This window comes from Moraxella caprae DSM 19149 (genome assembly GCF_000426885.1).
Classification (GTDB): Bacteria; Pseudomonadota; Gammaproteobacteria; order Pseudomonadales; family Moraxellaceae; genus Moraxella; species Moraxella caprae.
Window position 1 is genome coordinate 1 of sequence record NZ_KE384584.1, and the last position, 47,720, is coordinate 47,720.

The following is a 47,720-nucleotide window of genomic DNA, read 5'->3' on the forward strand; positions in this document are numbered from 1 at the left end:
ATGAATAGATTGATTAGTATCAACGAAGCTTCCAAACAACTTGGCGTGTCCATCTCAACATTACGCAGATGGGACGAAAGTGGTGTGCTTGTTGCCGAAAGAACACCTAAAGGACACAGACGTTACGATATTAGTAAAATCAACCCAAACCTACTGCATGGCATAGGCAACAAAGACCGAAAAACCATTGCCTATGCACGAGTATCAAGCCACGACCAAAAGGACGATTTAGAGCGTCAAATCCAAGTTTTAGAACGCTACTGTGCCAAACAAGGCTGGACTTATGAGGTCATCAATGATTTAGGTTCTGGCATGAGCTACCATAAAAAAGGACTTAAACAACTGCTTGACGGCATATTAAACAATGAAATCGGCAGATTGGTTTTAACCCATAAAGACCGCCTATTACGCTTTGGTGCAGAACTTGTCTTTGCTATCTGTGAAGCAAGAAACGTTGAAGTTATCATCATCAATCAAGGTGAAAACCCATCCTTTGAAGAAGAGCTTGCTCAAGATGTGCTAGAAATCATTACGGTATTTTCCGCTCGTCTGTATGGTTCACGCAGTAAGAAAAATAAAAAAGTGTTAGAAGCTGTTAAGGCGGTGTTAGAATGACCGCCATTCGTGGGCACATCATTGAACTAAAACCCAATCACAAACAAGCCACTTATTTTAAAAAGGCTTGCGGGGTTGCAAGATTTGCTTATAATTGGGCATTGGCGGAGTGGAAAAGGCAATACGAACAAGATAAACAATATCGTGATGACTGTTTAGCAAAGAACCTACCCATTAACGAAAGCAAACTCAACAAACCCACACAAGGCAAATTAAGAAAACAGCTTAATGCCATCAAACGCACCCAGTTTCCCTTTATGCTGGAAATTACCAAATGCTCTCCCCAGCTTGCCATTATGCAACTAGGCGATGCCTTTAAACGCTTTTTTAAAGGCGAAAGCAAATACCCCCAATTTCGCAAAAAAGGTGTAAATGACCGTTTTAGCCTATCCAACGACCAATTTAAACTCAAAACCATCAATAACAAACCATACATTCAAATCCCAAATTTAGGTTTGGTAAGAATGCGTGAAAACTTACGCTTTGATGGCAAAATCCTATCCGCCAAAGTCTTTACAAAAGGTGGTAAATGGTTTGTGTCCATTGCGGTTGAACTGAACAATAACACACAAGCCAAACAACTTAAAACCAATCAAACTCTTAAAACAGGTAATGCTGTTGGCATTGATTTAGGCATTACCGACCTTGCCACACTTTCAACAGGAGAAAAGATACAAGCACCAAAACCTTTAAAGAATAAACTTAAAAAACTTCAAAGATTATCAAAACAACTTAGCCATAAACAAAAAGGCTCTAAAAATCGTGAAAAAGCGAAAACCAAGCTATCACGATTGCATTACAAAATCAGTTGTATCAGAAAAGACTTTTTGCACAAACTCACCACTGATTTGGTAAAACGATTTGATGTGATTTGTATTGAAAACCTAAATATCAAAGGTATGGTAAAAAAATCGCAAACTAAGCCGTGCTATCAATGATTTAGGGTTTTATGAACTTAAAAGGCAACTCATCTACAAAGCAAATCAATGGGGCAAGACAGTCAAAGAACTGGATAAGTTTTATCCCTCAAGCAAAACCTGCTCTTGTTGTGGTGTTAAGTTAGATGAATTACCTTTATCTGTTAGAAACTGGACTTGCCCCAACTGCAACACAAACCACGATAGGGACATCAACGCCAGTATCAACATTTTAAACAAAGCGGATAAGATTTTAACCTTATCTTAACAAAAATCTTGGCGGGTGAGTTCTATCCCCAATTTTAAAATGCCTATGGAGCTTATGTAAGACCTACGCCAAATGGCAAGGGCAACAAGCGATGAAGTAGGAAGAAAACGCTAAATTTGCCTTTGGGTAGATTTTGGTAGGTTTTTTGGAACGGTTTGACCCATGAAACATTGTTGATTCAAAAACAGTCATGAAAACACTCATAAACCAAATACAAAAGAACGTGATGATACTCGTTTAAATCCGTCTCACTTAAACTTCACAGGTCGCTCGGCATTGGGATAATGATGTTCATGCTCGACATCACAGTCCTCGCCCACCGTTGCCCCCTTATCATCCTTAGGCTTTTCAATATAGCCTGTGCGTTCTTCTACGGGCAGGTACTCATGCTCCCACACCATGACCGCTTGCATGCAGGTTTGGCGTTGTTCGTCCGTTAGGCGAACGCCATTATCCCATTTACCAATCTCAATGGCGGTGCGGAATTTGGCGACGATTTCGGGGGTTAGGCTGTTTAGGATGTCTTGTTTGTTCATGTTTGACCTTTTTGATTGGATTATTTAAGTAAGTTTTTTATCACACCCATCAGTCCACGGCTGATTGCTCGGGTCGCTTGCTTATTCAACTGACTGCCCAGTGCGTCCGCCACATCATACGCCATGCCTTGATTGCGACTTTTACGCCCGCCTGACAGACCACCAATAAAACCATCTAACGCCCCCAGCTCTTTTTTGTCTGATGATTGGACTGATTGGCTTTTTGCCTTGTCTTGTTCTGCTTCTTCTTTTTGGGCAAACTGTTGGGCTTCTAGCTATGCCAAAGCCTCAAATGCCGAATGATTGTCCACGCTATCTTTATAATAGCGATACAGCACATCCGACTCAAAGCTGGCTCGGCACTCTTCGGATGTCAAAGGCGACAAGGCAGACGCAGGCGGTAGGATATAGGCACGCTCGACCACGTTTGGCATGCCCTTTTCATCCAAAAATGAGACAAGAGCCTCGCCAACACCAAGCTCGGTAATGGCACTGGCGACATGCAAATTTGGGTTGGTGGGAAATACACCCCACCCCCTTAGAGCGAATCAGTCTGACCACCTGCTCTGTCAGAGCCGATGATGCATTGTCAAACATGAGATGAGCCTCATCAAAGAATAAGACAAATTTGGGCTTGTCAAGGTCGCCCACTTCGGGAAACCTCTCAAAAATCTCTGCCAAAAACCACAACAAAAACGCACTGTACAGACGGGGCGAGAGCATGAGCTTTTGGGCATTTAGGATATTAATCACGCCCCGACCGCCCTCGGTCTGCACCCAGTCTTCTAGGTTCAGCTCAGGCTCGCCAAAAAAGTCATTACCCCTTTCACTCTCTAACTGTAAAAGCTGACGCTGTATCGCCCCAACACTCGCTGGCGAGACGTTGCCATACTGCGTGCGATAGGTTTTGGCGTTATCAGCGACGTGAGTGAGCATGGCTTTATAGATCTTTTAAATCTATCAAATGCCGTACACGTCCCAAAACCGCACAGGAAACCCTGTTAGATGGTCATCGGTCATGCCAAATTCTTGCATACGCTCGCCAATCTTACCGCTTGCCACGCCTGCACGACCAAGCCCTGATAAGTCGCCTTTGACATCCACCAAAAAACTGGCACACCTGCACGGCTAAAACCCTCTGCCATGGTTCTAAGCGTGACGGTCTTACCCGTGCCTGTCGCCCCTGCGATGAGTCCATGGCGGTTTGCCATGCTGCCTAAGAGATTCATTTGGCTGGCGGTGTCAATCGTGCGAGCAATGGGAAATGTGGTCATAATGTGCCTTTTGGTAGGTGTAAAAGCATGAATGAATTTTAGTGAGTTATCCAAACAGCCATTATACTTATCTTTTAAAATAAAGTAAATTTTATCCTAAGTAAATGCCCATCTGACTGCATCACAAAAAATTAAATCGCCCATCATCGCCCATCGCCTGTGGTAAATCATCCGTCGCCACGCCCATGAGTGCCAAGGTCTCACGCTCTATCAGCCGTGTAATCGTATCTAAGGGCAAATCATTTTGTGCCACGCCAAACGGCTCTTCTAGCTGACTGCTTAGCTCATCAAGCCCCAAAAACATATAGGCAAGCAGTCCCACCAAAAACGGCGTCCAAATCCCCAGTACCGACTCAATACCAAACGGCAACATCCAACAAAAACAAAACACCGCCCGATGAAGTAGCACCGAATAAACGAGTGGCAAGGGCGTACTACTGATACGGTCGCACCCTGCTTGGATGTTACCCATTTCGATGATGTGGCGTTGGATACTGGTGTAGATAATGTCGCTGATTTGCCCTGATTTGACAGCATGGATAAGACGGTGTTGTATTCGCTCTAACACCACCTGTGGGGCGTTGATGTGCTGACGAATGAGCGTATTTAACTCATCTTTATCTTTATCATCAATATCCAGATAATCGGCAAATCTCTCCACGGGCAGTTTTTGATGACGTAGGCGGTCTCTAAATAAATTGACAAAAATCAGCATATCCACGAGTATCACTCGCCTGTCATCATCATGTAAAAAATGACTGTCCCGACTCAGATGACGGGTATTGGCAATCAAAGCACCCCACAGCTTACGCCCTTCCCACCATCTGTCATAGCAAGCATTGTTCCTAAATCCCAAAAAGATGGACAGCACCACGCCAAACACCGTAAAGCCGACCGCAGGGACGTTTTTGACGGTGTAGAGCTGATAATGCGACAAGCCCCACGCTATCATAGACACCGCCATAAGCAGGATGATCATCGGTAGCACTTTGGGCAGTATCGTGCCATGCCACATGAACAGTAGTTTTAGGCTATTGTGTTTATCACGGACTATCATAACTTAACAATCACAGTCGCCATACGTCCTGTGGCGGACTTTTTAGCGTGGGTTTGCTGGCGGTATGAATAGTATTTGGGGTTAGCATAACTGCACGGAACGGTATCGTTTATGACCGTAATATTTAAATGGGACAGTTGTAATTTGGTTAATTTTACAATATCAATCAAGCATTTATCATCGTCTTTGTCCGTGATGATATTTTGATACAATCCATCAACTGTCAATGCCACTAAGGTTTTATCACTCACTTGGCTGATGATGTCATGGGCTAGGGTTTTGTTAATTTCATAATTATCATGGCTGATACACGCTCCGATGACGGCTTTGATGTTGGTTTTATTGGTAAACTTTTGATAAGTATTTTTAATAATGCCTTTGGTTAGCCCCTGCCAACCTGCATGAATACAGGCAATTTGGCCATTCTCATTATCCGCACAATCATCATTAAAAAGAGCAATCGGCACGCAGTCGGCGGTCATGATAGACAGTCCCACGCCTGCCCTATCAGTGATGAGTGCGTCTGCGTCTTGGGGGGGTATGGCACAGCTAGCGTGTGCCACAATGTCGCTGTGGATTTGGTTTAGCCAGTGGATTTGGCTTATTTTATCATTTGTCAGTTTATTTAACTCATCCAATAACGCCATACGGTTTGCCAAAACTTGCTCGCTGTCATCGCCAACGTGCAACCCCACGTTAAATGAACCATATAAATCATCGCCCCATTTATCAAACTTACCTGCGTGGGTTTGAACGATGAGTACATGGTCATTTTGGTATAATATATCAAACATGATAATCCTGTTAATTTTTAAATTTGATTTTGGATAAATTGGTAGGGGTAAATTGCCATTTACCCTTGATAAATCAACCAATTATATAACGTTGAAAATGGCGTTTTGTTTTATAAAACTATTCTTGCAAAATCCCAATCATCTTAACCATATCAGACGGCATATCACGACCAAATACCAACGCCTTGCCTGTGGTCGGGTGGACAAAACCGAGCTTGTGGGCGTGCAGGGCTTGACGGGGGAAATCTATCACCGCTTGGCGAGTGGTGGGAGCAAGACCCGATTTTGGCAATCCGCCATAAACCTTATCGCCAAGCAAGGCATGACCAACATGGGACAGATGTACACGGATTTGGTGAGTACGCCCCGTCTCCAAACGAACATGGAGCAGACTATAATGCGTACCCAGTGGCGTGGCGGATAGGATGTGCGTGATGGCAGGTTTACCGCCGTCCGTTACCGTCATCTTGGTGCGATGAATGCGGTGTCGCCCTATCGGTACATCTATCGTGGCATGGCGCAAGATGTCGCTTGGCACACCTGTAGCGATACATTGATACTCCCGATAAACCGATTTGTCTTTTAGTTGCTCGGTCAAATCAAGCTGGGCGGTTTTGGTGCGTGCGACAATAAGTAACCCCGATGTGTCCTTATCAATACGGTGAACCAGTCCTGCCCGTGGCAGGTGGGCATTATCAGGATAATGATACAATAGAGCATTGACCAGCGTGCCTGTGCGATTGCCTGCCCCAGGGTGGACGACCAAACCGACAGGCTTATTTATCACAATCACATCATCATCAGCATAGACCACGTCAAGGGGGATATTTTCAGGCAAATCTTCGCTGTGATTGTCAAGTGTGGCGGATAGGGTCAAAATATCGCCCAATTTGACACGGTATTTGCTTTTTTGGGGCGTGTCATTGACAAGCAAACTCTCATCATCAATAAAGCCCTGTATCTGTACTCGGGAAAAGCCGTCAAACACATCGGTGGCGATTTTGTCTAGGCGTGTGCCGATGTCGGATTCGCTTACAGTGTAGCTTTGGGTAGGCGGATTTGGCGAGTCTGTCTCGGCAAATTCATCATCATTATCATTTAAACTGGATAAATTAGGCAAATCAGATAAATCGTCATTGGCGGTCTGATTAAAAGAATGCTCTCTCATGATTATGTTTAAATTGCTTGGAAAAAATAAGCCATTTTAGCATTTTTTGTAAAAAATAGCCGATTTTATTTTGGTGTTGTTCATTCTTAAAATTTTGTGGTAAACTATTTCAAATTGTTATTGTAATCTGGACAAAAAATGAACAAAACTGCCAAACTTACCCTAACCGCCATCATGACATCTGCCGTGCTACTTTCTGGTTGCTCCACCCTAAAAGGCATTGGCAAAAAAGACAGTGAAGTTGTACAAAGTGCCGAACAGTCCGAGCTAGGCTATTATCAAACCGCCCAAACCGCCCTTGAAAAAAACCGTTATAACGAAGCCATGAGTGCGTTAAATAGCTTACGCACGTTTTATCCGACAGGGCAGTATGCTGAGCAGGCATTGCTTGATTTGATTTATGCCCAATATCGTGCCAACGACTTTGAGTTGGTAACCAAAAGCACTGCCGAATTTATCCGCTCCTATCCAACCAGTCGCCATGTTGATTATGCTCTATACGTCCAAGGCGTAACCAACATGGGCGGGGCTCCCAAAGCCTCCCGCTTATTTAACCTTGACCAGTCCCAACGTGATGTATCTTACCTGCGTTTGGCATTCCAAGATTTTTCCAATCTCATCAAGCACTTCCCAAACAGTGCCTACGCCCCTGACGCTGCCCAGCGTATGAGAGCGATTTATAACGACTTTGCCGAGCATGAACTGGTCGCCGCTCGTTGGTATGTCAAGCGTGATGCTTATGTCGCCGCCGCCAACCGTGCCAAATGGGTGTTTCAGCACTTCCCCCAATCGGACGGTGTGCCAGAAGCCATCGCCATCTTAGCACACAGCAATGAGCAGTTGGGGCTGACCGACACCGCCAACCAATACAAAACCCTACTCCAAATCAACTACCCCCAATACCTTGGGGCAAATGGGCAGGTCAATATCGGCAACAGCCAATCTTTTGCCAAAAAAGCCTTATCATCGGTAAGTTTTGGTAAATTTGGACGTGCCAAAGACACCCCCACCTATCAAGGCGGTCAGTATGACGGTGCGACACGCACACAAATCATCACCTCCGCCCAAGCCCTTGCCCTGCCCCAAGCAAGCCCTGAAAGTGCCGACATCGCCACACCAAAACCTGCCGACACACGCAACACACGCCGTATCGGTCTAGGTCTGCCTGCCGATGAATCCGAGGCAGGTAACACCAACCAAACTCCCTAACATCATCACATTTGACCGCCAAAAATCTACCTTTTGGCGGTCAGTTTTGCCAAATCATGGTGTTGATGATAAAATTGGTTTTATTTTTTGATTTTTAGGAAAAGCTATGGCAATGCCTATTCGTGGCGGTATTCTAACCTGCAATATCGCTGACACCCAAACCCTATACAGCAGTTATCTCTCTTTTGTCACTCATGGTGGTATTTTTGTGCCGAGTGCCAGAAAGCACAGCCTTGGCGAAGACGTGTTCGTGGCATTTACCCTACCCGGCTCTACCGAACGCTATCCGCTTAACGGCAAAATCGTGTGGCTTAATGAAAAAGGCACGCCCAGTAAGCCCGCTGGTTTTGGCATGCAGTTTGGTACCGACCCTAACAGCCTAAAACTCAAAAACGAAATTGAGCGACTGCTTGCCGGTGAAGTAGAATCCACCAAACCCACTTATACCATGTAAGTGTTGCGGACAAAGTTGCCAATTACATGGTTATTTGTTATAATAATGGAAAGCACGGATTTTATTCGTGCTTTTTTATGGCAATTTTTTAAGATAAATTTTTAAAGACAACTTATGAAACACTCACATCCTTTTTGGCAAATCATTCGCACCGTTCCCAATTTTCCCAAAGCAGACATTGATTTTTATGACATCACGCCCCTATTATGGCATGTTGATGAACTCATTAACGAGCTTTTAAACGCCCTGCCCGATGGCATGATTGATGAAGTAGAATGCCTTGCTACCACCGAAGCACGGGGCTTTGTCATCGGTAGTCTGCTATCAGGACGTACTGGCAAACCACTCCTGCTCATTCGTAAAGCTGGCAAACTGCCACCCCCTGTCCATCGCCAAAGCTATGATCTAGAATACGGCACCGACACCCTAGAAATCAAAGCAGACGCCCCCAAATCCAAAGTGCTACTGGTTGATGACGTGCTTGCCACTGGCGGGACGTTAAAAGCAAGCAAACTTCTGTGCGAACAAGCAGGGCATGAGGTGCTTGGGGCATTGGTACTGCTTGATTTGCCAAAGTTGCACAGCGATATCGGCATGGATACTTATGCCGTGATGAATGATGTGGACTGACGGCAATCCAATACCAAAATACTCAAATCAGAGCACACACTAAATAATCCCACTAACTTCTTGATTGTGTTGGGTATTCTTTGGCTTTATTAGACCAAATACAGTAAAAAAATACCCGACCTTTTACAACCATCTAATCTGTAAAATACACCATCTGTTTTTGCTTGAAAAATCAAACCCAGCTCAACCTATCTTTAGGCCATTACTCACAGTCAAAACATAACAATCCATACTTTTATTGTGGTGAATTTTTTTGTATAATAGCAATAATATTCATTTAACATCATACATTATGACAAACAAAAAATTCAAAAAACCCTTGATTTTTATCATCATTTTGATGATTGGTGTGGCGTGTGCTACTTTCTTTTTTTATCAAAAACAACCACCAAAACAGCAATACCTCACGCACACCGCTGGGCTTGCCAACATCGAGAGTACTGTCATCGCGGGTGGTCAAGTCTATGCCGAGGAACTGATTGACGTGGGGGCTCAGGCGACTGGGCGTGTGGATAGACTGCACGTTAAGCTAGGACAACGGGTCAAAAAAGGCGAACCCATCGCCGATATCGATGCCACTCAGCAAAAAAATGCCCTAAAAGATGATGAGGCAAGTTACAAATCCTTGCTTGCTCAGCACGACATCAAAAAAATCCAGCTTGCTCAAATCGAGCATGAATTTAACCAACAAAAGCAAGGCTATCAAGCAGGCGTGGTAGCAAAAATAGACTACACCAAAGCAAAAACCGCCCTATCCACCGCCCAAAAAGAGCTAAGTGCAAGCATGGCTCAGCTTGAGCAAGCCAAACTCAAAATCGCCACCGCCAAAACCAATCTGGCATATACTCGCATTACCGCCCCCATGGATGGTGTGGTGGTGGCGGTCGTTACCAAAGAAGGTCAAAACATCAACGCCATGCAGTCATCGCCAACCATCATCAGGCTGGCTCAGATTGATACGGTGCAAATCAAAGCCAAATTCTCCGAAGCGGACATTCCCAAGCTAAAAACAGGCATGAATGCCCACTTTACTATTTTGGGCTTGCCAAATCGACAGTTTGAGGCCACGCTCCAAGATTTAGAATTAGTCCCCATTGATACCACTGCTCAATCAGGGGCGGTGTATTATTATGGGCTACTGAGCGTCCCAAACCCCGACCATGAACTCTTTATCGGCATGACCGCAAACGTTACTGTCATTATTGACAAAAAAGAGCAAGTACTCAGCCAGATTTGAGCATGAGCATGACTGCCCAAGTTGGCAATCACAGCAAAGGCGTGCAGGTGGACGGCGTGAGGCTAAACCATCATCGTTTGCAAAATGTGCAGTTTGTCGCAGGGGGTATGTTTCGCCAAAGTGATTTGGATAATTTTAGCCAAAACGTCATCATCAGCGAAAAAACCAAACAAGCTTTTTTCAAACAAAACAACGCCTTAGGTCAAATTCTCATCTTAAATGGTGTACCCACCAAAGTGGTGGGCGTATTTAAATACAATGGCATTGAGGGCAATTTTGACCGCAATCTCAAAGTATGGCTTCCCTATCGTACCTACCAAGCCCGCTTTGCAGGCGAGTCGCCACGCCTAAACAGCATTACCAAACAAGTCGTCCGCCCTTGCCAGCGAAAGCATCAGCCAGCTTTTGACCCAACGGCACGGCAAAAAAGACTTTACCCTATTTAACAGCGACAGCCTTGCCAAAACGGTCGAAAAAACCGCCCAATCCTTGACCCTGCTCATCGGGGCGATTGCAGTCACCTCGCTACTGGTTGGTGGGATTGGCGTGATGAACATCATGCTCGTCTCCGTTACCGAACGCACAGGCGAGATTGGCGTGCGTATGGCGGTAGGAGCAACTTATGGCGACATCGTTTGGCAGTTTCTCATCGAGGCGATGGTGGTGTGTGCGTTAGGCGGTGTGCTTGGGGTGCTTTTGGCGTTTGGGCTTGGCGGACTGTTACAACTCTTTGACATCAAAGTCATTTTCTCTGCTTGGCGAGCCTGCGTGGCGGATTGTGTTTTATTTTTCGTTATTATCCACGCTGACATCAGGCGTTTTGGCGTGGTATTTTGGCTTTACGCCTGTGAGCCTAGCAAGTCTGCCTTATATTGTTGGCATTGGCGTTACCGCCCTAGCAGGGCAACTTTTAATGACTTATGCTTATCAAGTCGGGCAAAAATTTGTCGTGGCGACACTGTCCTATCTTGGCGTGGTATTTGCCATTGTCTTTGGGGCATGGCTGTTTGGCGAGCGATTGGACGCATTAAGCCTTGTTGGTATTGGTGTGATTGTGACAAGTGGGGTGCTGAGTGGGAAGAGGTAGCCAATACCAATAAATTCAATGAGAATATTTTCTAAATCAATTTTTTATGTTATAATATATTAAAGTTATGCATCAGTTAATTCAATGCATGACTTTTGGTTAAAATTCATCTTAAATGGGTTTTTGACACCAAAAAACCATGCCATCATCATGGTTTTATCACAATAAAACAATAAGGTAACACATGAAAACAACTATGATACCAATGCTGATTATTGGTGGGCTGATGACCGCTCAAACAGCATTTGCTACTGCACCACTTGATGTAAGTTTGGGTCTTGAAACTTACGAAGAAACCTACCGAGAGTATGAAGATGGTCGGCGTTTTATGCAGCAAAAAGGTCGTCTATACGGCTTAAATGCTGCCGCCCAATACCACTTTAATGACGCTCACAGTGTCAAGCTAGAAGGTAGGTACGCCAAAGGCAAGATTGATTATACAGGCGGGGAAAACCCCAGCAAAGAAAACCCAGAGGGTACACCTTATGGCTCGGTACACCAAAAAGACGTTCCCCGCCGTGCTTATGATGTGCGTGCTGTCTATGGCTACCAAAAACCTGTTCGCTCCAATGTTACACTCATTGGCGAGGCAGGTATCGGACATCGAGTGCTTAGAGATTTAAACTCTCGCATTGACCCTGAGGACTATGACCGCAAGAACGAGACCACTTATGCTCAAATTGGTGTTGAAGCAAAAGTTGCCTTGGCAAATGGCTTGGAGATTTCCCCAAAAATCTCTTATAATCACGGCATTCGTGGTCGCCAATACTCCTATTTTGGTGATGATACCATCACCCTAAAACAGCACCATGCCAAAGGTGTGGAAGTTGAACTGCCCATCAGTCGCACCAGAGGTAATCAGCACAAAATCAGCTACACACCCTATTATCGTGGCTGGCGTGTGCCTGTCTCCGATACGGTATATCGCATCGAAAAGGACGAGGATGGCGATGATGTCACCGCAGCATACAGCGAGCCTAAAAATTACACCCATGAATTTGGTGTCAAACTTCAATACACTTTCTAAAACAAGCTCACTTTTATCATAAATACAGCCACAGGCAGTCGCCAGATTGCTTGTGGTTACAATTTATCATCATTCAAATAATAACAAACAACCATTTTTTAATTTCCATGAACAAATCCAACAAAACCACCCTAACCTACACCGACTTTATTATCCTATCTGTCATCTTTTTTGGTTATTTTAGCTATGTTGCCATCACAGGCTATCTGTATGCCACACCTGAACAAACAATCACCGCCACCACCTTTGATGACACCGCCAATTATCTGAGCATCGCCACCGAGCTTATCCTGCTGGCGATTGCAGGGGCATATCTAGCGTGGCGACGCTTTGATTTTTCATTATTGGCTTTTTCCTGGGATAGATACACCCTGCCTTTGACCCTACTGCTCATCATCATTGGGGCGATGACTACCGATGCCGTGCTGTACGGCTGGCATTATCTCTTGACAGGCTACCACCCCTTTGCCGACATCAGCACCGCTCATCTGTCCATCTCTGGTATTTTTGGTCAGCTTACGCTTAGTCTGGTGCTGTTTTCACTACTAAACGGTTTTTTTGAAGAGCTGCTTTTTATGGGACTTGCCTTCGCTGTCAAACCTGAGCATCGCACGCTTGCGATAGCCACCAGCCTATTTGTCCGCTTTATTTTTCATGTCTATCAAGGCATACCATCTGCCATCGCCATCACGATGACAGGACTAATGTTCATTCTTGTCCGCCGTAAGGTACAAAATCTGGTGCCGTTCATGCTGGCTCATGCGGTGTTTGATGTATTTGGAGCGGGGATTTTATCATTCTTTTTGCCAAGCGAAGTGTGATGGTAAAAAAGAGCAAGATAAACATAGGGCGTACCCAACTTTTGTATTTACAATTAAAATCAAGATTTAGCCCCAGCTTTTGACAAACAGTTCATGCAAAAACGATTCATTTATTTCTAAAATATTTCTATTTTATAAATAGTGTTATAAAGGTTGGGCATACCCCATATAAAATCACTTAAAATCCGTCATTTTCTGTTATAATCTGAACCCATTTATCACAACTTGACCGCCATGGACATTATTCTGCAACTTTTTGATTTTATTTTACATATTGATGAGCATTTAGCTGTATTTTTGGCGGATTATGGCTTGTGGATTTATGGCATTTTGTTCTTGATTATCTTTGTCGAGACAGGCTTGGTGGTTATGCCGTTTTTACCAGGGGATAGTTTGCTGTTTGCGGTGGGGGCATTGGCGGCATTTACAGGCGAGCTAAATCCTGCCTTGCTTATCGCTCTGCTGTTTGTGGCGGCGGTACTTGGCGATACGCTCAATTATCACATTGGCAAATACATCGGTCCAAAAGTTTTTGAAAAAAATTACCGCTTTATTAACAAAGACTACCTGTTCAAAACCCAAGCATTTTTTGAAAAACACGGTGGCAAAACTGTGATTTTCGCCCGCTTTTTGCCTTTTGCTCGCACCTTTGCCCCCTTTGTGGCAGGAGCAGGGAGCATGAATTATAAGCGGTTTATCAGTTATAACGTCATTGGCGGGTTTTTGTGGATTACATCCTTTGTGCTACTCGGCTATTTTTTTGGCAATCAGCCCGTCATCAAGGATAACTTTACTTATGTGATTTTTGGCATTATCGGATTTAGTGTGTTGCCGATTGTCATTAGTTTTATCAAGCAAAAAATCAAACCCATGGCTTAATCACTTATCTATTTTTAATCACTTACGCTCTACAAAATGAAAAAGTACCACGGTTTCTGTTCGTGGTGAGCTTATCGAACTATGACGGAAACCGACCCTCAGGCAGGCTCAGGGCGAACGGTTTCCGTAGTAAAATTCAATTTTGTTGACTGTATCTATTTTTAATCACTTATCTATGTAACGACAAGTATCATCATGACTACATTTAAAGACTTACTCTCCAAAGACGCCCAAACCCAGCTCAAAGAAATGGGCGGTAAATCATCCACCAAACCCGAGACCGACAGTAACGGCAAACCTACCAGTGCCAATGTCATGGGCAAAAAAGAAGTCGCCCAGCAAGTCAAACGCTTTGGCAGTGAACTCATCGATGACGACAAAGTCCTGTTCATGCAAGCGATGAGCGGTGTCCGCCCCCTAAAACATGAAAAGTCGGTCAATCACGCCCAAAAAACCGACCCTAAAGACCCCACCGCCCTATTTCGCCGTGCCAATGCCGAAGGGACTGATGAGCCAACCCAAGCCAGTTTATCCGACATGCAAGCCCTGCTAAACCCCGTGGCAGGTGAAGCATTTTTAAGCTACAAACACCCCACTTTGCAAAACAAAGTCTTTGAACAGCTAAGGCAAGGCAAACTGCGTTGGTATGATGCGGTAGATTTGCACGGCTCAAGCATTGATGAAGCCCGAGATGCCGTCCAAACCATCATCACCAATGCGGTCAAACATGGCGAAACCGTGGTCAAAATCGTCCACGGCAAAGGTACAGATGCCATCATCAAAACCTGTGTCAATGGTTGGTTACGCCAAATCAGCGATGTCATGGCGTTTGTCTCTGCCCCTGCGGGTGATGGCGGTAATGGAGCGGTGCTGGTGCTGATTAAGAAAAAGAAACTCGGTTAAATTTTAGGGCGTGCCTGCCTTTGGTATTTACAATGAAAATGCCTATTGGAAAAAGCAGGGAAATCGCACGTTTTTCAAGGGAAAAACAAAGGTTGTGAGTTTTCTATCAAGCAAGTGTTTATTATGAAAAACAATCCGACCACTTAATTGTATAAATTTTAAGAATTTTAACTTACACCCAAGAAACTTTAAAATTGCTACAAATACAATGATGTGTGGACGTAGGGGCGTGCTGATCACGCCTTGTATAGTAATATCATCAAAGGGTGTGCTCAGCACACCCCTACAAACCCGTGGTAAATATCAAGTTGGTTGGGTGTAACTTTTTAAATTAAGTGGTCGGATAGCCATTTTTCATGCAAAAATTGATTAAAATGTTATCAATGTTTAACACGTCCCAGTAATAATATGATATGATTTGGATAAATTTTGACAGCTTGGTGTTTTTATGTTACCCATCATCTCTCGCTCCGCTTTGTGCTTGCTGACCTGTCTTGCCCTGCCTGCCTTTGCTCATTCTAATGACACCATGACATCAGACACGGACAGCCCTAACCCAGAACCTGAGAACAACACATGGCTTGATGACACCCGAGACGACACCAAAGGCTGGCTCAATCGCACCGCACGACACATGGACAGCTGGTTTGGTGAGACCGACCCTAATGAACCTGCTCGTGCGTCCATCCGCCTAATGCTTGACACGCATCATAATGAATATGATGGCACGACCGTCAAGCCCCGTATCCGTGGGCGTATCAAATTGCCAACACTTGAAAATCGCTTAAGCGTGATGATTGGTGATGACGATTTGGACTTAGAACAAGGGGGCGGTATCTATAATGATGGACGTGTCGTAACTTATGGCGACAGCACCTTTGACCGCCGTCAAAGTCATAAAGACAACACATCGCTCGCTCTGCGCTGGTCAAAATTCCAAGACGACATCGGCATAGAGACGGATGCTGACATCGGTCTGCGGTCTAGTGATTTATATCTTAAACTGCGAGGTGAGAAAAAATGGGAGCTTGACCACCGCATTAACGCCCGCTTTGAACAGATGTATCGCTACGGCACCAAGAGCGAGCATTATGCCCTATCCACGCTTGAATTTAGCCAGCCCCAGTCCAAGCACCGCACGCTCGTCAATCGCACGCACCTATCCTATGCCCACAAAGACACCGAGGAGACCGCATGGAGTAACAGCTTGTACCAACAGCACTACCTAGACGGCAAGCACGGCACACGGGCGTTTAGCTATGGCATTTATACAGGGGGCGATGTCGCAGACAAGAAGTTTGAACTCGACATTTATGGTCCTTATGTCAGCTATCGCCAACCTGTATGGCGAAAATGGCTGTTTGTGCAGACGGACATCAGTTATTATAATGACAAGAACCAAGACCGAGACCATCATTTGGGGGTGTTTAATCGCTTAGAAATGGTGTTTTAGGCGGATTGGCGATACAAAATTTACAACAATCCTACTTGTACGCCCTTGTCATTTGTGCCATTTTCACGCATAATAAGCGGTGTTTTTTGTTTACAAAATGAGATTTGCCATGTTTTATTTTAAAAAGTCCTGTTCTAAAAAACTCACCACATTAACACTGTCCATGCTTGCCATCTGTGGCACGACTGCCTTTGCCCAACTTGATGTTAAAACCACCCAATCGGGAACAAAAAACACCTTTGACCCTACGTTGCTGACCACCGATGACAGCGACACCGCCAGTCAGATTGACACCAAAAAAACCAGTAGCGACACCGCCACCATCAAAAGCCTTGAAAAGTCAGGCAAACGCTACACCAAAGTGGATTTGTCCGAATACGCCAAGACCGTAAACGAGTCCATATGGTCGCCCAACATGAAAGTCAATAGTGCCATGACGGTCAAAATTCAGGCACTGCTAGACCAACACCATGCATCTGTCGGGGCGATTGACGGCGGTTGGGGCAATAATAGCAAAAACGCCCTTGCCAACTTCCAACGCATGAAAAACCTGCCCGCCACTGGCAAGATGAACCAAGAAACATGGGACGCTCTAAGCGTGGGGGCGGATGACGTACTGGTCAGCTACACCATCACCCAAGATGACATCACCAAGTTTGGCAAATTACCAAGCAGTGTCGAAGCCCGCTCAAAACTTAGCGACCTAGGCTATGAGAGCATTCAAGAAAAACTTGCCGAACGCTTTCACATGCGTATCGACTATCTCACCAAAATCAACCCCAACAAAAAATTCGTGGCAGGCGAGAGCATTACTGTGGTCAATACCAAAGATGCCTTTGAAGGCGGTTTTGACAAAATCATCGCCAACACCGCAACCAACACCGTCACCGCCTACCAAGGCGACACGCTCATGGCAAGCTACCCTGCCACCATCGGCAACAGCAAAAAACCTGCCGAAAAAGGCGTTTATAGCCTAAACAGCAAAGTTAAAATGCCCCACTATCGTGCCACCGTCACCAAAGGCGACAGCAAACAAACCTTTATCCTACCCCCCGGTGCTAACAGCCCCGTTGGCGTGGTATGGATGAGCCTAGACAAGGCAGGTTATGGCATTCATGGCGTGAGCAACCCTGAGATTATCGGGCAGCCTGCCCCGATTGGCTCTATCGGTCTGTCCAACTGGGACGTGTTAGAGCTGTATGCCAACGTCCAAGAAGGCGTGACTGTTGAGATTAAGTAATCCCGTATTAGCCCACAAGTGATTTGTGGGCTTTTGTTGTCAAATCCAAATCCCATTTAAACCCGTTTATCGTAAAGGAAAACCCCATGTCCGAGCTGTCTTTTTCTGCCTTGAGTGCCCTATCACCCCTTGACGGTCGCTATGCGTCCAAATGTGATGCCCTGCGTCCTTATTTGTCCGAGTTCGGACTCATTCACGCCCGTGTAACCGTTGAGATTCGTTGGTTACAAGCCTTGGCAAACCACCCAGAGATTGGCGAAATCACACCATTTAGCCAATCCACCAACGACAAGCTAAATGCCATTGTTACCAATTTTAGCGAACAAAACGCCTTACAAATCAAAGAGATAGAACGCACCACCAATCACGATGTCAAAGCGGTAGAGTATTTTTTAAAAGAGCAAATCGCCGATATTGACGAGCTAGCCCACGCTGGCGAGTTTATCCATTTTGCCTGCACGTCCGAGGATATTAACAACCTATCGCACGCTCTGATGTTAAAATCAGGTCGTGATGTGCTAGCCCAGTCTATGCAAGCGATTATTGATGAGATTGCCAAACTTGCTGACAATTATGCCGACACACCCATGCTCTCTCGCACGCACGGACAAACGGCAAGCCCCACCACGCTTGGCAAGGAAATGGCAAATGTCGCCTACCGTCTGTACCGCCAATTAAAGCAGTTCAAAAATGTAGAACTTCTTGGCAAAATCAACGGAGCGGTCGGTAACTACAACGCCCACCTGTCCGCTTATCCAAACATTGACTGGGCAAAGCATTCCCAAGGTTTTATTGAGAGTCTAGATTTGACCTTTAACCCTTATACCACGCAGATTGAACCACACGATTATATGGCGGAGCTGTTTGACGCATTACGCCGTTTTAATACGATTTTGATTGATTTTAACCGTGATGTATGGGGCTATATCTCGCTTGGCTACTTTAAGCAAAAACTAAAAGACGGCGAAGTGGGTAGCTCCACCATGCCCCACAAGGTAAACCCCATTGATTTTGAAAATTCCGAAGGCAACCTTGGCTTGGCAAATGCGGTATTGGCTCATCTTGGCGAAAAATTGCCGATTAGCCGTTGGCAACGTGATTTGACCGACTCAACGGTTTTAAGAAACATGGGTGTGGGTTTTGCCCAAAGTCTCATCGCCTTTGAAGCGTGCCTAAAAGGCATTGGTAAATTAGAAATCAACACTGACCGCCTAGCCGAAGATTTGGATAACGCCCAAGAAGTACTTGCCGAGCCTATCCAAACCGTGATGAGACGCTACAACGTAGAAAAACCTTACGAAAAATTAAAGGCTCTCACTCGTGGGCAAGCGATGACCCGTGAGATGATGGTAGGTTTTGTCAATGGCGATGAGCTGTCTGCCGTTCCTGCCGATGAGCGTACACGCCTAGCCGAGCTGACCCCTGCCACCTATATCGGTAATGCTGATAAACAGGCGAAGGCATTGAAGGATTATTTGAAATAACTAAAATAATTTGCATTAAAAAGGCGGTCAAAAACATGATCGCCTTTTAATTCATCAGTCCATTTTCATTGGTCTAATTTCCCCAGAACCGATATACATCGCCCACATTCTCCACATCTATCACGCCATGGGCGATAAAATCTATCGTGCGTGGTAGGAGCATATGTTCTAGGGCATGAACCCTGTTTTGTAGCGTGGCAGGCGTGTCATCGGGGCGGACATCTAGCACCGCTTGGCTAAGCAGTTGCCCTGCATCAAGCTCTGATGTGACCAAATGCACGCTGCAGCCGTGATACCGCTCGCCTGACTTTAATACTCGCTCGTGCGTGTCCAGCCCTTTATAGGCAGGGAGTAAGGACGGGTGCAGGTTTACCATGGGAGCGTTTAGCTCGTCTTTAACCCCATTGATAAATAGTGGCGTTAGGATTTTCATAAAGCCTGCCAGCACCACCAAATCCACTTCCAACGGCTTTAATACATGAAGGGCAAGCCGTTCAAATTCGGCTCGTTTATAGGTTTTGCCTTGTTCGTTTTTATCAATGACAAAGGTAGCGATATTGGCGTTTTTGGCACGGGTTAGGGCGTAGGCGGTTTCTTTATTGGAAATCACGCCTACGATTTCTATATTTAAGCTGTTGTTTAATTGTTTGTCAATTAATACTTGTAGGTTGCTACCGCTACCAGAAACAAGCACGGCGATTCTTAAAGGGCTTTTAGTCATTAAGTTATAACTTTTGGTAATTGTGAAAGATAATAGGCATTGCCATTTCGTATGTCAAATCGTGTGGCTAAAGACATTGCTTCTAAAGCATATGCTTTTTTGTTACCAATCGGTAATTTGACAGCTTCAATTAAAAATAACATTTTTTCGTAAGGTGATTCACAGTTTTCTAACAAATATTTATTTTCTTCAAAAATAGCAACCGCCTTATCTGTCATATTCATTTCACGATATAGGCGTATAAATTCACTGATTGGACGCAAAAATGCCAATTTATTTTGAATGAGCGGATATCCTGTTTCTAAAATTGTTACTGCTTTGTCAGTTTGATTGGTGTAAAAATAGGCTTCAGCAATTAGGCTGTTAGTGACATGTGGCACTTCACCGCAAGTAACTGAGCCGTCCAAAATCTCTTTTACCCACTCCAAGGCTTTATCATATTGTTTTAAAAAACAATAAGCTCGGATAATGTCGTCATACTGGCAAGCCAAACAGTCATCAAAATCATTGGTTGGTGCTTCAAGCCATTTTTGTAGATTTTCTTCTATGATTTCTTTATTTGCCATTTTAATGCCTTGCATCACTCTTATTTTATGGATAGAGCGTTCACCAAGACCATATAAATCATAATAATAATGCAACATTGAACTACAACTATAAATTTCTGAGAAGTCTTTATACGGATTTTCTACAATATGGTTTAAAACCCATTTTAAACGCCATAATATTGAGCTATTGATAAATGCCCCAAACTTTTTATCATGGTTTCTATCAAGATGCATAATAAAATCTAAATATACCGCAAGCCAAATCACACTATCTGACCATAAATCAGTATTTTTAATCGGCGTAGTTGCCACATTATCAAATTCAGCACTGTCAGCAACTTTAAAATGTAATTGACAAAGCTGATAAAAATTATCATAGGAATTGGCTTGTTCAATATCGGAAAATAATGAGTTGTCCCAAAAACCTTCCATTAATTCTTGATTAGATTTGGTGTCATCTAAATCCAATCTTAATTGATTTACTTTGTCGGCAATCGGCAAATTATTTTCAAATGCGTCATTTAAACGCTGTTCAAATTCAAGATTATTCATAATGTATTTCTTTAATTAGTTAAGATTGCATAGTTTGCTTTTTGATTAACAAAAATTTTAGGATTAAAATCACTAAAGTCACATTTAAAATCATTAATTGTCATTACACTTACTCTTAGAAATCTTTTATAAATTGGGCTTAACTTTTGTATCAAGCCCAATTTACCACTTAAATTATAAATACACCACCGCTGTATCGTCTCGTTTGCCAATTCGCCCCAATCGCCAAGCGATTTCGCCCTGCTCGCTTAAAATATCAATGGCTTCATCGCACTTTTCGGCAGGGACGACAATCACAAAGCCCACGCCACAGTTAAAGGTACGCACCATCTCACTTTGGGCGATGTTACCTACCTGTTGTAGCCAGTCAAAGACGGCAGGAAATTCCCAAGTGGCAAGGTCAATCTCGGCAGATAGACTCTCGGGCAACACTCGGGGCAAGTTTTCGGTCAGACCGCCACCTGTAATATGTGCCATGGCGTGAATGTTCTCATTACCAAGCTGTTTTTGTAGGGCGTTTACCGATTTGACATAAATGCGAGTGGGCTTCATGAGTGCGTCCGCTAAGCTCTCGCCATTGCCTAGCGTATGAGCATTGACGTCCACGCCCGACACGTCAATCACTTTTCGCACAAGCGAGTAGCCGTTGGAATGCACGCCAGAGCTTGCCAAGGCAATCAGCACATCACCTTTTTGGACGTTTGCCCCTGTGATGACCTCAGATTCTTCTACCACGCCCACACAAAAGCCTGCCAGGTCATAATCTTCGTCTTGATACATACCAGGCATTTCGGCAGTTTCGCCACCGATTAAGGCACAGTTTGACAGCTGACAGCCGTCCCCAATCCCCTTGATGACCGTCTCGGCAACGTCCACATCAAGTTTGCCTGTGGCGTAGTAATCTAGGAAAAAGAGTGGCTCAGCACCGCACACCAAAAGGTCATTTACGCACATTGCCACCAAGTCTTGACCGATGGTTTCGTGGCGGTTTAGGTCTAGGGCGAGCTTTAATTTGGTACCAACACCGTCCGTGCCAGAGACCAAAAGGGGTGATTTGTAACCTTGTGGGATGCGGCACAACGCCCCAAACCCACCAAGTCCGCCCACCACTTCGGGGCGGGTCGTGGCACGGGCGACAGATTTGATACGCTGAACAAGGGCTTCGCCTGCGTCAATATCAACGCCTGCATCTTTGTAGCTAAGAGAATGAGAAGTCATGAGAGTTCCTATTGGGTTAAATAAATTGTCCTATTATAACAAAAATCAGAGCGGCTGATAACTTTTCGGGCGATATTTGTGATTTTTATAAAAATGCAAAAAAGCACTTTACTAAACGCACTTTATCAAGTATAATTATCTCTGTTTTTTCGGGCCTATAGCTCAGTTGGTTAGAGCAGAGGACTCATAATCCTTTGGTCGCAGGTTCAAGTCCTGCTGGGCCTACCATATTAAAATAAGTAAAATCAAGGTTTTAAGAGATTAGAACCTTGATTTTTTGTGTTTAAAAATAACCAATTAATATTTAAAAACAAACACCCCAAAAGTTAGTATTTGACTTTTGGGGCATTGTTCATTAGATTGGTTTAACTACTTGATAAATTAACTAAATCTTAGTTTATCAAACGTCAATACCCCGTTTTCTACCCCTACCGAAATGGTATCGCCTGCGACAAACTCGCCTGCTAGGAGTTTTTGGGCAAGGGGATTTTCAATCTCTTGCTGTATGGCACGTTTGAGCGGTCTTGCCCCAAACACAGGGTCGTACCCCACCGACACCAGCTCATTCATCGCTTCGTCTGATAAGACAAGGCCAAGCTCACGCTCTTTTAGTCTGGCTCTTAGGCGGTCAAGCTGAATGCTGGCAATGCCTGCCATTTGCGATTGCCCAAGCGGATGAAAGACCACAATCTCATCAATACGGTTGATAAACTCGGGGCGAAAATGAGCGTTCACCGACTCCATGACCGCCGATTTTATCTCTTCGTACTCGTCCCCTGCCATGTCAAAGATTTTATGACTGCCAAGGTTTGATGTCATGATAATCACGGTGTTTTTAAAGTCCACCACACGCCCCTGAGAGTCGGTCAAACGCCCGTCATCTAAGACTTGTAGCAGGATATTAAAGACATCCGGGTGAGCCTTTTCCACTTCGTCAAACAGCACCACGCTATACGGCTTACGGCGAACCGCTTCGGTCAAAACACCCCCTTCTTCATAGCCAACATAGCCGGGAGGAGCTCCCACCAGACGGCTTACGCTGTGCTTTTCCATAAACTCGCTCATGTCAATTCGCACCATGGCCGTCTCGTCATCAAACAAGAAATTGGCAAGCGATTTGGTAAGCTCAGTTTTACCCACGCCTGTCGGCCCTAAGAATAGGAACGAACCACTAGGGCGGTTGGGGTCGGACAGCCCTGCACGGCTACGGCGGACGGCATTGGCAACCGATTTGACCGCTTCGTCTTGACCGACCACACGCTCATGCAAAATCGCCTCCATGCCAAGCATTTTATCACGCTCGCCTTGCATCATCTTGGCGACAGGAATGCCTGTGGCAGCCGACACCACTTCGGCAATCTCATTGTCCGTTACCTTATTTCTAAGGAGCTTTGGCGTGCCTGTGTCATCATGCTGTTCATCGGCAAGCTGTTTTTGCAAATTAGGAATAATCTCATATTGCAAACGACCTGCCTGCTCCCAGTTGCTCTCACGTTGGGCTTTTTCTAGGGCAATGCGTGCCTTATCAAGCTCAATTTGGGCGTGCTTGGTGCCTTCTACCAGGGCTTTTTCGGCTTTCCAAATCTCTTCTAAGTCATTGTATTCTTTGGTTAATTCGTCAATTTGGGTTTGCAACTGCTGAACCTGTGCAAGGCTTCCTGCATCATCTTCTTTTTTGACAGTTTCTAACTGCATTTTTAATTGAATGATACGTCTGTCAAGTTTGTCAAGGCTTTCAGGCTTGCTGTCAAGCTCCATTTTTATGCGAGACGCTGCTTCATCAATCAAATCAATCGCCTTATCAGGGAGCTTACGGTCAGTGATGTAGCGGTGCGACATTTTGGCGGCGGCGATAATGGCACTGTCAAGGATTTTGACCCCGTGATGTAGCTCATACCGCTCTTTTAGCCCACGCAAAATGGCAATGGTGTCCTCTACGCTCGGCTCATCCACCAGCACCTTTTGAAAACGTCTCTCCAAAGCAGGGTCTTTTTCAATGTATTGGCGGTATTCATCAAGGGTTGTCGCCCCCACACAGCGTAACTCGCCACGGGCTAGGGCAGGTTTTAGCATATTGCCTGCATCCATTGCCCCACTAGTCTTGCCTGCCCCCACCATGGTGTGTAGCTCGTCAATAAATAGGATAATGTTGCCATCTTGTTTGGCAAGGTCATTTAGCACGCCTTTTAGACGTTCTTCAAACTCGCCATGATATTTCGCCCCTGCGATGAGCGAACCCATGTCAAGCGATAGCACTTCTTTATTTTTTAGGCTTTCAGGTACTTCGCCATTGACGATACGGCTTGCCAAGCCCTCCACAATGGCGGTTTTACCCACCCCCGGTTCGCCTATTAGCACAGGGTTGTTTTTGGTGCGTCTTGACAAAACTTGCACGGTACGGCGAATCTCATCGTCTCGCCCGATGACAGGGTCAAGTTTGCCGTCACGGGCTCGGTCGGTGAGATTGACGGTGTATTTTTCCAAGGCGTGTCTGGTGTCTTCGGCATTTTGAGTGTTCACGGTATCTCCCCCACGGATATGGTTAATGATAGCTTGTAATTTTTGGGTATCCACGCTCGCATCTGTCAGCACCTTTTTGGTGTCGCCTGTCTGACTTAGGGCGAACAGCACCCATTCGCTTGGCACAAAGCTGTCGCCTGCCTTGGTGGCAAATTTATCAGCAAGGTTTAGCACCTGTGTCAAATCAGGGGCGAGACTGGCTTGACCTGTGGGCGTGGATAAGGTCGCCAAATCGTCTAGTTTTTTGGCGGTGTCATGGTTTAGCCTGTTGATGTCCGCCCCTGCTTGGCTTAGCATGGCGACATTACTCTCATCTTGGAGCATGACGGACAAGACGTGCATGGCAAAAATCGCTGTATTATCACGCCCCACCGCTAGGGATTGGGCGGATTGCAGAGTTTTTTGCACTTTTTGGGTGAGTTTATCAAAGTTCATGTTTTACCTTTTGTCGTTTATTTTTACATTTGGGAAAAGTTTTTCCCACTTGTCAAATATATGCTTGACAAATGCAAAATTTTCAATAACAAAAAATCGGCTAAACCATAAAATTTTTATAAACTATTGATTTTTATATAAATTTATAAATTTTTAAAAATCCCTTGTAATTTTTACACCCGTTCCCATATAGGTTTTATTATTTTAACTCAACTCAAAACATGAATTGCTTCTGCCAAAGTTAAGAAGCAATGAATTAGGAGAACTACATGCCTCGTCTAGCCCTACATACCGTTGATACCGCCCCCGAAAAAGCCAAAGAGCGTGTTGAAGCGGTACAAAAAGCTAACGGCTTTATTCCAAATCTTATTGGTGTGCTTGCCAACTCACCCCAAGCCCTTGAAATGTATCAAGAAGTGAGTAAACTAAACAGCAAAAACTCGCTGACTGCCGAAGAGATTGAAGTCATTCAAATCACCGCTGCTGCTCATAACGGCTGTGATTTTTGTGTGGCAGGACACACCAAGATTGCCGAAGTTCGCCTAAAAATGTCGCCCGCGGTCGTAGAAGCCCTGCGTACTCGCACGGGCATTGACGAAAACGCCAAATACCAAGCCCTAGCCCAGTTCACCATGGCACTCATCGACAAGCGTGGTCAAGTCTCTGACGAAGAGCTAGAAGCGTTTAAATCAGCCGGCTACAATGATCAAAACGTGCTAGACGTCATCATGGGCGTGGCACTGTCTACCCTGTGCAACTACGCCAACACCGTTGCCAAGACCGACATCAACCCAGAGCTGACTGCCTTTGGCCCAAACCGTTAATGCTTGACCATTTTAAACAATGATTAAAATCTTTGTTAAACATATATTTAAAATATAAATATTATCACAAAATAGATAAATAATCATTGTCAAACACCCATAAAACCCTTATAATAATAAGGGTTTTATTTTTGTCCGCCATTTATCGACAAGTTTTTTGTTAAAACAAATCTTTTAGTAACAACCGTTTTTATGCTTGTATTTATGAATGGCGAGTGTATAATAATATTGATTGATGTCAATCTTTTGGACAACGGCTAATACCTTGACATTAATTCATTCACAACCACTCATTTCAAGGAATACACCATGCGTACAGACATGTTCCAACAAATTCTAGACGACCTAAACAGCTCATCTGCGGATGTCGAAGCCTCTGCCCTTATCTCAACAGACGGCTTGATGATTGCCTCCGCCCTACCCTCTGGCATTGACGAAGACCGTGTGGGTGCGATGAGTGCCGCCCTACTGTCACTAGGCGACCGTGCAGGTACTGAGTTGGCTCGTGGTAAAATCGACCGCCTACTCGTACAAGGCGAGAAAGGCTATGTCATCATGACCTCAGCAGGCGGAGAAGCGGTATTGACCATTCTTGCCAAACCAAATGCCAAACTAGGCTTGATTTTCCTAGACATCAAACGTGCCTCAGAAGCCTTGGCAAAACTCATCTAAATCCTTTGCCTTATTTTATTAACAAGTTAAATTAAGGAGACTTGTTTTGAGTATTCAATTAGAAGACATGGCAAAACCTGCTGGCGATGCCACCGAACATACCCTAACTTTCTTTGATGGCACAACACGCACCGTTTATGACACTGGCGTAGAACGTCCCTTTCCTGACGGCAGACTCATCGTCTCTCGCACCGACTTAGACGGCATACTTACTCACGTAAACGATGCCTTTGTTGAGATTAGTGGCTATACCGAAGACGAGCTTATCGGCAAGCCCCAGCACATCCTACGCCACCCCGACATGCCAAAAGCCGCCTATGCCGACCTATGGGCGACCGTCAAAGCGGGCAACAAATGGCACGGCTATGTCAAAAACCTATGCAAAGACGGCTCGCACTACTGGGTGTATGCCACTGTTGTGCCAAACGTGCGTCGTGGCAAGACCGTTGGTTATACGTCTGTACGCCGTAAGCCTAGCCGTAGCAAGATTGAAGCGGCAACTGCCCAATACTTTACCATGAAAGGAGCAGAATAATGGCTCATAATTTTCTGATTGCCCCCGATTTCTCGCCAGAGCGTTTTGCTGGTTGGCACATGTTTAACACCTTGCTACAAAAACGTTCGGGTCAAGCGTTGCACCTTATCACGCCCGCTTCACACGCTGAGCAAGAAAATAGTGTAGCAAAAGACGATGTTAAAATCATCTACGCTAACCCTTTTGATGCTGCCAAACTCATTCGTGAAGATGGCTACCGTGCTGTTGCTCGCCCTGTTGGTAAGTCTGACGAAATGGCAATCATCTCATCAGCAGGTGGCAATATCAAGACCTTGGATGATTTAAAAGCAGGTGCCAAAATCGCCATGGCAGACAACCGTGATGTCAAACTTATCGGTCTGCGTCTGCTTGAAGCGGTGGATTTGACCGAAGATGATGTTGAATTTGTCATCACTGAGACTTATCAAGCCGCCGCCAAACAAGTGGTCAAAGGCGAGGTAGATGCAGCATTTTTTATCGCTGAGATTTATCACTCTCTATCCAAGCTGACCAAATCACAACTTAATGTACTCATCGAGAGCAACATCGCCACCATCTCGCATGTTATTTTGGTTAAAGATGGCTTTGCCGAGGCGGACGATGTCGCCAAAGTGATTTTGTCACTAAAAGACGATGCCGATGGTCAAGCGGTGCTAAGCGAGCTTGGCATGCCTGATGGTTTTGAACCCATGGATGAAGAAGATGCCGAGTTCATGATTGACCTTATGGAAACTTTGCTTGACTAAGTAAGGTTGCAGGTGGGTTTGGTTATGCCAAGCCCATTTGTTTTTATTTACCATCACAGATAAGCTTATGAACAGAACCAAACATGCCGATGCTTATCACCGCTTTCGTCATTATTCTCGGGCGGTACTAAGCAGTCCTTCGGTGGCAGAATATCACAAAGAGCGGATTAATATTGCCAAAAAATTAGACGAAAGCGAACCCTTGCAAGGGGCGTTATCAGACTATTTTTTTGGCTGTTGGTATGATATCCCTATGATTCGCCCCGAATTCATCCAAGAGTTTGAATCTCGCCTTAGCACCCAAGCATGGCAAATCATCAATGACTGCATGTCACGGCAATATTATCTACAAAAAAATAATCTCTTAGCGACACGTTGGAGTGTGATTACCACACCCACCCTTGATGTGCCTAGCCATAAACTGCGTGCCAGCAGTGATGATGCCACTCATCTTGCCCAAAGTCTGTTAGAGTCTATTTTAACCGCTCACAAAGCCCAAAATTTTGATGAAGTCACTCGCTTAGAAGATGAGTTTTTTGACCACTGTCTTGCCTGTCATGACCTAGTGGCGTTTATGAAAGCATGGTTCAAGCTTGGCAAACATGACTGGGATTTTGACATGCGGTGGGTCGCTTGCCGTACCGAGCTTGAACGACTAACGCAGTGATTTTTATTTTAAGATTTTTTAAATTTTCATTTTTAGACTATTGTTTTATTTTTGTTTTTACCTATGACCGCTAGGGTCTGGTTGTTGGAGACAATATGGCATTAAAAATATTATTGGCAGGTTTTTCAGGCCCGAGTGCTGGGGCATTGACCTTGTTATTACAACGCAACTATCCCGATGTGGAGTATTTGGTATTAGAACGCTGTTTTAGTGATGATTTACGCCTAACCCTGCCCACGCTTGGTAGAAGTGCTGATGATGCCTTTGCTGCCATCGTCAATCTTGATGGTGTGGGCATGTCACTTTTTAACGACCAACACATCAAAAACTTGGTGGATTTTTTGGATTTTCGGGCATCTTTATTATTGACACGCAGCAATATCAGACAGTGGCAAAATGCTGACTTTCTGCCCCATGCCACCAGTTTCTTTTTAAGCACGCCTTATACCAAACAAGACATGGAAGCGGCACTCTCCCAGCTTGTCAGTACCGCTACTCGCCTACAAGAAAACCCCGTCGATGCCGCCAAAAACCGTGCCTTAATCCGCACCAAAGCCGTGGGACATCTAGACGACAACGACAGCGCCACTCAAGGCGAGTTCGTCCAAAGCGTGATTAGCACCTATTTTAGTGGTGTTTGCCCCAATAATGTCATGTGTGAACTCATTGAAATTTTCTCCCAAGAGCATCCCTTTAAAGTGGCGGTCGGCAACCAAACGGTCTATGTCTATCCCAAAAAATCCATCGCCTTGGTACAAAGCCTTGAACGCCTGCTTGACTATTTTTCGGTAGCAGGCAACTGTCAAGTTTTAAAAACCAACATTACCAATACCGCCCTAAGCGACAGCGAGTTTGACAGAGTGCTACAAAATGTCAAAAGCCAAGGTTATCGCCGTTATTCATTAAACAGCTTTTTATGGCAAATCTATTCGGTCATCTTGCCTACTCGCATCAACGTGCCCAGAAATACCCTAAAACTAAAAATCCGCTACATGCCCAACTTCTCAGGCATGAAAGACATCCCTGAGTACGTGCATGCGGTCGTGTCATCATGTTTGGTCGTTCCCAAAAACCTTGACCAACTAGACATGGTGTTTGGTGAGTTAACCCAAAAAAACCCATCCATTCTGCATCGCATATTCTTGCTATCCATTCTGTCAGGGTCAGCAGACATTGATGTGCTAAAACGCTCGTTCTATACTGAAAACCCCTTAGATAAAATCCTAAGTGAAGAAGAGATAAAGCTCGTTAGCGAGCCTGAACCTGTGCCTGAGCTTACCCCCAACAAAGGTGTTACCCAAGCTGCTAAAACCGGATTTTTTAAACGACTGCTTAGCAAACTGTCATTTTAGTCACAACACCAATCATGAGACGGAGAGTATAATGAGCATTATTGACGAAGCCCGTGAACAAACTTACAAACTCATCATCGCAGGTCCTGTGGGGGCAGGCAAGACAGCTGCCATTCAAGTGCTGTCCGACAAAGGTGTGGTAACTACCGATGAAGTGGCGTCCGATGATGTCAAACTCATGAAAAAAACCACCACGGTTGCCATGGACTATGGGGTCATGATACTAGACAGTGGCGAGCAGGTGCGACTGTACGGCACCCCCGGTCAGAGACGCTTTGATTTTATGTGGGAGATTCTAAGCGAGAACGCCTTGGGGCTTATCCTATTGCTAAACGCCGAAGAGAAAGACCCTGTGAGCGATCTAGATTATTATCTGGATGCTTTCTCACCGCTTATCAAAGGCAGTGCCTTGGTGGTCGGTGTGACCCATGCTGAGAACATGCCTTGGGATTTGCATGACGCACTCTCAGAGCGACTGATCGAGCGTGGTGTCGCCGCTAACGTGATGGTGGTCGATGCTCGTGACCGTGAAGAGATGCGTCGCATGGTGCGTTCACTCATCTACATGATTTCATCTTAATTTTTATATTCGGTAACCCGTCATGCCAAACGAACGTCAAAATCCTTATCTCGCTCTTACGCCATCTGGTGTCATGCATGCCTTTGCTGATGCCAGTCCCAACGAAAAACAGCAAGCCCTGCAAGCACTCGTCTCACAAAGCCACTCCATCCCCACCGAAGAGTGGTTGGACAAATACTCGCACGAATGGCTTGACGAGTTTAATGAAAAAGGCTGGGTACAACGCCTATCGCAAGATTTGCCCGCCCCTAATATGCCACTGGATAAATTTTTGCCTTATGTCGTGGCAAGTCTATCAGGCACACGCAAAGCCGCCATCGGCTCTAACGAAGGCTTTTGCCTAGCTCGCATTGGCTATACCACTGATGAAGCCGACAGACTGGCAGTGGCAGGGGCGGACTTTTTTGACTTTTTTGTACGGCAACGTGAGCGTGGACTTGCCATCGCCGAACAAGCCGTGTCGCTCTTTGATGATGTCGCCCTGCTGATGCCAACCACCAGTTTTATGTTTTTATGGATTGATGGTACAGGCTATGTACTTATCCTAGATGGCGAGCCTTTGACCAACAACCGAGCTTTGGTTGAGCTGGTTTGGGCAATTAAGACATCAGGGTTACGGTTTAGTAAGGGTGATGATAAGGTTAATTAACACCGAAGTGGGTTTGTGATGATAAACCCACTTTTATTTTACCAACTATTTTTTAAAAATTTTTATATTTTCATTCCAAAAACTATTGTCATCGCTCTGTAACTACTCTATAATAAAAGTCATCATATTGTTACACAAGGAGTTCGTCATGGCGACCATCAGTGCCAAATTTCCCAAACTCATCGGCATGAGCATGCTTTGCTCGCTACTGTTTGCCTGTGACGGTGATAAACCTGCCAGTCAAAGCGAGACCGCCCAAGCCCCCACCACTGCCGAGAACAAATCGATTGCCATTACTGCCATCGTCGAACACCCTGCACTGGACGCCGTTCGTCAAGGCACGCTTGAAGCCCTAGCCAGCGAAGGCTTTAAAGAAGGCGAGAACCTAACGGTCAATTTCCAATCCGCCCAAGGCAACCCTGCCACCGCAGGACAAATCGCCAAACAGTTCGTGGCGGACAACCCTGACGCCATCATCGCCATCGCCACCCCATCCGCCCAAGCGGTCGTGAATGCCACGACAAGCATTCCCGTGATATTCTCTGCCGTGACCGAACCTGTGGAAGCCAAACTGGTACCCAAACTAGATGGCTCTGGCACCAACGCAACAGGGACATCGGACGTACTACCGCTTGGACCGCAGATTGACCTTATCAAAGAGCTGATTCCCAGCGTCAAAAACATCGGGTTCGTGTACAGCCCTGGCGAGGTGAACTCCACCGTGACTTTGCGCAGCCTAAAAGCCATCGCCGAACCCCAAGGCCTTACCATCGTTGAAGCCCCCGCCCAAAAATCCTCAGACATCGCCATGAGCGCCCAAAGTCTGGTTGGCAAAGTGGACGTGATTTATACATCAACCGACAACAACGTCATCAACGCCTATGAAGCCCTTGCCAAAGTCGCCAAAGAAGGCAAAATCCCCCTTGTCTCATCTGACCCTAGCGTGGTCGAGCGTGGAGCGAGCGTGGCTCTTGGCGTGAATTATCATGGGCTAGGGCTAGAAACAGGTAAAATCACCGCCCGCATCCTAAAAGGCGAAAAAGCAGGCGACATCGCTGTATACAGTGCCAGCGAGCTTGACTTGATGGTCAGCAAGAAAAATGCCAGCGAGCAGGGTTTGAGCGTGCCACAATCCATTTTGGATAAAGCCAAAACAGTGGTAGAATAATGCCTTTTAGATAATTATTTTATAAATACAAAATGCACGCCAAATCGTGGGCGTGTGTTTTGTTTTGATTGGAGCAGATATGTCATTGATTGCCTTTTTAGGGGCGTTAGAGAGCGGACTGATATATGCCATCATGGCACTTGGGGTGCTCATATCGTTTCGCATTTTGGATTTTCCTGATTTGACCGCCGATGGTAGCTTTCCCTTGGGCGGTGCGGTGGCGGCAGTATCCATCATCGCGGGATTTAACCCTTGGGTGGCTTGTCTTTTTGGCATGATGGCAGGCATGATGGCAGGGATTGTTACCGCATGGCTTAACGTCAAGATTGGCATATTACACCTACTGGCAGGTATTTTGGTCATGACCGCTCTGTATTCGGTAAACCTACGTATCATGAATGCTCCCAACTTATCGCTACTTGGCGAACCGACCGTTTTTACCCCATTTATCAGTGGCGATAATGGCATGTGGGTGCGTGTACTGGTCGCAGGGGCGGTTGTGGTTGTGGTCAAATTCCTACTTGACTGGTTTTTTAGCACCGAGACAGGGCTTGCCATGCGTGCCACAGGCTCCAACCTAAAAATGGCACAAGCCCAAGGCATTAACACCTCCTTTACCATCATGCTTGGCATGGCGATTAGCAACGGCTTGATTGCTCTATCAGGGGCGTTATTTGTACAGACCCAAGGCGGGGCGGACATCTCGGTGGGAATCGGCACCATCGTGGTCGGTCTGGCGGCGGTCATCATCGGCGAGACCGTGCTAAGTGCCAAAAAAATCTTTCTTATCACGCTCTCGGTGGTCATCGGTGCCGTGCTGTACAAGCTGTTTATCCAAATCGCCCTATCTAGCCAAACCTTACGCAGTATCGGATTTGGACCGCAGGACTTGAACCTAGTAACCGCCCTGCTTGTGGCGATTGCTCTGATTTTACCCAAATTTCGCTCAAAAGCCCTAAGTGCGTTTGGCATGGGCAAAAAATCTGCCAAAACAGGGGGTGTCTCATGATGATAGCAACCGACTTACGCCTAACCTTTAACGCTGGCACACCCATCGAAAACCCTGCCTTGCGTGGGCTGTCTTTACACATCAACGATGGCGAGTTTGTGACTGTCATCGGCACTAACGGGGCAGGCAAATCCACTTTTCTAAACACAGTAAGTGGCGCCTTACGCCCCGATACTGGCTCGATTGTGATAAATGGCACGGACGTTACCAAAAAGCCCACGCACAAACGCAGTCACTGGGTCGCCCGTGTGTTCCAAGACCCGATGGCAGGCACTTGTGAAGCCCTAACCATCGAAGAGAACATGGCTCTCGCCTTTAAACGTGGGGGTGTGCGTGGCTTACTCCCTGCCCTAAACAGCAAAAATCGTGAGCTGTTTCGTGACAAACTTGCCATCTTGAACCTAGGGCTAGAAAACCGCCTAACCGACCGCATGGGACTGCTCTCAGGCGGACAACGCCAAGCGGTCAGTCTTTTAATGGCAAGCCTACAACCATCAAAAATCCTACTCCTAGACGAACACACCGCCGCCCTTGACCCCAAAACCGCCAGTTTTGTCCTAGAACTCACCGACAAAATCGTGAATGAAGGTCGGCTAACCACGCTCATGGTCACGCATTCGATGGCTCAGGCATTAGCCCACGGCACACGCACCGTCATGCTTCATCAAGGGCAAGTGGTGCTTGACGTCTCAGGCGATGAACGCCGTGGTATGAATGTTCAAGACCTGCTAGATATGTTTGAAAAAACTCGTGGCGAGAAAGTGGCGGATGGCAGTTTGATATTAGGCTAAGGTTTTTTGTTATAACAAAGGATTTAAAGGTTAAACGGCTTTTAAATCCTTTTTTATTTTTAGAAAAATCAACACACCCATTTTAAAAGCCAAAACAACATCTTTTATCAAAAAATTCCCCCATCGGACTCAGATGGTGGTAAAATTAACACTTTTTTAATGAAAACAGAGTAAGACCATGAATCAAAACATTGCACGACTTTTGGTAACTTGTGCCGACCAAGCAGGCATTGTCCAAGCGGTATCAGGCTTTTTATATCATCACGGGGCAAACATCATCTCGCTTGACCAACACACGACCGAAGCCTATGGCGGTAAATACTTCATGCGAGTAGAATTTCATGTAGAATATTTGGCAGACAAAAAACAAACTCTGCTTGATACCTTTGCCAAAAATGTCGCTGACAAATACCAAATGAGCTGGCGATTGTCTTGTAGTTTTGATGTCAAAAAAATGGGGATTTTGGTGTCCAAAGAAGACCATGCCTTGTTAGAATTACTGTGGCGTTATAGTCGTGGAGCATTGCCTTGTCAGATTACCAAAGTCGTCTCCAACCACGAAGATTTGCGTGCTGATGTTGAGAGCTTTGGCATTCCTTTTGTGCATATTCCCGTCGGTAAAGACAACAAAGACGAAGTCTGCGATAAAATCGATGAAGTCATGCAGGGCAATGATTTACTGGTACTGGCTCGTTATATGCAGATTCTTACGCCAAGTTTTGTTGATAAGTGGGAGAGCAAAGTCATTAACATTCATCACTCATTTTTGCCTGCCTTTGTGGGAGCCAATCCCTACAAACAAGCCTTTGATAAAGGGGTCAAACTCATCGGGGCAACCGCTCACTATGTGACAAGCGAGCTTGATGAAGGCCCTATCATCGAGCAAGACGTGGAGCGTGTCAGTCATGCCTTTGATGTGGCAGAACTGCGAGAGCTTGGGCGAGACATTGAACGTGAAGTGCTATCTCGTGCGGTCAGGTGGTATTTAGAAGACCGTATTATCTTAGATGGTAATAAAACTGTGGTCTTTGACTGATTTTGATTGATTTTTGTTTTAACAAAAAACCGAACCATTTATCATGGCTCGGTTTTTGTTTGCTTAGCAGTTTTGGGCAAAGATTAACGAGTGCGTGGGCAAACTTCGTCATCAGCAAAGAAATAAGCAATCTCACGCTCAGCAGATGTGGTGCTGTCAGAACCGTGAGCGGCGTTCTCATCAATACTGGTAGCAAAGTCAGCACGGATGGTGCCAGCTGCTGCTTCTTTTGGGTTGGTCGCACCTAGGATGTCACGGTGAGCAAGTACCGCATTTTCACCTTCTAGTACAGACACAACAACAGGACCTGAGGTCATGAATGCCACTAGGTCAGCAAAAAAACCACGCTCTTTATGCTCAGCATAAAAACCTTCGGCTTCTTCTTTTGATAGATGTTTCATCTTGGTGGCGATGATTTTTAGACCATTTTTTTCAAAGCGAGAGAAAATCTCACCGATGTGGTTGGCACCCACTGCGTCTGGTTTTACGATAGAAAGTGTGCGTTCAATAGCCATGATATTTCCTTAAAATAAATGGATGAATAAGTTCATAATTTTGCCGTTTTGTCGGTCAAAATCTTTTTTATTATAACCAAGTTTTGATAAAAATCCTAGGGGATAACGATAAATTTTAGCAAAAAATAAAGCATGACAAACCCGCCATGCTTTATTTTTCTTTACCCACTTTTGCCTTATACTATTCCACCACTGTCTTTTTGTCTTTGGCTTCAAACATTAAGGTCGCCGCTTCGATGACAAACGCTTCACTCTCGGGCAGTTGGGGGCGTTCGTTTTCTTTCATCAAGCTACGCTCTTCGGCTAGGGCGTCCATACTTGCCTGATACATCGACCAGTCGGTAAATGGGGTCTCGCCTGTGGCTTGACGACGGGCGTTTTCGGCAGCCAAGGTTTTTTGCTCAATAAGGTCACGCTTGGCACGGCGTTTGTCAATGTCCACATCGGCAGGTTTTTTGTCATCATCCATGGCACGAATGTCATTGAGTGCTGTCAAATATTTGAACTGTGGATTGCTCTCTTGGCGTGCCTTTGATGATGCGATGAGCGATGCCATCAAATCCTTGGCGTATTTGCCATGTGCCATGAATGGCGTGGTTTTGATGGTGTCCCACTCCAAGGGGTTTTTATACTCACGCTCACCAAACTCAACCCCTTCATAGATGTTCACCAGTGGCACATCAGGCACCACACCCTTGTTTTGGGTGCTACCACCTGTGATACGATAAAATTTACGCTGTGTGATCGTCATTGACCCAAGTGCCAAATCATCACGCTGTACCTGTGCCGAGCCTTTGCCCGTGGTTGTACTGCCCACCACCAGTCCACGCCCATAGTCTTGAATCGCCGCTGAGAAAATCTCTGACGCAGATGCCGAGCCTAGATTGATAAGCACCGCCATCTCGCCTGCATAGAGCTGTTTGCCACCGTCTTTATCGGCAAATACCTGCACGTTGCCTTTATTGTCACGGATTTGCACCAAAGGACCTTCTTTTATAAATAGCCCCAGCATTTTGGCAACTTCATCTAGCGAACCACCAGGGTTATTGCGTAAATCCACCACCATGCCATCAATGTTTTGCTCATTTAACGCCTTGATGGCTTTTTCGGTGTCAAGGCTGACCGAACGGTACTCATCCGCCCCTGCCCCACTACGACGTGCGGCAAAGTTAAGGTAAAAACTAGGAATTTCTAACACGCCCACACGCTTGATGCCACCATCATAAGGCACTTCAATCACACGGTGATGCACGCCTGAATCTTCTTGTTTGATGACGTCACGCACGATGGTGACCGTACGAGCCGAACTGTCGGGCGTGTTGGGCTGTTTAACACGAATGGTAACAGACGTACCTTTTGCTCCCCGAATGAGTGCCACTATCTCACGGGTGCTAAATCCGACCGTATCCACCATACTCTCGCCATCTTGGGCAACCCCCAAAATCAGGTCATTGGCTTGGATTTGCCCTGTTTTTTGGGCAGGACCACCGTCCACTAGGCTCACGATACGGATATAATCAGGGTTCTTACGGTCAGGGCGAATGGATACGCCAATGCCTTCTAATTGCAAATTTGACTGGATTTGCATTTCATTGGCTTGGACAGGAGCAAAATAGTTGCTGTGTGGGTCGTAAGTCAAGGTCGCCGCATTTAAAATCGTCTCCATGATCTCATCATTTTTTAGGCGGGCAAGCTGTTCTTGCTGACGGTTTAGGCGGTTTAGCAAAATCTCGGTGGGCGTACGCTCATCGCCACGCACCAAATCCTGTCCCCGAGCCAACTCAGGATTATCCAAAAATGCCTTATCCTTTGCCTTGTCATCTTCTTGACCAAGCGTCAGCCCGATGAGTGCATAGGTGGTCTGCGTTTGCCAAAACTCTCGCTGCTCATCAACACTCTTAAAACGTGGGGCTTCTTCACGGTCTAGCACGATGGTTTTGTCGGTGTTTAGATTGACATCGGTTTTTAAAAACTCTTTGGCAAAATCATAATACTCATTGGAACGTGTGCGATAACGCTCAAACACCTCAATCCCTGCCGACAAGTCGCCACGTTTTAGGCGTTCGGCAAAATTATCGGCATATTTGGCATTTAACTCATCGATGTCCGACTGCAAAAACAGCGTGCGTGATGGGTCAAGCTGGTCATAGTACATGGTCAAGATTTTCGCCCCCATTTCCTGATTTAGGGGCTGGTCTAGATAATGGGATTTGTCCAACAATAATGACACTTGACGGGCGGTGACTTTTTGTTCGGCAGTCGGCTCAAACCCGACTTTGTCCTGTGCCATCGCCACGCCCACATAGCTTTGGGCAAACAAACCGCCTGCAATGACTGTTGCTACCCCTGATAAAAAAAGTTGTTTTTTTGACATCATAGTACTTCCAAACTTGGTTGTCACAACTGACAAATTAAAAATGACTTATCATAACACATCTTTCTTTCATCCGCCTAAATTTGTGATGAATTTTAGTAAAATTTGTACAATTTATGGCATAATAAGCCTTTTAAATTCTTATGGGATAATTTATGGCAACTGGTATTATCATGGCGGACGTGGACGGTTTAACCCTAACCGATGACGATAAGGCGTTTTTGGCAAATGACGCATTGGGTGGGGTGATTTTATTTAAACGTAACGTAAAAGACCCCGCCCAAGTGCGAGCCTTGACCGACAGCATGCGAGCGGTCAATCCACGCCTTATCATCAGTGCCGACCAAGAAGGCGGACGGGTGGCACGATTTAGAGACGGTTTTACGCCCCTGCCTGCCATGGGGCGATTGGGGGAGATTTATGATGATAACCCCCCCGAGCTTGCTCTATCGCTTGCTTATGATACAGGGTATCTCATGGCGTGTGAAGTGCTTGCCGTGGGTGTGGACATTAGCTTTGCCCCTGTACTAGACATTGATGGGTATAGCCTTGTCATCGGCGATCGTGCGTTTCATGCCGACCCGCAAGTCGTTACCGCCCTATCATCACGCTTTATAGATGGCATGAATGACGCAGGCATGAAAGCCACGGGCAAACACTTCCCTGGTCATGGCTCTATCGCCCCTGATTCGCACGTATCCGATGCGGTGGATACCCGCTCGCTTGATAAGATTTGGGGGTGTGATTTAATCAGCTTTAAAAATAACTTAACCAAATTATCTGCCCTGATGCCTGCCCATGTCATTTTTAGTCAAATTGATGACAAGCCAGCAGGTTTTTCAAAAGTGTGGTTACAGGAGATTTTGCGGGATAAAATGGGTTATGATGGCGTGTTGTTCTCGGACGATTTATCCATGAAAGCCGCCCATGTGGCAGGGGACGTAACCGCTCGGGTCAAGTCCGCCATAGACGCAGGGTGCGACATGGCACTCGTTTGCAATAGCCGTGATGATGCTATCCTTGCGGTAGAATTTGCCAAAGGTATGCCTGATGTGCCAAACCGCTTTGGCAAGATGAAAAGCGTGATACCTACTTGGCAAGGCGACTTAACTACCACTTGTCAGGCATTCGCCCATTATAATACCGCAAGAGATAATGTGCTTGGGGAATTTTTTAATGATATTGGCAGACAAGATGAGAGGGACCCGACGAATTACATCTAAGGTAAAATATATAGGTTCAACCATCAAAGAGAGCGTTGAAAATAGTTTATTTTAATTGGGGCGTGCTTACCATTGATAACATTCTTATAAAATAAGATGAAAACTTGAAAATTTCAATCAATTTTTACATGAAAGATGGGCGATTTTTCTCATTTTTCATTGCAAATGCCAAAGGCAAGCACGTCCCAACAACGCTAAAATATTGATAAACAGCCCTAAATCGTCTGTAAAATCTTAGTCAATTTCTGTCTTGGCTCATCAGCCTGAGTAATAGAACGCCCAATCACCAAATAATCCGAACCATTATCCAAGGCTTCTTTGGGCGTACAAATGCGTTTTTGGTCGTCCTTATCATCATCGGGCAGGCGAATACCGGGGGTAATGAGTTTAAACGCCTGCCCGAACGTAGATTTTAAAAGCGACGCTTCTTTGGCAGAGCAGACCACCCCATCAAGCCCCGCACGATGAGTCAGACCCGCCAGTCGCATGACATGCTCATCTAGCGTGCCTTGCACCCCCAGTTCACCGAGTACATCTTGTGTCATTGATGTTAGTACCGTCACTGCGATGAGCAGGGTATCATAACCACCGTCATTTAGGCGTGCCTTACACAGTGCCATCGCATCGGAGCCAATGGATGCATGCACATTCACCATCCACACACCCATGTCAGCCGCCGCCAAGACCGCCTGAGCTGTGGTATTGGGAATGTCATGGAATTTTAAATCCAAAAAAACTTGAAACCCACGCTCATGAAACGCATCCACCACATCTCTGCCACAGGCAGTAAACAGCTCTTTACCCACCTTTAAACGACATAAATTCGGGTCTAAGCTGTCCGCAAGTGCCAAAGCCGATGGTAAATCATGCTTATCCACCGCAACGATGATGGGAGATGTGATTGGGGTATGTGTATTTATTTGCATGGTTCTTTGTCTTAAAAGCAAGGATTATAAAGAACGAGTATCAGACAGGGGACGAGTGTCAGATTCTATGGTCGTGATGGTCTGCTCAGGGACGGTAACTTTGGTTTCGTCCGCCAAGATATGCGACTGGCGAGAATGCTCAATCACGACATTAGCTTCGTCTAATTTGGTTTGCAAATCTGCCTTTTCTTTACGCAAACGGCGGATTTCTAATTTGTTTTGTAGCACCCTAAATAGTAGCACCGACAACAAGATACCAATGAAGACACCCAAAGCAATGGTTAGGACAAGCAATAACCCCAAATTCGTGGTTGGTACCTGTGAGAACAGCAGATTGACCGCAATCTCGCTGTTATTGGCAAGTACCAAGGCGATGGCATAACCAAAAAACAACACCAATAAAATAATGATAAATAAAGACATAAGATACCTTATCTGTTATGAATATCTACAAGCTCACGCAACGCTTTGCCTGGTTTGAAGTGTGGCACGGCTTTGGCTTCGACATCCACATACTCGCCCGTTCTGGGGTTGCGAGCTCTGCGAGCATCACGATGATGTAAACAAAAACTGCCAAAGCCACGAACTTCTACTCGCTCGTCTTTGGCAATGCTGTACGTCATCATGTCCAAAATCTCACGCACTGCCTCATCAACTGCCATCTCTTCTAAATTATCACATTTAGATGCCACATTTGCAATCAAATCTGACTTTTTCATCACATCTTCGCTGTTATGGCTAGACTTGTTCTCTTGCTTGATTTCTTGCTTAATTTCTTGCATTTTTTCACCTTTTGAACCACACCTTACTCAAATTCACAACAAAATTACCAATGAGCAAGGTTCAAGTTAAAGTGCCATCATACCGCAATTTTGCCAAAAATAAAATCAATTTTTTGTTAATTTTCAAATATTTAATCCAAAAAAAGACCTTGAATCACTTCAAGGTCTTCTGATAAATCAGCGATTAGCCTTTTAGTTGGTCGGCAAAGATGTCGCCCAAAGTTTTTGGCTGATTTTCAGTGACTGCATTTGACAGCTCTTTTAGTGCTTGACGCTCATCGGCTTCGTCTTTGGCTTTAATAGACAAAGTAATGTTGCGAGCTTTGCGGTCGGCACGAACGATTTTAGCTTCTACTTCATCGCCCACGTTTAGCACTTTTGATGCATCCTCGGTACGCTCACGTGCGATGTCGGCAGCGGCCAGGTAACCTTCTACGTCATCCGCTAGGGTAATAACTGCACCTTTGGCATCTACTTCTTTGACTGTACCTTTAACGATGGCACCACGCTCATTGGCAGATAGGTATTCGTTAAATGTGTCAGAGTTAAGCTGTTTGATACCTAGGCTGATACGGTTACCTTCGGCATCCACTTGTAGCACTTGGGCTTCTACGGTGTCGCCTTTGGTGTAGCTACGGATGGCTTCTTCGCCAGACTCATTCCAAGAAATGTCAGACAAGTGAACCAAACCATCAATACCACCTTCTAAACCAATGAACAGACCAAAGTCAGTGATTGATTTGATGGTACCAGTGATTTTGTCGCCTTTTGAGTATTTCTTATCAAACTCTTCCCATGGGTTTGGCATGGTTTGCTTGATGCCTAGGCTGATGCGACGACGCTCACCATCGATTTCAAGAACCATCACATTCACTTCATCGCCCACTTGGACAACTTTTGATGGGTGAATGTTTTTGTTGGTGTGGTCCATTTCAGAAACGTGTACCAAACCTTCAATACCTTCGGCAATCTCAGCAAAACAGCCATAATCAGTTAGGTTAGTTACACGAGCTTTGGTGATGGTGCCAACTGGGTAAGTTTGTTCAACTTCGCCCCATGGATCAGAACCAAGCTGTTTTAGACCTAGGCTAACACGGTTACGCTCACGGTCGAACTTCAATACTTTAACTTTAAGCTCTTGACCAACTTCTACCGCTTCTGATGGGTGCTTGATACGCTTCCACGCCATGTCGGTGATGTGTAGCAGACCATCGATACCACCTAGGTCAACAAACGCACCGTAATCAGTTAGGTTCTTAACGATACCTTGAACTTCCATGCCTTCTTCTAGTTTGGCAAGCAGTTCATCACGCTCAGCACTATTTTCAGCTTCCATAACGGCACGGCGAGATACCACGATGTTGTTACGAACTTTGTCAATCTTGATGACTTTAAATTCTAGCTCTTTGCCTTCAAGATGAGTGGTCTCACGGATAGGACGTACATCCACCAATGAACCTGGTAGGAACGCACGCACAGAACCAATCTCAACCGTAAAGCCACCTTTAACTTTAGATGAGATAAGACCAGTAACAATTTCGTCATTCTCATGAAGTTGTTCAAGTGCACGCCAGCTTTCTTCACGTTTTGCTTTTTCACGAGAAAGCACTGTTTGACCCATGCCGTTATCAACTTTTTCGATAACCACGTCCACAGTGTCACCAACAGCAACTTCAAGCTCGCCCGCTTCGTTTAAAAACTCGCCACGCTCGATGATGCCTTCTGATTTTAGACCTGTGTCCACGGTAATCCAGTCGTTGTCAATCGCAACCACTTGACCTTGGATAACTGCACCAATTTCAACTTTTACTTCGTTTGCATTGCTTTGTTCAAACAGTTCAGCAAATGATACCATTATGTATACCTTAAAAATAGCCGTAGCCTGTCCAGTCAGTACGGTTCAGATGATTGCCAGTCGTTTGCGATACTGGTTTTGGCAAATGATAGGCAAATAAAAAATAAAACGGCAATATTATAGCAAAGTTTTTGGGTAAATGCACATCTTTTTTGATGATTTATAATTTGCCCTGTGCAAACGTCAAAATCTCATCAAACACCACATCTACTGATTTGTCGGAGCTGTCAATGACAAGGGCATCCACAGCAGGGCGACTTGGGGCAACAGCACGGTTTTCATCTCGCTCATCTCGCTCGATGATGTCCGCTAATATCGCTTCATAATCTGCCACTTTGCCTGCCATTTGTAGTTGTAGCACCCGTCTGTCGGCACGAGCCTTGGCACTTGCGGTCAAAAATACCTTGACAGAAGCATCGGGGAAAATCACCGTCCCCATGTCTCGCCCGTCCGCCACAAGTCCTGCTCTGTCTTTTGCCATGTTTTTTTGTAGGTCAAACAAAGCCGTCCGTACGCTTGGCAACAAAGCGACACGGGACGCATATCCGCCCACGATTTCGTTGCGAATGTCGTCCGTTAGGGGGGTGTTATCCACTAGGATTTCCACCGTTTTTGTGGCGGTATTGGGGCGAAAAGATAGGTTTAAAGACTTAGTTAATTTGGCAACTTTTTGCTCGTCAATGTCGGTACCGTCAAGCAAGCCGTTTTTAAATGCCATTAGCCCAACAATGCGATACAACGCACCGCTATCTAACAGCTCAAAACCAAAATACTCGGCAAGGCGATATGCTACCGTGCCTTTACCTGCACCTGATGGACCGTCAATGGTGATGATTTTTGGGGTTGTCATGGGGATTTCTCTTTTAAGAATAAATTTAATAAATTTTTAAAATAAAAATGTCTTTTAAAATTGGGTATGTAGGTATAAATTTATTTGCCAAAATTTAATGTTTTATCATAGGGCGAATGTAATTCGCTCCCACAAGCCCTTTCAAAGATATGTTTGATTAACAATAGCAAATTTTTAAATGATGATTTTAAAATATCATAAAACAGAATTAAAAATACAAAAATCAATGCTCGCCATTTAACCGATTTTCAATTTTCGCCTTTTTCTTATCGGCTCGTCTTTGTTTAAAAAATTGACTTAGTAGCTTTGAACTTTCATTTGCCAACAGTCCGCCTTGAATATTGATGACATGATTATAAAACGACTCTTTGGCGAGGGTTAATTGGCTTGTCACCGCCCCTGCCTTTGGTTCATACGCCCCAAACACCACACGGCTGACACGGGCATGAATGAGCGAACCAAAACACATGGTACACGGCTCTAACGTAACATACAGCGTACTGCCAATCGGCAAGCGGTAATTTTGCACCCGCTCACACGCCTGACGCAAGGCGACAATCTCGGCATGGTGCGTGGGGTCGTGCGTGCTAATCGGGCAATTAAAGCCTTCGCCCAAAATCTGTCCATCATGCACCACCACCGCCCCCACAGGTATCTCACCACGCTCCGCCCCAAGTCTAGCAAGGGTTAGGGCGTGGTTCATCATGGCGACATCGGTAGGCGACCAAAATGTTAAGGAACTAAAATTTGGCAAATCACACGCCATTTTAGGCACAATTTCACGATACGCCATTACTGTGGCAACGCCCAATCAATCACCCCTTTGCCATGTCTAATGAGATAATCATTGGTCTGCGAAAACGGACGAGAACCAAAAAATCCGCCACGGTTCGCCGATAAAGGGGATGGATGATTGGCGGTTAAAATCAAATGGCGAGAGGTGTCAATAAACCGCCCCTTTTTCTTGGCATAACTGCCCCACAGAATAAAAACCGTGCGGTCAGTTTGGCGGTTGATGACATCTATCACCGCGTCCGTAAATTCTTCCCAGCCTTTACCTTGGTGCGAGCCTGCCTGCCCATTTTCTACCGTTAATGTGGCGTTAAGCAGTAGCACGCCTTGATTTGCCCAATGGGTCAAATCGCCATGAGCCGAGACAGGAATGCCCAAATCGGTGGCAAGTTCCTTTAAAATATTGGCAAGGCTTGGCGGTTTGGGAATGATTTTTGGTACGCTAAACGACAGCCCCATGGCTTGCCCTGCCCCATGATAGGGGTCTTGACCGAGTATCACAACTTTGACGGCTGATAAGGGTGTGGTATTTAGGGCATTAAAAATTTGTGATTTTGGCGGATAAATGGTTTTGCCTTGGGCGTATTCGTTTTGCAAAAAAGCACGCAAATCATCCATCATAGGTGATAATAATATATCCGCTAAGGCAAATTTCCAATCATCGGGTAATTGTACTTTGTTTAAGGCGGTTAATTGGTCTTGGGTAAGATTGGTATTCATGTTTTTTATGTTGATAAATTAAAAATGGGTATTGATAATTTATTTTTTGAAAATAAAAATTTAAAAAACTGTATTGGTTTGATTAAATTTTTAATTAAAGGCGAATGTAATTCGCCCCTACACTTTAATAAAATATCAAGAATTATTTTTTGGTTTTATCCAATTGTGAAGGTTTGGCTTTTACCGTTAAAGTTTTGGTCATTTTATCGTGCCAGCCTTGATTTTTATCATTACCTTTTGCCATGCCATAATTTACCGCAAGCATTCCCATCGCAGGTAGTCCTGACATAATACTCGCCCCAATTGCATACACCACAATCAAAAACAACGTCCGCATAAATACAAGCGTGCCAAAACTGGGTAATTTGCCTGTTTTTTCGTCCACGACACGAATGCCCATCACCAGTTTGCCAAACGATTGTCCACGCATGATGATAAGCAGTAGCTGAATGCCAAGCAACGCCAAAAACATAAGATTACTTATCATGACCGTAGTCTTTGACACTTTATCCACCAAACTTTGACTATACGCTTGCAAGGCTTGATAATCTTGGGCGTGGCGTGCTATCTCATTGACATCCACCACCTGCATGAACGCCATGATGAGCGGTAGTAACGCCAAGATATACAGCCCCACATTAATGGCGAATGCCGAAAAGCGAGACAAAATACTGGCATATTCTATCGTACCATCATCTTTTAGCACGCTTGCCATCCGCTCTTTGGTCGGACGGGCATTTGACTCAGTTCGTTTTGGCTTGTCATTCTGACTGGCGTTGGGGTCTTGTATGGGTTTACGCCCATAGAGTTCGGCAACCGATACCCGCTTTTGCTCAGGCTTGTCTTTGACAAAATCGACATTATCGCCAAAGCCGCGCTGTTCGGGCTTGGCAGTTGGAGGTGTTGGGCTGGGCGGTGTTTGCACAGACGGCTGATAAGCATAGACCCCACCTGTCATCTGCCCGACCGTCTGCCACTCGCTCATGCCCGTGTGCCACATCAAGTCAGTTAGGGCAACTTCGCCCGATAGGAGCATGCGGTTTAGTTCATCTAAGCTATAAGGCCCTGCTTGGACGTTGTTTCGTGCTAGGTAGATTTTCATGTTGTCATATCAAGGTTAAAATTTGGCTTATTTTACCACTTTTAGCCCCCCATTAGCCACAAAAAACCATGAAATTTTGTTTATACCGACCAACAAATTTTTGCCACAACAAAGCAAATCTTGCTATAATATCGCATTTGCTTATTCATTTTGATTTTTAGGGGACGGCATGCCACACACCACGCCTACAACAAAAACATCCACCACACCCCTACAAGAAGAGCTGTTTGAGCCTGCCGATTTGCCCAGCGAGCCTGATGACGACCTAAATCTCCACGACGAAGAAGACAGCTACATCTATGGCGACGCTGACGCCACCGATGAAGACACCATCGAGACCATGACGGTCTATGATCCCGATGCCGACCGTTTTGAAGACCTAGAAGAGAACTCAGGCGATAACGAAACTGTCGTCTGCTACGCCTACTCTCGTAAGACGGGTGAGCCTGTTGCCACACTCGCCATCGATGAAGTCAGTCGCCAACTGACTAACAACAGCCAATTCATCTGGCTTGGGCTACACGACCCCAGTTTTGAGACAGTCAAGGAAGTCCAAGATGCCTTTGATTTGCACGAACTTGCCCTAGAAGACGCCTTTGCCGACCACCAACGCCCCAAAGTCGAAAGCTATGGCAACGACACCATTTTCGTGGTCGTGCGTACCGCCAAGCTCGAAGACAACTACATCCGCTATGGCACGACCGCCATTTTTATGGGCAAAAACTTCATCATCAGCGTACGGCGTGGGGCGTCCAACTCCTACACCCCCGTGCGTGAGCATTGCCACAGACGACCCGAGAAACTTCGCCTAGGCCCGATTTTTGTCCTGCACGCCATTTTGGACTTTATTGTCGATAACTACCTGCCGATTACCGACCGTTTGGGCAACTATTTGCGTGAACAAGAACGCAACATTTTCTCGTATGAGTTTAGCAAATCCACCCTAAAAAGCCTGTATGAGCTAAAATCGCAACTGGTACACATGCGTGCGGTGATTCTGCCCGTCCAAGACGTGTGTAACTTTTTTATCAACCACAAAAAAAACGAGCTGGTCTCCGCCTTTCCTGCCGCTGCCAAGCCCTATTTTCGTGACGTGAACGACCACCTTCTCCGCTCCATTGATGCGGTGAACGGTCTTAACGAGATGCTATCGGTCGCCATGGACACCTACATGGCAATGGTCACCATGGGACAGAACGACGTGGTACGAAAACTCGCCGCTTGGGCAGGTATTGCCGCCGTGCCGACTGCCGTGGCAGGGGTGTACGGCATGAACTTTGATTTCATGCCCGAACTTCATTGGAAATACGGCTATTTTATGGTCATCGGCATGGTCTTGGCGGTCTGCCTATATCTCTATCATAAATTTAGAAAGGCAGGTTGGTTATAATAATGATAATTATTTACCACTTGGAAAATTGAAATTGGAAAATTGAAATTGGAAAATTGAAATTGGAAAATTGAAATTGGAAAATTGAAATTGGAAAATTGAAATTGGAAAATTG

The 47,720-nt window shown here is 45.4% G+C and carries 48 protein-coding genes, 1 tRNA gene and 2 pseudogenes; 30 read left to right on the forward strand and 21 right to left on the reverse strand.

Annotated features, from left to right (window positions below; genetic code table 11):
- Both K941_RS0113215 and K941_RS16095 read left to right on the forward strand, forming a co-directional pair.
- Positions 1 to 615 (forward strand): IS607 family transposase (locus K941_RS0113215; RefSeq protein ID WP_029102751.1); only part of this gene is annotated, 615 nt, incomplete at its 5' end.
- Positions 612 to 1,800: pseudogene (locus tag K941_RS16095) on the forward strand (RNA-guided endonuclease InsQ/TnpB family protein). The gene K941_RS0113215 and the pseudogene K941_RS16095, both read left to right, overlap by 4 nt.
- Before the next feature lie 248 nt (positions 1,801 to 2,048).
- On the opposite strand, the gene K941_RS0113225 reads toward K941_RS16095, so the two are convergent.
- From K941_RS0113225 to K941_RS16105, 7 genes and pseudogenes are all read right to left on the reverse strand, one after another.
- The gene (locus K941_RS0113225; RefSeq protein ID WP_029103950.1) at positions 2,049 to 2,336 is read right to left on the reverse strand and encodes a YeaC family protein; all 288 of its coding nucleotides are present in this window, start codon (positions 2,334 to 2,336) and stop codon (positions 2,049 to 2,051) included.
- A gap of 275 nt (positions 2,337 to 2,611) precedes the next feature.
- Positions 2,612 to 2,842: a helicase HerA-like domain-containing protein gene (locus K941_RS17900; protein ID WP_228130426.1), complete on the reverse strand. Its 231-nt coding sequence runs from the start codon at positions 2,840 to 2,842 to the stop codon at positions 2,612 to 2,614.
- Positions 2,778 to 3,272 (reverse strand): helicase HerA-like domain-containing protein, encoded by a 495-nt coding sequence (locus K941_RS17905; RefSeq protein WP_029103951.1) that lies wholly within the window; start codon positions 3,270 to 3,272, stop codon positions 2,778 to 2,780. Before K941_RS17905 ends, K941_RS17900 begins: the two co-directional genes overlap by 65 nt.
- 24 nt (positions 3,273 to 3,296) lie before the next feature.
- A pseudogene (locus tag K941_RS17910) lies at positions 3,297 to 3,610 on the reverse strand (helicase HerA-like domain-containing protein).
- 121 nt (positions 3,611 to 3,731) lie between these two features.
- A complete protein-coding gene (locus K941_RS0113250) occupies positions 3,732 to 4,667 on the reverse strand; it encodes a bestrophin family protein (RefSeq protein WP_029103953.1) in 936 nt (311 codons plus the stop codon).
- Positions 4,664 to 5,461 (reverse strand): polyphenol oxidase family protein, encoded by a 798-nt coding sequence (locus tag K941_RS0113255; protein ID WP_036388557.1) that lies wholly within the window; start codon positions 5,459 to 5,461, stop codon positions 4,664 to 4,666. The genes K941_RS0113250 and K941_RS0113255 overlap by 4 nt, the downstream gene beginning before the upstream one ends.
- A gap of 118 nt (positions 5,462 to 5,579) precedes the next feature.
- A complete protein-coding gene (locus tag K941_RS16105; protein ID WP_051226096.1) occupies positions 5,580 to 6,629 on the reverse strand; it encodes an RluA family pseudouridine synthase in 1,050 nt (349 codons plus the stop codon).
- A gap of 138 nt (positions 6,630 to 6,767) precedes the next feature.
- On the opposite strand from K941_RS16105, the gene K941_RS0113265 reads away from it, so the two are divergent.
- From K941_RS0113265 to purB, 13 genes are all read left to right on the forward strand, one after another.
- Positions 6,768 to 7,838 carry an outer membrane protein assembly factor BamD gene (locus K941_RS0113265; protein ID WP_029103955.1) on the forward strand — a complete coding sequence of 357 codons (1,071 nt, stop codon included), beginning with the start codon at positions 6,768 to 6,770 and terminating at the stop codon, positions 7,836 to 7,838.
- Positions 7,839 to 7,944: 106 nt separating this feature from the next.
- The gene (locus tag K941_RS0113270; protein WP_036388560.1) at positions 7,945 to 8,292 is read left to right on the forward strand and encodes a PilZ domain-containing protein; all 348 of its coding nucleotides are present in this window, start codon (positions 7,945 to 7,947) and stop codon (positions 8,290 to 8,292) included.
- A gap of 114 nt (positions 8,293 to 8,406) precedes the next feature.
- Positions 8,407 to 8,922: an adenine phosphoribosyltransferase gene (locus tag K941_RS0113275; RefSeq protein WP_029103957.1), complete on the forward strand. Its 516-nt coding sequence runs from the start codon at positions 8,407 to 8,409 to the stop codon at positions 8,920 to 8,922.
- A 292-nt stretch (positions 8,923 to 9,214) separates the two neighbouring features.
- Positions 9,215 to 10,159, forward strand: coding sequence for an efflux RND transporter periplasmic adaptor subunit (locus K941_RS16110; protein WP_228130427.1), 945 nt, complete (start codon positions 9,215 to 9,217; stop codon positions 10,157 to 10,159).
- An 8-nt stretch (positions 10,160 to 10,167) separates the two neighbouring features.
- The gene (locus K941_RS17915) at positions 10,168 to 10,605 is read left to right on the forward strand and encodes an ABC transporter permease (RefSeq protein ID WP_228130428.1); all 438 of its coding nucleotides are present in this window, start codon (positions 10,168 to 10,170) and stop codon (positions 10,603 to 10,605) included.
- Positions 10,565 to 11,281, forward strand: a complete 717-nt coding sequence (locus K941_RS18165) for an FtsX-like permease family protein (protein ID WP_029103959.1) — start codon at positions 10,565 to 10,567, stop codon at positions 11,279 to 11,281. Before K941_RS17915 ends, K941_RS18165 begins: the two co-directional genes overlap by 41 nt.
- Positions 11,282 to 11,430: 149 nt before the next feature.
- Complete coding sequence (locus K941_RS0113300; RefSeq protein ID WP_029103960.1) at positions 11,431 to 12,273, forward strand: outer membrane beta-barrel protein; 843 nt, start codon at positions 11,431 to 11,433, stop codon at positions 12,271 to 12,273.
- 107 nt (positions 12,274 to 12,380) lie between these two features.
- Positions 12,381 to 13,094, forward strand: coding sequence for a CPBP family intramembrane glutamic endopeptidase (locus K941_RS0113305; protein WP_036388562.1), 714 nt, complete (start codon positions 12,381 to 12,383; stop codon positions 13,092 to 13,094).
- Positions 13,095 to 13,340: 246 nt separating this feature from the next.
- Positions 13,341 to 13,973, forward strand: a complete 633-nt coding sequence (locus K941_RS0113310) for a DedA family protein (RefSeq protein WP_029103962.1) — start codon at positions 13,341 to 13,343, stop codon at positions 13,971 to 13,973.
- A gap of 195 nt (positions 13,974 to 14,168) precedes the next feature.
- Positions 14,169 to 14,876 carry a Smr/MutS family protein gene (locus K941_RS0113315; RefSeq protein ID WP_036388565.1) on the forward strand — a complete coding sequence of 236 codons (708 nt, stop codon included), beginning with the start codon at positions 14,169 to 14,171 and terminating at the stop codon, positions 14,874 to 14,876.
- 448 nt (positions 14,877 to 15,324) lie between these two features.
- Positions 15,325 to 16,329, forward strand: a complete 1,005-nt coding sequence (locus K941_RS16120) for a hypothetical protein (RefSeq protein ID WP_051226098.1) — start codon at positions 15,325 to 15,327, stop codon at positions 16,327 to 16,329.
- A gap of 109 nt (positions 16,330 to 16,438) precedes the next feature.
- Positions 16,439 to 17,569, forward strand: coding sequence for a L,D-transpeptidase family protein (locus tag K941_RS16125; protein ID WP_051226099.1), 1,131 nt, complete (start codon positions 16,439 to 16,441; stop codon positions 17,567 to 17,569).
- Positions 17,570 to 17,655: 86 nt separating this feature from the next.
- A complete protein-coding gene (gene purB / locus K941_RS0113335) occupies positions 17,656 to 19,053 on the forward strand; it encodes an adenylosuccinate lyase (protein ID WP_029103964.1) in 1,398 nt (465 codons plus the stop codon).
- Positions 19,054 to 19,126: 73 nt separating this feature from the next.
- On the opposite strand, the gene purN is transcribed toward purB, so the two are convergent.
- The 3 genes from purN to purM form a co-directional block, all read right to left on the reverse strand.
- A complete protein-coding gene (gene purN / locus K941_RS0113340) occupies positions 19,127 to 19,774 on the reverse strand; it encodes a phosphoribosylglycinamide formyltransferase (RefSeq protein ID WP_029103965.1) in 648 nt (215 codons plus the stop codon).
- Positions 19,774 to 20,874: a tetratricopeptide repeat protein gene (locus K941_RS0113345; RefSeq protein ID WP_029103966.1), complete on the reverse strand. Its 1,101-nt coding sequence runs from the start codon at positions 20,872 to 20,874 to the stop codon at positions 19,774 to 19,776. The genes purN and K941_RS0113345 overlap by 1 nt, the downstream gene beginning before the upstream one ends.
- Before the next feature lie 174 nt (positions 20,875 to 21,048).
- The gene (purM, locus tag K941_RS0113350; protein ID WP_029103967.1) at positions 21,049 to 22,092 is read right to left on the reverse strand and encodes a phosphoribosylformylglycinamidine cyclo-ligase; all 1,044 of its coding nucleotides are present in this window, start codon (positions 22,090 to 22,092) and stop codon (positions 21,049 to 21,051) included.
- 151 nt (positions 22,093 to 22,243) lie between these two features.
- Between purM and K941_RS0113355 the strand changes: the two genes are divergently transcribed.
- A tRNA-Ile gene (locus tag K941_RS0113355) sits at positions 22,244 to 22,320 on the forward strand.
- Positions 22,321 to 22,473: 153 nt separating this feature from the next.
- Here K941_RS0113355 and clpB read toward each other — a convergent pair.
- The gene (clpB, locus tag K941_RS0113360; RefSeq protein WP_029103968.1) at positions 22,474 to 25,047 is read right to left on the reverse strand and encodes an ATP-dependent chaperone ClpB; all 2,574 of its coding nucleotides are present in this window, start codon (positions 25,045 to 25,047) and stop codon (positions 22,474 to 22,476) included.
- Positions 25,048 to 25,316: 269 nt separating this feature from the next.
- On the opposite strand from clpB, the gene K941_RS0113365 reads away from it, so the two are divergent.
- The 12 genes from K941_RS0113365 (at position 25,317) to purU (ending at position 35,076) form a co-directional block, all read left to right on the forward strand.
- Positions 25,317 to 25,871, forward strand: a complete 555-nt coding sequence (locus K941_RS0113365) for a carboxymuconolactone decarboxylase family protein (protein ID WP_029103969.1) — start codon at positions 25,317 to 25,319, stop codon at positions 25,869 to 25,871.
- Between the two features lie 309 nt (positions 25,872 to 26,180).
- The gene (locus K941_RS0113370) at positions 26,181 to 26,543 is read left to right on the forward strand and encodes a roadblock/LC7 domain-containing protein (protein ID WP_029103970.1); all 363 of its coding nucleotides are present in this window, start codon (positions 26,181 to 26,183) and stop codon (positions 26,541 to 26,543) included.
- 46 nt (positions 26,544 to 26,589) lie between these two features.
- Positions 26,590 to 27,078 (forward strand): PAS domain-containing protein, encoded by a 489-nt coding sequence (locus K941_RS0113375; RefSeq protein WP_228130429.1) that lies wholly within the window; start codon positions 26,590 to 26,592, stop codon positions 27,076 to 27,078.
- Positions 27,078 to 27,824, forward strand: coding sequence for a phosphate/phosphite/phosphonate ABC transporter substrate-binding protein (locus K941_RS0113380; RefSeq protein WP_029103972.1), 747 nt, complete (start codon positions 27,078 to 27,080; stop codon positions 27,822 to 27,824). Before K941_RS0113375 ends, K941_RS0113380 begins: the two co-directional genes overlap by 1 nt.
- A gap of 67 nt (positions 27,825 to 27,891) precedes the next feature.
- On the forward strand, positions 27,892 to 28,491 hold the full coding sequence (locus tag K941_RS0113385; RefSeq protein ID WP_147287560.1) for a hypothetical protein: 600 nt from the start codon (positions 27,892 to 27,894) through the stop codon (positions 28,489 to 28,491).
- A gap of 95 nt (positions 28,492 to 28,586) precedes the next feature.
- Complete coding sequence (locus K941_RS0113390; RefSeq protein ID WP_029103974.1) at positions 28,587 to 29,843, forward strand: hypothetical protein; 1,257 nt, start codon at positions 28,587 to 28,589, stop codon at positions 29,841 to 29,843.
- 31 nt (positions 29,844 to 29,874) lie between these two features.
- A complete protein-coding gene (locus tag K941_RS0113395; protein WP_051226100.1) occupies positions 29,875 to 30,423 on the forward strand; it encodes a GTP-binding protein in 549 nt (182 codons plus the stop codon).
- Between the two features lie 22 nt (positions 30,424 to 30,445).
- A complete protein-coding gene (locus K941_RS0113400) occupies positions 30,446 to 31,072 on the forward strand; it encodes a hypothetical protein (protein ID WP_029103976.1) in 627 nt (208 codons plus the stop codon).
- A gap of 148 nt (positions 31,073 to 31,220) precedes the next feature.
- Complete coding sequence (locus tag K941_RS0113405; RefSeq protein ID WP_084137782.1) at positions 31,221 to 32,240, forward strand: ABC transporter substrate-binding protein; 1,020 nt, start codon at positions 31,221 to 31,223, stop codon at positions 32,238 to 32,240.
- A 79-nt stretch (positions 32,241 to 32,319) separates the two neighbouring features.
- A complete protein-coding gene (locus K941_RS0113410) occupies positions 32,320 to 33,249 on the forward strand; it encodes an ABC transporter permease (RefSeq protein ID WP_029103978.1) in 930 nt (309 codons plus the stop codon).
- Entirely contained in the window at positions 33,246 to 34,040 is a 795-nt protein-coding gene (locus tag K941_RS0113415) for an ABC transporter ATP-binding protein (protein WP_029103979.1), read from the forward strand. Before K941_RS0113410 ends, K941_RS0113415 begins: the two co-directional genes overlap by 4 nt.
- Before the next feature lie 178 nt (positions 34,041 to 34,218).
- Positions 34,219 to 35,076 (forward strand): formyltetrahydrofolate deformylase, encoded by an 858-nt coding sequence (gene purU, locus K941_RS0113420; protein ID WP_029103980.1) that lies wholly within the window; start codon positions 34,219 to 34,221, stop codon positions 35,074 to 35,076.
- A gap of 83 nt (positions 35,077 to 35,159) precedes the next feature.
- Here purU and ndk read toward each other — a convergent pair whose 3' ends face one another.
- Together ndk and K941_RS0113430 are read right to left on the reverse strand one after the other, a co-directional pair.
- Positions 35,160 to 35,591 (reverse strand): nucleoside-diphosphate kinase, encoded by a 432-nt coding sequence (gene ndk, locus K941_RS0113425; RefSeq protein ID WP_029103981.1) that lies wholly within the window; start codon positions 35,589 to 35,591, stop codon positions 35,160 to 35,162.
- A 181-nt stretch (positions 35,592 to 35,772) separates the two neighbouring features.
- Positions 35,773 to 37,965, reverse strand: a complete 2,193-nt coding sequence (locus tag K941_RS0113430) for a carboxy terminal-processing peptidase (RefSeq protein WP_029103982.1) — start codon at positions 37,963 to 37,965, stop codon at positions 35,773 to 35,775.
- A 155-nt stretch (positions 37,966 to 38,120) separates the two neighbouring features.
- On the opposite strand from K941_RS0113430, the gene nagZ reads away from it, so the two are divergent.
- Entirely contained in the window at positions 38,121 to 39,188 is a 1,068-nt protein-coding gene (gene nagZ, locus K941_RS0113435; protein WP_029103983.1) for a beta-N-acetylhexosaminidase, read from the forward strand.
- A gap of 215 nt (positions 39,189 to 39,403) precedes the next feature.
- On the opposite strand, the gene pyrF is transcribed toward nagZ, so the two are convergent.
- The 8 genes from pyrF to K941_RS0113480 all read right to left on the reverse strand — a co-directional run bounded on the left by pyrF (position 39,404) and on the right by K941_RS0113480 (position 46,215).
- Positions 39,404 to 40,114, reverse strand: coding sequence for an orotidine-5'-phosphate decarboxylase (pyrF, locus tag K941_RS0113440; protein ID WP_029103984.1), 711 nt, complete (start codon positions 40,112 to 40,114; stop codon positions 39,404 to 39,406).
- Positions 40,115 to 40,138: 24 nt separating this feature from the next.
- Positions 40,139 to 40,537, reverse strand: coding sequence for a lipopolysaccharide assembly protein LapA domain-containing protein (locus K941_RS0113445; protein ID WP_029103985.1), 399 nt, complete (start codon positions 40,535 to 40,537; stop codon positions 40,139 to 40,141).
- A gap of 8 nt (positions 40,538 to 40,545) precedes the next feature.
- Positions 40,546 to 40,896, reverse strand: coding sequence for an integration host factor subunit beta (locus K941_RS0113450; protein ID WP_172462010.1), 351 nt, complete (start codon positions 40,894 to 40,896; stop codon positions 40,546 to 40,548).
- Positions 40,897 to 41,080: 184 nt separating this feature from the next.
- Positions 41,081 to 42,754 carry a 30S ribosomal protein S1 gene (rpsA, locus tag K941_RS0113455; RefSeq protein WP_115341084.1) on the reverse strand — a complete coding sequence of 558 codons (1,674 nt, stop codon included), beginning with the start codon at positions 42,752 to 42,754 and terminating at the stop codon, positions 41,081 to 41,083.
- 157 nt (positions 42,755 to 42,911) lie between these two features.
- Positions 42,912 to 43,622: a (d)CMP kinase gene (cmk, locus tag K941_RS0113460; protein WP_407662301.1), complete on the reverse strand. Its 711-nt coding sequence runs from the start codon at positions 43,620 to 43,622 to the stop codon at positions 42,912 to 42,914.
- Positions 43,623 to 43,824: 202 nt separating this feature from the next.
- On the reverse strand, positions 43,825 to 44,367 hold the full coding sequence (gene tadA / locus K941_RS0113470; protein WP_407662300.1) for a tRNA adenosine(34) deaminase TadA: 543 nt from the start codon (positions 44,365 to 44,367) through the stop codon (positions 43,825 to 43,827).
- A 26-nt stretch (positions 44,368 to 44,393) separates the two neighbouring features.
- Positions 44,394 to 45,113, reverse strand: coding sequence for a uracil-DNA glycosylase (gene ung / locus K941_RS0113475; RefSeq protein WP_029103990.1), 720 nt, complete (start codon positions 45,111 to 45,113; stop codon positions 44,394 to 44,396).
- A 142-nt stretch (positions 45,114 to 45,255) separates the two neighbouring features.
- On the reverse strand, positions 45,256 to 46,215 hold the full coding sequence (locus K941_RS0113480; RefSeq protein ID WP_029103991.1) for an RDD family protein: 960 nt from the start codon (positions 46,213 to 46,215) through the stop codon (positions 45,256 to 45,258).
- A 169-nt stretch (positions 46,216 to 46,384) separates the two neighbouring features.
- On the opposite strand from K941_RS0113480, the gene corA reads away from it, so the two are divergent.
- On the forward strand, positions 46,385 to 47,605 hold the full coding sequence (gene corA, locus K941_RS16130; protein WP_084137783.1) for a magnesium/cobalt transporter CorA: 1,221 nt from the start codon (positions 46,385 to 46,387) through the stop codon (positions 47,603 to 47,605).
- Positions 47,606 to 47,720: the final 115 nt, after the last annotated feature.

What these genes read in the sequence shown, in the direction of transcription:
- clpB (WP_029103968.1), bottom strand. Translation starts at nt 25,047, where the DNA reads ATGAACTTTGATAAACTCACCCAAAAAGTGCAAAAAACTCTGCAATCC.
- K941_RS0113370 (WP_029103970.1), top strand. Translation starts at nt 26,181, where the DNA reads ATGCGTACAGACATGTTCCAACAAATTCTAGACGACCTAAACAGCTCA.
- K941_RS17905 (WP_029103951.1), bottom strand. Translation starts at nt 3,272, where the DNA reads ATGCTCACTCACGTCGCTGATAACGCCAAAACCTATCGCACGCAGTAT.
- K941_RS16120 (WP_051226098.1), top strand. Translation starts at nt 15,325, where the DNA reads ATGTTACCCATCATCTCTCGCTCCGCTTTGTGCTTGCTGACCTGTCTT.
- K941_RS0113345 (WP_029103966.1), bottom strand. Translation starts at nt 20,874, where the DNA reads ATGAATAATCTTGAATTTGAACAGCGTTTAAATGACGCATTTGAAAAT.
- K941_RS0113480 (WP_029103991.1), bottom strand. Translation starts at nt 46,215, where the DNA reads ATGAAAATCTACCTAGCACGAAACAACGTCCAAGCAGGGCCTTATAGC.
- K941_RS0113225 (WP_029103950.1), bottom strand. Translation starts at nt 2,336, where the DNA reads ATGAACAAACAAGACATCCTAAACAGCCTAACCCCCGAAATCGTCGCC.
- purU (WP_029103980.1), top strand. Translation starts at nt 34,219, where the DNA reads ATGAATCAAAACATTGCACGACTTTTGGTAACTTGTGCCGACCAAGCA.
- K941_RS17915 (WP_228130428.1), top strand. Translation starts at nt 10,168, where the DNA reads ATGACTGCCCAAGTTGGCAATCACAGCAAAGGCGTGCAGGTGGACGGC.
- K941_RS0113400 (WP_029103976.1), top strand. Translation starts at nt 30,446, where the DNA reads ATGCCAAACGAACGTCAAAATCCTTATCTCGCTCTTACGCCATCTGGT.
- K941_RS0113430 (WP_029103982.1), bottom strand. Translation starts at nt 37,965, where the DNA reads ATGTCAAAAAAACAACTTTTTTTATCAGGGGTAGCAACAGTCATTGCA.
- K941_RS0113415 (WP_029103979.1), top strand. Translation starts at nt 33,246, where the DNA reads ATGATGATAGCAACCGACTTACGCCTAACCTTTAACGCTGGCACACCC.
- pyrF (WP_029103984.1), bottom strand. Translation starts at nt 40,114, where the DNA reads ATGCAAATAAATACACATACCCCAATCACATCTCCCATCATCGTTGCG.
- K941_RS0113445 (WP_029103985.1), bottom strand. Translation starts at nt 40,537, where the DNA reads ATGTCTTTATTTATCATTATTTTATTGGTGTTGTTTTTTGGTTATGCC.
- K941_RS16105 (WP_051226096.1), bottom strand. Translation starts at nt 6,629, where the DNA reads ATGAGAGAGCATTCTTTTAATCAGACCGCCAATGACGATTTATCTGAT.
- purN (WP_029103965.1), bottom strand. Translation starts at nt 19,774, where the DNA reads ATGACTAAAAGCCCTTTAAGAATCGCCGTGCTTGTTTCTGGTAGCGGT.
- K941_RS16125 (WP_051226099.1), top strand. Translation starts at nt 16,439, where the DNA reads ATGTTTTATTTTAAAAAGTCCTGTTCTAAAAAACTCACCACATTAACA.
- K941_RS0113450 (WP_172462010.1), bottom strand. Translation starts at nt 40,896, where the DNA reads ATGCAAGAAATTAAGCAAGAAATCAAGCAAGAGAACAAGTCTAGCCAT.
- K941_RS0113405 (WP_084137782.1), top strand. Translation starts at nt 31,221, where the DNA reads ATGGCGACCATCAGTGCCAAATTTCCCAAACTCATCGGCATGAGCATG.
- K941_RS0113305 (WP_036388562.1), top strand. Translation starts at nt 12,381, where the DNA reads ATGAACAAATCCAACAAAACCACCCTAACCTACACCGACTTTATTATC.
- purB (WP_029103964.1), top strand. Translation starts at nt 17,656, where the DNA reads ATGTCCGAGCTGTCTTTTTCTGCCTTGAGTGCCCTATCACCCCTTGAC.
- K941_RS0113275 (WP_029103957.1), top strand. Translation starts at nt 8,407, where the DNA reads ATGAAACACTCACATCCTTTTTGGCAAATCATTCGCACCGTTCCCAAT.
- K941_RS0113365 (WP_029103969.1), top strand. Translation starts at nt 25,317, where the DNA reads ATGCCTCGTCTAGCCCTACATACCGTTGATACCGCCCCCGAAAAAGCC.
- K941_RS0113385 (WP_147287560.1), top strand. Translation starts at nt 27,892, where the DNA reads ATGAACAGAACCAAACATGCCGATGCTTATCACCGCTTTCGTCATTAT.
- nagZ (WP_029103983.1), top strand. Translation starts at nt 38,121, where the DNA reads ATGGCAACTGGTATTATCATGGCGGACGTGGACGGTTTAACCCTAACC.
- K941_RS0113255 (WP_036388557.1), bottom strand. Translation starts at nt 5,461, where the DNA reads ATGTTTGATATATTATACCAAAATGACCATGTACTCATCGTTCAAACC.
- K941_RS0113300 (WP_029103960.1), top strand. Translation starts at nt 11,431, where the DNA reads ATGAAAACAACTATGATACCAATGCTGATTATTGGTGGGCTGATGACC.
- K941_RS0113315 (WP_036388565.1), top strand. Translation starts at nt 14,169, where the DNA reads ATGACTACATTTAAAGACTTACTCTCCAAAGACGCCCAAACCCAGCTC.
- K941_RS0113265 (WP_029103955.1), top strand. Translation starts at nt 6,768, where the DNA reads ATGAACAAAACTGCCAAACTTACCCTAACCGCCATCATGACATCTGCC.
- K941_RS16110 (WP_228130427.1), top strand. Translation starts at nt 9,215, where the DNA reads ATGACAAACAAAAAATTCAAAAAACCCTTGATTTTTATCATCATTTTG.
- corA (WP_084137783.1), top strand. Translation starts at nt 46,385, where the DNA reads ATGCCACACACCACGCCTACAACAAAAACATCCACCACACCCCTACAA.
- K941_RS0113395 (WP_051226100.1), top strand. Translation starts at nt 29,875, where the DNA reads ATGAGCATTATTGACGAAGCCCGTGAACAAACTTACAAACTCATCATC.
- ung (WP_029103990.1), bottom strand. Translation starts at nt 45,113, where the DNA reads ATGAATACCAATCTTACCCAAGACCAATTAACCGCCTTAAACAAAGTA.
- K941_RS0113250 (WP_029103953.1), bottom strand. Translation starts at nt 4,667, where the DNA reads ATGATAGTCCGTGATAAACACAATAGCCTAAAACTACTGTTCATGTGG.
- ndk (WP_029103981.1), bottom strand. Translation starts at nt 35,591, where the DNA reads ATGGCTATTGAACGCACACTTTCTATCGTAAAACCAGACGCAGTGGGT.
- K941_RS0113380 (WP_029103972.1), top strand. Translation starts at nt 27,078, where the DNA reads ATGGCTCATAATTTTCTGATTGCCCCCGATTTCTCGCCAGAGCGTTTT.
- tadA (WP_407662300.1), bottom strand. Translation starts at nt 44,367, where the DNA reads ATGGCGTGTGATTTGCCAAATTTTAGTTCCTTAACATTTTGGTCGCCT.
- K941_RS0113270 (WP_036388560.1), top strand. Translation starts at nt 7,945, where the DNA reads ATGGCAATGCCTATTCGTGGCGGTATTCTAACCTGCAATATCGCTGAC.
- purM (WP_029103967.1), bottom strand. Translation starts at nt 22,092, where the DNA reads ATGACTTCTCATTCTCTTAGCTACAAAGATGCAGGCGTTGATATTGAC.
- K941_RS0113390 (WP_029103974.1), top strand. Translation starts at nt 28,587, where the DNA reads ATGGCATTAAAAATATTATTGGCAGGTTTTTCAGGCCCGAGTGCTGGG.
- K941_RS0113410 (WP_029103978.1), top strand. Translation starts at nt 32,320, where the DNA reads ATGTCATTGATTGCCTTTTTAGGGGCGTTAGAGAGCGGACTGATATAT.